Raw genomic sequence first — 55,256 nt, forward strand, 5'->3', positions numbered from 1 at the left:
ACTGAAATGCGGGCGTTCGGCCACATCCACAGGAAACGTGGCGAATAGGCGCGACCGCACATGCCGTAATTGCCGGCGCCGAACGAGCCGCCGATGATCATCGTCACCTTCGGCACGCGTGCCGTGGCGACTGCCATCACCAGCTTGGCGCCGTCCTTGGCGATACCGCCGGCCTCGTATTTTCGCCCGACCATGAAGCCGGTGATGTTCTGCAGGAAGATCAGCGGGATTTTCCTCTGGCAGCACAGCTCGATGAAATGCGCGCCCTTCACAGCGCTCTCCGAAAACAGCACGCCATTGTTGGCGATGATGCCGACCGGCATGCCTTGCAAATGGGCAAAGCCGGTGACCAGCGTGGTGCCGTAATTCTGCTTGAACTCGTCGAACTCGGAGCCGTCGACGACGCGCGCGATCACCTCGCGCACATCATAGGGCTGGCGCAGATCCGTCGGCACGATGCCGTAGAGTTCCCGCGCGTCGTGAAGTGGCGGAGCCGGTTGCTGTAAGGCCAGGCTGACGGACTTGCGCCGGTTGAGGTTTTTGACGATGCGGCGCGCGATCGCCAGCGCATGCTCGTCGTCCAGCGCATAGTGGTCCCCGACGCCCGACAGCCTTGTGTGCACGTCGGCGCCACCCAAATCCTCGGCGCTGACATCCTCACCAGTGGCGGCCTTCACCAGCGGCGGGCCGCCAAGAAAGATGGTCGCCTGGTTGCGCACCATGATCGTCTCGTCCGACATTGCCGGCACATAGGCGCCGCCGGCCGTGCACGAGCCCATGACGCAGGCGATCTGCGGAATGCCTGCCGCCGACATGTTGGCCTGATTGTAGAAGATGCGGCCGAAATGATCGCGGTCGGGAAACACCTCGTCCTGGTTGGGCAGATTGGCGCCACCACTGTCGACCAGATAGACGCAGGGCAGATTGTTCTGCAGCGCGATCTCCTGCGCCCGCAAATGCTTCTTCACCGTCAGCGGATAATAGGTGCCGCCCTTCACCGTCGCGTCGTTGACCACGACCATCACCTCGGTGCCTTCGACGCGGCCGACGCCGGCGATGAGGCCGGCCGCCGAGATTTCCTCGCCATACATCGACCATGCCGCGAATTGGCCGATCTCAAGGAAGGGCGAACCGGTGTCGAGCAGTTGCGCGAGGCGCTCGCGCGGCAACAACTTGCCGCGCGAGACGTGCCGCTCGCGCGCCTCGTCCGAGCCGCCGCGCTCGACGCTGGCCGCCTTTTCCGCAATGTCGGCGACCAGCGCCCGCATGCGCTCGGCGTTGGCGCGGAAGGTGTCGGAGGCGGGGGAGATCTCAGAAGTGAGGACTGGCATCTCAGACGCTCTCCGCCATGATTTCCCGTCCGATCAGCCAGCGGCGGATTTCGCTTGTGCCGGCACCGATCTCGTAGAGCTTGGCGTCGCGCAACAGCCGGCCGGTCGGATAGTCGTTGATATAGCCATTGCCGCCCAAGAGCTGCAGCGCGTCGAGCGCCATCTGCGTCGCTTTCTCGGCGGCAAACAGCACACAGCCGGCGGCGTCCTTGCGCGTGGTCTGGCCGCGGTCGCAAGCGGCGGCCACGGCATAGACATAGGCGCGCGCGGCGTTCATCACCGTATACATGTCGGCCAGCTTGCCTTGCACCAGCTGGAATTCGCCGATCGGCTGGCCGAACTGCTTGCGCTCGTGCACGTAAGGGATCGCCACATCGAGGCAGGCGGCCATCAGCCCGATCGGGCCACCGGCCAGCACCGTGCGCTCATAGTCGAGTCCCGACATCAGCACCTCGACGCCACGCCCTTCCTCGTGCAGCACATTGTCGAACGGCACCTCGACATTCTCGAACACCAGCTCGCCGGTGTTGGAGCCGCGCATGCCGAGCTTGTCGAGCTTTTGCGCCACGGAAAAGCCAGCAAAAGCCTTTTCGATGATGAAGGCGGTGATGCCGCGCGAGTGGCGCTCCGGGTCGGTCTTGGCGTAGACGACCAGCGTCTCGGCGTCGGGGCCGTTGGTGATCCACATCTTGGTGCCGTTGAGCACATAGCGATCATTGCGCTTTTCGGCACGCAGCTTGAGCGACACGACGTCGGAGCCGGCACCGGATTCCGACATCGCCAGCGCGCCGACCTTTTCGCCCGAGCACAAAGCAGGGAGATATTTTTCCTTCTGCGCCGGCGTCGCCCAGCGGTTGATCTGGTTGACGCAGAGATTGGAATGGGCGCCATAGGACAGGCCGACCGAGGCCGAGGCGCGCGAAATCTCCTCCACCGCGATCACATGGGCGAGATAGCCCATGCCGGTGCCGCCGAAATCGGGATCGGCGGTGATGCCAAGCAGGCCGAGCGCGCCGAGTTCCGCCCACAGATGCGCCGGGAATTCGTTCGAGCGGTCGATCTCGGCGGCAATCGGCGCGATCCTGTCCTGCGCGAAGCGGCGCACCAGGTCGCGCAGCGCCTCGATGTCTTCGTCATGCCCGAAGCTGAGCGTGTTCGTGTACATGGCCATCCTCCCTGCCGCCAATATTCGCGCCGACGAGCCGCATTGTCATTGAAAGATATGTTGTGGTGACTTCAGCGATCGACAGCCGCTCGCCCGGCCGGAACCAGACGATGACGCCCGTCATCATCTGGATCAGCGCCATGGCGGTCAGTCCGGTGTCGTCGATGCTGAAGGCGCCCATCTCTGCGCCGTCACGCAATATGGCGCGCAATTCCTTTTCATAGGCCGTGCGCATCCGCAGGATTTGCGTCAGGCGGTCATGCGACAGGCTACGCAATTCCATGTTGGAGACATGAGTGGAATGGCGACGCCCGATATGGAAAGCGATATGGTTCTCGACATAGGCGGCAAGCCGCGCCGTCGGATCGGCAGTGCCGGGCCTTGCCGTATCCCATGCCTCGATCAGCCCTTCCATGTGCTCGCGCATCAGCGTGAACAAAAGGTCTTCCTTGGTGGGAAAGTAGCGATAGAGCGCTGCCGCCTGCACGCCGACCTCGGCGGCGAGCTGGCGCATCGACATCGCCTCATAGCCGAAGCGTGCGATCAGGCTGACCGCAGCTTCGCGCACAGCAGCTTCGGTCTTTTCGCCATCGGAACCGGTGGTGCGCGCCATGATCGCCTCATTGAGGAGAGGCAATAATAAAACGAACGTTCAATTAATTCAAGTGGCGGTTAATCCAGGCATGCCTATGCGACGATCCGGAAGCCGACAGGTGCGCTCCAGCCCTCGAGTTCCTCGACATCGATCCGCGAAACCCAGGCACCCGGCGGACCCTTTCGCAGACGTTCGATCATTGTCGAGACCGACGCCTCGGCGCCGGCAAGCCATGCCGTGACCGAGCCGTCCCTTTCGTTTCGCACCCAACCGGCAAGGCCCAACTCCGTCGCCTCGCCTCGCACCCAGATCCTGTAGCCGACACCCTGCACCTTGCCGTGTACGCGCGCCTGTACTGCCCTTTGCCGATCATCCATCGCTCTCTCCCATGCACAGAGTCTGGCGCAGGATCGAACGAAAGCAACAGGCTTGAACGGCGAGGACGGGCCGGCGGACTAGTTCCCACGCGCGGCGGCCAGCGCGCCGGGCAGTTCCTCGGCAAAAATGTCGAGCTCGTGGTCGAGGCCGACGCTGACCCGGATGCAGCGGTCGAGCACCGGCACCATCGGCTTGCGGATAAACACGTCGCGCGACAGCAGGCCCTGCAGCACTTTCAGCGCGAAGGCACCGTCATGGCCGCAATCGATGGTGACGAAGTTGGTTGCTGATTGCAGCGGCTTCAGCCCGTTCGCCTCAGCGATCCCGGCGATGCGCCGGCGACCGGCCGCGACCCGCGCCACCACGGTTCCGAGATAATCCTGGTCGGCAAGCGCCTCGACTCCGGCGATCTGCGCCATGCGGCTGACGCCATAATGGTTGCGGATTTTTTCGAAATCGCGAATCACCTGGGCCTCGGCCACCGCATAGCCGCAGCGTATGCCGGCCAGCCCGTAGGCCTTCGAGAAAGTGCGCATGCGAATGACGTTCGGCCTGGAAACGTCGATCGGCGGCAGCGCCGTAACAGGTCCCAACTCGCCATAAGCCTCGTCGAGCACCAGCATGGTGGTCTCGGGCAGCGCTTCGATGAAGCGGACAAGCTCGGCCGCTTCCCACCAACTGCCCATCGGATTGTCGGGGTTGGAGAGATAGACCAGTGGCGCCTTGTCCTTGACGACCGCCGCCAGCAGGCCGTCCAGGCTCTCCCGGTCGTTCTCATAGGGAACCGCGACCAGCCGGCCGCCGACGCCGGCAATGTGAAAATTGAAGGTCGGATAGGCGCCAAGCGAGGTCACCACGGCGTCACCAGGCGCCACATACATGCGCGCCACCAGGCTGAGCAGCCCGTCTATACCTTCGCCGACGACCACGTTTTCGGTGCCGACGCCGAGATGGGCGGCGGCGGCAACCTTCAGGTCGAAATTGTCGGGGTCGCAATACATCCACTGGTCGCGCGCGACGCTTTCCATGCGGGCAATGACGCGCGGCGAAGGCCCAAAACTGCTCTCATTGGCGCCGATACGAGCGCGAAAGGCACGGCCGCGATCGCGCTCCTGCGCCTCCGGGCCGACAAACGGCACCGTCGAGGGAAGCGCGCCGATGAGCGGCGTGAGGGGAGGGCGCTGGCGCATGGCAAAAGGCTCGCGAGAAGAGGAAGCTCTTGCTAGCGTGACAGGTGAAAGGGTGCAAGTTGCCAACCCGAGATGAAGGGAGGCCAGGAGCAAGTCACGATGGGCGGCGGAGATCTCCGTGACGGCATACTTGTCATGGGAAGGTCGTCCCGTGCTAGATTCTGTCGGCTCTTTTGCTAGCGAGGCACGATGAACACACGATTACCACCGGCCTGGGCCAAGCACCTCAAGGCCCAACCCGCGCCAAAGGTCGCGTCGCCGCAAGCTGGACTGCCGAAACCGCAGCCGCCGAAGGCGGTTCCGCCTCGCCCGCAGGCCGACGACTTGATCTTGAGGCAGGCGCTTGAGCTTCAGAAAGCCGAACGTTTACCGGAGGCCGAGGAACTCTGTCACCGTGTTCTGGCAAGAACTCCCGAACATTCGCTAGCGCTGTACATACTGGGAACGCTGGGGTTCGATTTCGACATCAAACTGGCCATCAAGTATTTCGAGCGTGCAGCCGCCGGGGAGCCCAACAATCCGTATTACCAGCTGAGCCTGGGCGAAGCCTGGTTGAAAGCTGCGGACTATTCGCCAGCAATCGAGCATCTGCGGCGCGCGTGTGAACTAGAGCCTGATCTGGTAGAGGCGCATTTCGCATTGGGTCAAGCCTACAACAAGTTTGACAAGGCCGAAATGGCTTTGGCTGCCTACGAACGGGTGCTTAAAATCAACAGGGACCACCCCCAGGTTCGATTGGGTATGGCAACTGTGCTAAGCAGCCTGGGAAGGATGGACGACGCAGCAACCTGTCTGGGGGAAGCCATCGGCAGGCGTCTAAATGTACCGGCAGCCTACCATGCGCTTGTCAACACGCGAAAATTCTCAACGGAGCCACCCGAGCTCACGTCCATTCTCAATGAACTTGCCGATCCTGCTGTCGTCGGCGCCGACTCTTATCAACTTCATATGGCGGCGGGCAAGCTTTTGAGCGATCTCAAGCGTTTCGACGACGCTATGGATCACTACCTGAAAGCCAAGACATTCACCGAGCGAAATTTCGACATCACGTCCTACCGCAAGAAGGTGGACTCCTTGATCGAGATCTTCGACGCCGAACTCTTGGCAGCCAAAACGGGCTTTGGAAGCCCTTCCGACATTCCGGTGTTCGTTCTTGGGATGCCGCGTTCTGGAACGACGCTGACAGAACAGATCTGCTCGAGCCATCCAGACGTTCATGGCGCGGGGGAACTCTCCAAGCTCTGGCAAATGGCCGCCGTCAGCGGGATGAACGACGAAGTGGATCCGGGTTTCGGGCCGCTGGTCAAGACAATGACAATCGAACGATCGCAAACACTGGCGCAGGATTACCTGGCATTTTTGAGCCAATATTCCGATACTGACTTGCGAGTTGTCGACAAGATGCCTCACAATTTCGAAATTGTCGGCCTGATCGCGATTCTATTTCCGAATGCTCGCATAATTCACTGTAGACGTGACGCGATCGACAATTGCCTGTCTTGTTTCACATCGGACCTTAACGACAAACACCGTTATACGTCAGACCTTCACGAATTGGGCCTGTACTATCGCGAGTATGATCGACTTATGACGCACTGGAAGGCACTGCTCCCTGGGCGCATATTTGAAAACCGTTATGAGGAACTCATTTCTGATCAGGAAGCGCAATCGCGTCGCCTGATCGACCATCTCGGGCTGCCCTGGGATGACGCCTGCCTCCGCTTCTTCGAAAAGGAAGGGTCCGTCAGAACGATCAGCCGCTGGCAGGTTCGCCAGCCGATCTATACATCGTCGGTCAAGCGTTGGAAGAACTATGGCGGCAAGATCCAGCCGCTGATCGACGCACTGGGAGACCTTGCCGACATTTGAGTGTGAGGGCCCCGTCGCTGCTTCGCCGTTACCAGCGAAATTCTTGAGCCAAGACCGTTATCCTCAATGTCCAAAAAAACCCGGCGGTTGCCCGCCGGGTTCGATTTCAGCCAGGCAGAGCCTGTTAGAACGAGCGCTGGAAGCGGAGGAGGCCACCGACGCTGTTTTTCTTGTCGGCATTGGTCCAGTTGGAGACGGTATCGTCGCCAAGGTGCAGGTAGTCGACTTCCGCCGTGACCGTGAAGCCGGGAACGATGTCGTAGGCAATGTTCGCCGCAGCGCCGAAGTTCTTGCCTTCGTCATAGGAGAGCTGGGTGTTGAACGAGGTCTTCTGGTTGATGGTGTAGGTGCCACCACCCCAGACTGCCCAGTTGCCGCTCCACTGCTTGTAGAAGCCGCGGCCGCCGGCCGGAGTTGCCCAGGTCGGATCCGTCAGATTGTCGTCGGTGCCGTAGCCGCCCATGATGAACAGCGACAGGTTCTGCATCGGGGTGATGTCCAGGCGAACCTTGCCGGCCACTTCCTCGTAGTTGCTGTCATAAGCGATGACGCCGGTGATGGCGCCCCAGCCCTGCGTGTACTTCACGCCGCCGACGACATGCGGAACGTAGCTGTCGATCGTGCCGACGACGCCCGAGCCTTCTTCGAGCGAGAGAACGGCCGAGAAGCCGTTTCCAGCGTCGAAATAGTACTGGATGACATTGGTGTCGAAGTCGCCGTAGGGAACCAGCGTATCGTTGATGACGTTGCCGGCGTAGCCGATGAACGTATTGAAGGCCGATTCGTCCTTACCGACGCGCAGACCACCGAGCTGGATCCAGGCGAAGTTCAGCGAAACGCCGCTGTTGCCGGCTGCATTGGGGTTGAAGAAATCGTCAGTGGCATCAAGCGGAGTACCATTGTTATTGACGGTGGCGTAGTTTTGGCTGTTGCCGAAGTTGAAGCGGGTCTCGGTGTAGGTCTTCAAGGTACCGAGCTCGGTTTCCTGGCCGGTCCAGGTCTTCAGCGTGAAGCGTGCATGCTTGTACCATGTGCTCTGCTCGTCGCCGTCCTCGTGGTCGCCGGACTTCGCACCGTCGAACGAGCCGACGTCGCCACCGCCGATGTCGTAACGGATATAGCCACCGATGCGCAGGCAGGTTTCGGTGCCGGGGATGTAGAAGTAGCCCGAGCCGTAGACGTCGCAGATCTTGACGTATTCAGCGGGTTCCGGCTCGGCGACGACGACSGCGTCGGCGGCGCGCGCACCGGAAACTGCGATCAGGGCCGCAGCGGAGCCGAGAAGAAGGCTCTTGATGTTCATTTTCTGACCTCCAGTCAGAATCGGAGGCGGAGGTCGATGAAAAGCAGTCCACTGTTCTGCTTTGCTGTTTTATTTCAAATAGATAAACCTTATGAGCGGCCAGCTGGCTCTGTCGGCCAAAACCGCTTGCTCGCGAAGGCCTTGCCTGATCCGGTCTTGAAATACCGCTCGAGCTGCCGTGCGTTGGCCTCGGTTTCAACCGCAATGTAGGTCTTCAAGGTGACAGGCAGATAGGCTTTTGTCGAAGTCACATAGCCCGATTGATGGGATTCGAGCCGGCGTCGGAGGTCGTTCGTCGATCCGACATAGACATCGCCGTTACGGAGCTGCAGGAAATACACGTACCACATGGTCCCCCTACGCTACTTCGTAGCTTCGGGCGACACCCCACGCCCGCTTGCGGTTCCGGGTGGCCTGCCACCCGAAGCCCGCAAGGCGTAGGGTGGCGGAGAGGATGGGATTCGAACCCACGAGAAGCTTTTGACCTCTACTCCCTTAGCAGGGGAGCGCCTTCGACCACTCGGCCACCTCTCCGTTGCGCCGCTGGATAAAGAAAAGCGTCGGCACAATCAACAAGCCGGCGCCATTATCATTGAAAAAACCGGCGTCTGCCGAAACCCCGCCTCGCCATGCGGCGATTCTGCGGCAATTCCCTGGCTGGCGACTCGGAACCTGGTCGCAATTCCGACGGCGCATCGCCGGATTCGGCCAGATTACAAGGGCCGCAAGGGGCCTGAAGGTTAATGAGAGCTTTCTGACTGAGGCCAAATCGTGTCATTTGTGCAACAACGCATGGGGATAGCGCCCGCACAGACCTTTCGCCGGTACGATCGTGGTTGAACGCCGCCGCCTCATGGGTAATGTCGAGTTCGAAGGAGCGGCGCGGTGCGCATCTTTTTCAGTAGTGGGGATGGGGCAGGGAACGCTGTCCTTCAGCAAAGAATACCCAGACCCGTTTTTTAACTTTTGACTGGAGGTCAGAAAATGAACATCAAGAGCCTTCTTCTCGGCTCCGCTGCGGCCCTGATCGCAGTTTCCGGTGCGCGCGCCGCCGACGCSGTCGTCGTCGCCGAGCCGGAACCCGCTGAATACGTCAAGATCTGCGACGTCTACGGCTCGGGCTACTTCTACATCCCCGGCACCGAAACCTGCCTGCGCATCGGCGGCTTTGTCCGTTACGACATCGGCGTGGGTGACCGCGAAGGCGTGCAGAACGTCCCGGATACTCTGGGCGGCCCGACGGACCGCAACGACACCTACTATAAGCAGGCCCGCTTCACGCTGAAGACCTGGACCGGCCAGGAAACTGAGCTCGGCACCTTGAAGACCTTCACCGAGACCCGCTTCAACTTCGGCAACAACTCGGGCGACTATGCCGATCCGGATGGTGCTGGGCCGTTGACTGTTCCGAGCGCCAATTGGCAGGCGCACAACAAGACACCCTCGCTGAACTTCGCCTGGATCCAGCTCGGTGGTCTGCGCGTCGGTAAGGACGAATCGGCCTTCAATACGTTCATCGGCTACGCCGGCAACGTCATCGACGATACGCTCGTCCCCTACGGCGATTTCGACACCAACGTCATCCAGTACTACTTCGACGCCGGCAACGGCTTCTCGGCGGTGGTTTCGCTGGAAGAAGGCGAAGGCGTATACTCCATCGACAGCTACGTTCCGCATGTCGTCGGCGGTGTGAAGTACACGCAGGGCTGGGGCGCCATCACCGGCGTCATCGCTTATGACAGCAACTACGAAGCGGTCGCTGGCAAGGTTCGTTTGGACGTGACTCCGATGCAGAACCTGTCGCTGTTCATCATGGGCGGCTATGGCAGCAAATCCGACGCTACCGATCCGAACGGCGGCCACACCTTCTTCAAGCAGTGGGACGGCAGCTGGGCAATCTGGGGTGGTGGTTCGTACACCATCAACGAGAAGACCTCGTTCAATGTCCAGGCATCGTATGACGACGGCAAGAGCTTCGGTCTCGCTGCCAACATTGCTTACGATGTGGTCCCGGGCTTCACGGTCACGGCCGAAGTCGACTACTTCAACCGCGCCTCGAGCGATTTCCGTCCGACCAAGGTCGACGGCGTCGGCGGCATCCTCCGCTTCCAGCGCTCGTTCTAAGGGCTGGTTCCTTACAGGTGAAATTCAGCCCGGGTGCATCAACGCCCGGGCTGTTTTGTTTTCGTGGCTTGGCCATGGCAGTGAGAAGGAGAAGGGGGTTCGGGTAGCTGAACAGGTCCGTGGGCTGATTTCGTGGGATCCGCTGATGGCGGATGAAATCACGACTGCGTGATCAAATCTCTTGAAAGGACGCTTCCAAGCGGATAGGTCTGATCTATCCACTCGGGGGTGTGGCAATTAATGACGAACGAAGCGATTCAAGAGGGAGAACCCTCCGATCAGTTTTCGATGTTTTCTTCTCAAAATTCGAAAATAAGATACAGCTACAACAAGATCAGAGAAGTAAAGTCGCATAGGGTCGGAGAGCTATTTTCAGCATACCGGGACATACTTTGGGATGATGGGCGGCATAAATACAATGTCAGCTCTTTCATCGGCGAAATAGACGAGATTCTCCTCGGCGAGCGTTTCAGCGCCTTTGACCAAAGCACCCTCGATAACCTTATCGGTACCTTGCGCCAGCGCGGTAACAGCAACGCAACCATCAATCGCAAGATGGCTGCCCTCAGCAAACTGCTGCGCAAGGCTCATAAGATGGGGGATATCCACAGCCTGCCCGAGTTTCGCCGCCAGAAGGAGCGGGCGGGACGGATTCGTTTCCTCGAAAGGGACGAAGAGGCGCGGTTGTTCGCCGCCATCAAGAGCCGCAGCGAGGATGCTTATCGGCTTTCTGTCTTCCTGGTCGACTCAGGATGCCGCCTCGGCGAGGCGCTCGGGCTGATCTGGAACGACATCCAGGAACATCGCGTCTCCTTCTGGATCACCAAATCCGGCCGCAGCCGCACCATTCCGATGACCGAACGGGTAAAAGAGGTGATCAAACTGCCGGTCACTGAAGGCCGCCGGCCCAAAGGCCCGTTCACCAAGCTCAGCCAGGCGCAGTTCCGCGCCATCTGGAATGATGCGAAAGCCGAAGTCGGCCTTGGCGCCGACGATCAGGTGGTGCCGCATATATTGCGTCACACTTGCGCCTCGCGCCTTGTCCAGGGCGGCATCGACATCAGGCGCGTGCAGATGTGGCTCGGCCATCAGACGCTGTCGATGACCATGCGTTACGCGCATCTGGCCACCAACGATCTCGACGGCTGCGTCGTCGTGCTGGAGACGCCCCGCGAAGGGCCGGCCGCCAGCGCAGAGATGTCAGTGTTCTCGTCTCCGCTGACCACGCCTGTTTCGGCAGGACCCAAGCAAAAGCGCGAAGCCGGCACGGCGAAGGCGGCGGGGAAGAGCTCCAAGGCCAAATAGTTCCGCCGAACTGCCCTATACTTGGATAGCGATCCCAGGACTTATTTTGTCCTGGGATTTACTTCATCTGAGCTTGTTGCTCGGCCCGGCCCAGGAAGGCGGCAATCGCGCCAGGCAGGCTGCCGGTCTCGAGGAAAGGCGCATGGCCCTGACCCTCGACCGTGACTGTTTCCATCTCGGGATGACGCTTTCGCATCTCTTCCAGTGTTTCGGCAGACAGCAGTCTCGAATTGACGCCACGTATGGCAAGCATTGGTATGGCCGCCAGCGCCTCGAACTGCGGCCACAGAGCCGGCAACGGCTTGCTGAGGTCAAGGCTCGCCAATGTCTCAAGCAGCCTCGGGTCGAAATCCGGCATCAGCCCGTGATCCGCCTCGCGGTAAAGCGCCGACACCATCCGCTCCCAATCAGCCTCGGTCAGCGCGGGAAAATCGCCACCATGCGCGCCGCGCTGGGCGCTGACCGCCTCAGGACGGGTTTTCGGCTTTGGCGCGGGATCGAGATAGGATCGGATATGAGCAAGTCCATCCGCCTCGATCACCGGGCCGATGTCGTTGAGAACGATGGCCTTGAGCACGGCCGGCTGCATCGCGCCGAGCACATGGATGATCAGCCCGCCGCGCGACGTGCCGATGAAGGCCGCTTCCGCGATGTTGAGCGCCGCCAGCCCGGCGAGGATATCGCCCGCTTCGACGCCGACATTGTAATGGCTGATATCAGGGTCGTAGGCGGATTGGCCGCGGCCGCGATAATCGAAAGCGACGATCTTTCGCGGGTTTTCCGATCGCGTCGAGAGGTACAGCGCCAGTTCGTGAAAGTCGCGCGCGTTGCGGGTTAGGCCAGGCAGGCAGACGACCGGCCAATGTCCGGAGTTCGCTTCGCCATAGACGCGCGCGTGAAGCTGGAGGCCGTCCGGAGCGACGTAGAAGAAATCGGAGAAGCCTTCAGTGCTCGACATAGAAAAGGACTCGCTGGCGGATCGTCTCCGACTGCTACAGGCGAGGGCTGGGATGGTCAAATCGAGGACATGGTGATCTGACAATCTTGGAAGTGTCGGAGGGACAGCCCCCCTCTGTCCTGCCGGACATCTCCCCCACATGGGGGGAGATTGGCGGTTCGGGCGCTGCACTCTTCCTGCGAAGTTGGAGATTGGCGAAATCGGCGACTACAACCGATCTCCCCCCAAGTGGGGAGATGGCCGGCAGGCCAGAGGGGGGCGCGAAGGAACTCAACGGAACAATGTTGAGCGTCGTGCAAACGCCATCACGTCGTGCAAACGCCATCACAAAGAATGCGCCGCCTCAGCTCCGCCCGTTCACCAGGTCGCCCACAATGTCGTATTTCCCCGAAATACGCATCTTGTAGACTTCGTAATTCTCCATAACGCGCTGCACGTAACTTCTTGTTTCCGTGTAGGGAATCCGCTCGATCCAGTCGACGACCGCGTCGATGTCCTTGCCGCGCGGGTCGCCATATTTCGCCACCCACTGGCTGGCGCGGTTGGGACCGGCATTGTAGCCGGCGAAGGTCAGCACATAGGAGCCGTTGAAGCGGTCGAGCTGCTCGCCAAGGAAGGCGGCACCCAAGGTCGCGTTGTAGCCGGCATCGCTGGTCAGCCGTTCCGGTGAGAAGGTCATTCCGGCCTTCTTGGCCAATTGCTTGGCGGTCCCCGGCATCAGTTGCAGCAGCCCGCGCGCGCCGGCGCTGGAGACGGCGCCGATGTTGAACTCGCTTTCCTGGCGGGCGATCGCATAGGCAAGCGCCTTGCCCGAGCCGGAAATATTGGCCGAATCGGGAATGACGCCCAGCGGATGCGACAGCGCGCCGACATCGATACCGCGCGCCCCGGCGATCTTGCCGACCTTCAGCGCCATGAAATGATTGCCCTGCTTTTCCGCCAGTACGGCCAGCAGCGCGAGTTCGCCGGGGCTGGTCAATTGCCCGGCGAGGTCGCGGTAGAGCGTATCGGCATAGCGGTCGTAGCCAGCCTCCTGCAGCCGCTTGATGGCGCTGACAGCCTCGCGGCCGTCAAAGCTTTGGCGGTCTGCGGCGCTTGGCTCGGGATAGACGATGTTCAGCGTGCGCAAACCAACCCGTTCCGCCGCCAACTGCCCGTAGAAAGTGGTGCCATAGGTGGCCGCCTTGGTGAAATAGGTCTTTGCATCGCCGGGGCCGCCGACTTCCGCCGCGCGGCCAAGCCAGTAATAGGCGCGCGACAACGACATCGGCCCCTGCGCAAGATCGGCGATGCGGGCAAAATGTCCGGACGCGGTGCCGGGATCGTTGAGGCCTCGCAGTGCATACCAGCCGGCGTGGAATTCGGCCTCGGCGGCACTGGCGGGGCTTTCGGCGGCATGTGCGGCAACGATCTTGTAGGCGGTCTTCCAGTCGCCCTGGTCGACCAGTGCGCGCGACAGCACGCGGCGCTCGACCCACCAGGCATCGGGATCGACCAGCGCGTCGCGATCGGTTGGCGCTTTCATCACCACCGCGGCGGCGTCTGCAAACTTCCGCTGCTTGCGCAGACATTCGGCTTGCGCGAAGAAATAGCCGGCCGATCGCTGCGCTACAGGTACTGCTTTCAAGAGCTTGGCCGCGTTCTTGTCGCCACGCGAAGCGGCGGCCCACGCATCGGCCAGCGGTTGCGCGCCGGCAAGTGCTGCGACCCGCAGCGCCGAATTCTCCCGGTCGGCATAAAACATCCGTTCCATGCGGAAACGATGGTCGGCAGCCGGGATGATGGCGCCAAACTCCTCAACGAAGGCCGCTTCGTCTTTGGCTTCCAGCTTTTCGGTGCGCCAGAACGGCGTCAGCACCGAGAGCGCCGCCTTGGTGTTGCCAAGCGCCACATAGGAGCGGGCCAGGATCACCACGCCTTCGAAGGTCAGCGGCTGGCTTCCGTCAAAGGCTTTCACCACCGTCTGTGGCGAAGGGCTTTCGCGGTAGAGCGCGCGCTCGCTGTTCTTGCGCAAGGCAATGGTGCCCGGCCAGTTCGGCAGCATCTTTGCGGTATCCGCAATCTCGCTGCTCGGCACACGGTCGCCGCCATAGAGCGCGATCGCCCAAGCCAGGATATGGCGGTCCAGCGAATTGGCCGGCAATGTTTCGCGCAAGGCGCGTGACGCGGCAATATCGCCGGTCGCCAACGCGTCGAGACCGCCTTTCAACACGACGATATTGGCGGAGGGCGCATCAGTCTGCGCTCCGTCCTGCAGGCCAGGCATCGGGATCGATGAGGTCGTCTGCTCGTCGACGCTCTCGTTTGCCGCCGTCCCCACCATCAGCAGGGCAACGGCGCCAGCCAATACGAAGCGGAGTGGCCGACTGGCCGGCATGATCCTGATCTTTCCCTGTTGCGGCACTTTAAATGGCAAGCCCAGGTGCCTGAGAGCCTAGACTTAGGTCGTGAAGAGCCCGTAAACAAAGGGTTAGCGAGGTCGGTCGAATTGCGCGTGCTGGCACCATGGCAATGCTTGCCGCGCAACAATGTCGAGACTATGGTGCGCCGCTTCGCTTTCGGCTAGAAGGCGCACGACAAACCCAAGAAGACAAAACCCGAGAAGTCCCAAGGAGTTGGACGACATGCTGAGAGGCTCGCTTACTGCGCTCGTGACACCGTTCGAAAAGAGCGGGCGTTTCGACGAGAAAGCCTTTCGCGCGTTTGTCGAATGGCAACTCGCCGAAGGCACGACGGGCCTGGTTCCTGTCGGCACCACGGGCGAGTCGCCGACGCTGTCGCATGACGAGCATCGCCAAGTCGTCAAGGTGTGCATCGAGGTGGCCAAGGGCCGGGCTCCGGTCGTCGCGGGCGCTGGCTCCAACAACACCGCAGAAGCGGTTGGTCTGGTCCAATACGCCGAAAAGGCCGGTGCCGACGCGGTACTCGTCGTCACGCCGTACTACAACAAGCCGACGCAGCGCGGCCTCTATGCGCATTTCGCCGCGGTCGCTCGCGCGACCACCCTGCCGATCATCATCTACAATATCCCGCCGCGCTCGGTCATCGACATGAGCCCGGAGACGATGGGCCAGTTGGCGCACGACTTCAAGAACATCGTCGGCGTCAAGGATGCCACCGGCAAGGTCGAGCGGGTTTCCGAGCAGCGCGCCACTTGTGGCAAGGATTTCATCCAGCTTTCGGGCGAGGATGCTTCGGCGCTCGGCTTCAACGCCCATGGCGGCGTCGGCTGCATTTCGGTGACCTCGAACGTCGCGCCGCGGCTCTGCGCCGAATTCCAGGAGGCGACGCTGTCCGGCGACAGCGCCAAGGCGCTGGAACTGCAGGACCGGTTGCTGCCGCTGCACAAGGCGATCTTCCTCGAGCCCGGCGTTTCCGGCGCCAAATACGCGCTGTCGAAGCTGGGCAAGGTCGAGAACGTACTGCGTTCGCCGCTGATGACGGTCGAGCAGTCGACCGCCGACAGGATCGATGCGGCCATGAAGCACGCCGGCTTGATAAATTGAGGATGAGGCGCCACCTCTCCACATCATGAATCAAGTCAGAAAAGCCGATCCCAACAACAAAACCGTTGCGGAAAACCGCAAGGCGCGGTTTTCCTATGAGGTGCTCGACACGGTCGAGGCCGGCCTGGTGCTGACCGGCACCGAGGTCAAGTCGCTGCGTCAGGGCCAGGCCAACATCCAGGACAGCTACGCCTCGGTCGAGGGCGGCGAGATCTGGCTGATCAATTCCTATCTGCCGGAATATCTGCAGGCCAACCGCTTCAACCACGAGCCCAGGCGGCGGCGCAAGCTGCTGCTCAACAAACGCGAGATGGCAAAGCTGTCGCAAAGCATCGAGCGCGAAGGCATGACGCTGGTGCCGCTGAAAATCTATTTCAACGACCAGGGCCGCGCCAAGCTCCTGCTCGCCGTAGGCCGCGGCAAGAAACTGCACGACAAGCGCGAGACCGAAAAACAGCGCGACTGGTCGCGCGAGAAGGGCCGGCTTATGAAGGAACGAGGCTAAGAACCTCAGCCCCAGAAAAGCCAGACATTCAGCTTTCAAGGTTCGAACTGCTGCAGCGGCAACGTGCGGAGAAAGCTTGAAGAACCGGATCATCCTCTGGAGCGCGGCCAGTCTGGTCGTTGCGGGCATCGTAGCGGCAAGCGGCTTTTTCTATTTCAAGACATTCTCACCGGATCGCGACTCTTATCCGGTCAGGGGCATCGACGTTTCCCACCATCAGGGCCAGATCGACTGGCAGCGCGTTGCCGCCGACGATGTCGCCTTCGCCGTCATCAAGGCGACCGAAGGCGGCGACCATGTCGACGATGCTTTCGCCACCAATCTGCGCGAGGCTCGCGCGGCCGGCCTTGCGGTTGGCGCCTATCATTTCTTTACCTTCTGCCGGCCGGGCGCCGACCAGGCGAAAAATTTCATCGCGGTGGTGCCGCGTGATCAGCCGCTGCTGCCGCCGGTCGTCGACATCGAATTCGGCGGCAATTGCCCGCAGCGGCCATCCCCTGATCAATTGAATGCTGAACTCGAGGCATTCCTCGGTCCTGTCGAGGCGGCATTCGGCAAGACGGCAATCATCTACCTGACCGATGAGGCTGCCGAAACCTATGCCGGGCAGATCGTCGCCCGGCCACACTGGCTGCGTTCGCTGCTAGCGCGGCCAAGTCAGGATGACTGGATCTACTGGCAATATCACAACCGGGGCCGCGTCGATGGCATCAGCGGCGATGTCGACCTGAATGTTCTTCAGGGCGGGCAGGAGAAGCTGGCTGCGCTGTTTGCAGCGCCTGAATCGGCTCCCGCACAAACCCTGCCTTAGCCCTGAATCAGACAGCTTTGGCCGCAGGTCTGGCGACAGCCGAAAAGGCCATCCCCGCAGCCATGATCAGGATGGCGGCGAACTGGGTGCCGGTCGGCGTTTCACCGAGCACCGTCATGGCGATCAGGACCGTTGCGATCGGCACGCATGGCATGAACAGCGATGCCGTCTGCGACCCCAGCCGTCGGACGACATAGGTGTAGAGGAACATGGCGGCCGCACCGGCCAAAAAACCCTGAATGACGATCTGGCTGGCGATCTCGGTCACTGCCGCGACGCGAAGACCGCTCGGGGCAAAGAGATAGAGCAGCGGCAGCGGCACGCATGACAGGAGCACGACCGTTGCGGTCGCCGTGACCGGATCGACACGCCAGCGCCGCACAAGAACGGCATAGGCGGCAAACATCAGGCCTGATCCGATGAACAGAAGATCGCCGACGAGGACACCCTTCATGCCGCTGTCTGTGCGCACCGGCGCAATGAACAGGATCAGCCCGGCAATGATGGCAGCGACGCCGATGGTTCGCTGGCGTGAGGCGCTGTCCGTCGTGGCGATGTGCGACAGCACGAATGAGAAGAAAACGATCGAGGCCGGGCAGAGTGCTGCGCCATGCGCGGCAGGCGCATAGGTCAGGCCCCAGTTGATGATGATCGGGTAGGGCAGCCCTGCCAGTGCCGCCAGCGTCAGCGCGCGCCGCCAGCCCAACGCCTTGGTATCAGCCAGGCCAATGCGCCAGACCACCGGCAGCATGACCATGCCGGCCCCGACAAAGCGCAAGGTCGCGAGATCCGTCGCCGTCAGATGCTCCCGCAGGCTGAAGCGGGCTGCGACGAACTGTACGGCGTAGATGCCGATCATGGCCATGCCGGCAAGGATTGCCGGCTTTCGGTTCTCTGTCGCGCGCATGCTCATCCCGCTCGATCCTGCCAACGGAGGTTTTCTCTCCGGACGGCTTTCGTTGGAAGCGCAGCCTATTGTTGAAAATGGTGCGACAAAATATGCTGTTTTCGCGATATGAAAGTGCAATTCACACAAATAAGGCAACCCGAACGTGAATCATGAATCCGATCAGCTCGATGCCATCGACCGCAGCTTGCTGCGGTTGCTGCAGGAGGACGGGCGTCGCACCACGCTCGATCTCGCAGCCCGTGTCGGCCTGTCGCCGACCGGCACCAGCCAGCGGGTGAAGCGCCTTTTCCGCGACGGGTTCATCACTGCGGTCAGAGCTGTGCTCAATCCGCAAAAGATCGGCCGCGGCACACTCGTTTCATCGAAGTCAGGCTCGACCAGGCGGCGCCGCATGTGTTCGACCGTTTCGCCGAGGCGGTGGCCAAAGCCCCTGAAGTGCTGGAATGCCATATGGTCGTCGGCGGCTTCGACTATCTGGTCAAGGCGCGCATTTCGGAAATGGCCGCCTATCAGGATTTCCTCAAGCGCGTGATCCTGCCGTTGCCGGGTGTCAGGGAAACGCACACCTATGCGTCGATATCAGATGTGAAGCCGGACGCGCTGTTGCCGGTATGAGACGGCGCGCCTGAAGTCAGGCGGCTTGAGAAACCTCCGGCGCCAGCGTCACATTCGCGTCGCCCCAGACTTTCAGGGCGGTGATCACCGGCTCCAGGCTCCTGCCACGCGGCGTCAGGCTGTATTCCACCTTCGGCGGCACCTGTGCATAGACCTTGCGGGCGATGAGCCCATCCGTCTCCAATTCGCGAAGCTGGTTTGTCAGCATGCGCTGTGTGCAGTTCGGGATCCGCCGGCGAATTTCGTTGAACCGCATCGTGCCCGCGAGCAGATGGAAAAGCACGACGCCTTTCCACTTCCCGTCGATATAGCGAAGCGTTCCCTCCACGGTGCAGCCGGGGCTGCAGTCGAATCGCTCATGGCGGATGCGCGGCATGACGGTATCCTTTTCGACACTATGTGCTTTATATGTGCATTCTTGCGCTTTGCGAGCATAAGCCGCATCTCTCCCCCCGACAACGCCCAACAGCAATTGCGGAGATAACAAAATGCGCGCCGTCGGCTACCAGATCCCAGCCCCCATCACCGATGAGGCCTCCCTTGTCGATGTCGACCTGCCCAAGCCAGAGCCGAAGGGCCGTCAATTGCTGGTCGAGGTGAAGGCGATCTCGGTCAATCCGGTCGACACCAAGATACGCAGGAGCGCCAAACCCGAAGCCGGAAGCTGGCGCGTGCTTGGTTGGGACGCTGCGGGCCAGGTGGTCGCGACGGGTCCGGACGCCAGCCTGTTCAAAACAGGAGATGATGTCTTCTATTCCGGTGCGCTGGCGTTGCAAGGCACCAATGCCGAGTTCCACCTTGTCGATGAGCGCCTTGTCGGCCGCAAACCGAGCTCGCTCCACTATGCTGAGGCGGCGGCGCTTCCGCTGACGGCGATCACCGCCTTCGAGGCGCTGTTCGACCGCCTTGACGTGAAGAAGCCTGTCATCGGCGCCGCAAACGCCATCCTGATCATCGGCGGCGCCGGCGGCGTCGGCTCGATCGCGGTCCAGCTTGCGCGCCAGCTGACCGACGTGACGGTGATCGCCACCGCATCGAGGCCCGAAACGCACGACTGGGTGCTCGGGCTTGGCGCCCATCATGTCATCGACCATTCCAAGCCGCTGGCTGCAGAAATCGCTGCCCTCGGCATCGGCGCACCGGCCTTTGTGTTCTCGACAACCAACACCGACAAACATTTGGCCGCGATCGTCGAATTGATCGCACCGCAGGGCCGTTTCGGCTTGATCGACGACCCCCAGACGCTCGACATCAATCCGTTCAAGCGCAAGAGCGTTTCGGTCCATTGGGAACTGATGTTCACCCGCTCGCTGTACGAGACGCAGGACATGGCCGCGCAGGGTGAGCATCTGAACGAACTGGCCCGGCTTGTCGACGCCGGCACCATTCGCACCACCTTGGGCGAGACGTTTGGTCCTATCAATGCCGCCAATCTGAAGCGCGCCCATGCGCTGATCGAGACCGGCAAGGCCAAGGGCAAGATCGTGCTGGAGGGGTTCTGAGCGGGCGGCTTTATTTCCGCAGGAACGCTGCTATCTCGCTGAAGACACTAGCGAACATCGCTTCCGTCAGCACGCCGGTGTTGGTGTTGTAGCGCGAGCAGTGATAGCTGGAAAACAGCGTGATGGCGCCGGCTTGCAGCTGTCCGCCATGCTTGAACGGGTAGGCGGCGACGCGCCCACCCAGTGCCCTGACGGTCGACTGGTGGGCGATCGAGCCCAGCGCCAACACGGCGCGCAGATTTGGAAAGCGGGCGATCGTTGGCACCAGGAACGTCCGGCAGGTGGTAATCTCGGCGCCCACCGGCTTGTTCTCCGGCGGCACGCAGCGCACCGCATTGGTGATCGCCGTGCCGACAAGTTGCAGGCCATCGTCCGGCCGCGCCTTGAACTCGCCGCGCGCAAAACCGTGTGCGATCAATGTGGAGTAGAGCAGGTCGCCGGCATAGTCGCCGGTGAACGGGCGTCCTGTGCGATTCGCGCCGCGCAGGCCGGGAGCCAAGCCGACGATCAGCAGCCGCACGGCGTCCTCGCCCTGTGGCGGCAGGAAGGTCGGCACCGGTGCATTGAACCAGAACGGTTCGCGCTGCCGCCACTCGGCGATAAAATCATGCAGCCGCGGGCAGAGCGGGCAGTCGCGGCCGGGTTCGGAGGAGGAGGGGGCGATCAACGCCGCCGCCGTCAGTAGTCGTCCTCTTCGACCTCGGCCGGCTCGGGCCGGCGCACCGGCCGTTCGGACGGATCGCGGCCGACTTCGTTCTTCAGCGTCATCAGGTCGATGAAATGGTCGGCCTGGCGGCGCAGATCGTCGGAGATCATCGGCGGCTGCGAGGCCATGGTCGAGACCACCGAGACCTTGCGGCCGCGCCGCTGCAGCGCCTCGACCAGGGTGCGAAAATCGCCGTCGCCAGAGAAGATGACGTAGTGGTCGACGACATCGGCAAGCTCCAGCGCATCGACGGTCAGCTCGATGTCCATATTGCCCTTGATCTTGCGGCGGCCGGTCGAGTCGGTGAATTCCTTGGCCGGCTTGGTCACCACCTTGAAGCCGTTATAGTCGAGCCAGTCGATCAACGGCCGGATCGAGGAGTATTCCTGATCCTCGACCAGCGCGGTGTAGTAGTAGGCGCGCAGCAGATAACCGCGCTTCTGGAAGCTCGACAGCAGCTTGCGGTAGTCGATGTCGAAGCCGAGCGCGCGCGAGGTCGCGTAAAGATTGGCGCCGTCGATGAAAAGAGCGATTTTTTCACGGGGGTCGAACATGGAAAATATCCCTTTTCGCAATATGCGGCCGTCTAAACGAAAATGCGTGAGTGACTATCGCTCGGCTTTTAATGAACCGGCTGAGCTTTCTTCATCCGAGATAGCGCCAGTTTTACGGCAATCCAAGGTGTGTTGCCGCTCTGCAAGCAATTGTGATCGACGCCGTATCGTCGCAGGCGGCCGCACTGCCGGCGAGCTCTTGGCCCGGCGGCGGAGCCGGCATTGACCCGCCCCCAGGGCCGGCATCCTGCCATCCTTGCCATGAAGCTTGTATTTTGGCGGCGTTCAGGTTAAGGACCGCGCCTGTTTTCCATCAAATCCATCGCATGAAAGGGGCAATCCATGGCCCGCGTAACCGTTGAAGATTGCATCGACAAGGTCGACAACCGCTTCGAACTGGTGCTTCTGGCCGGCCACCGCGCCCGTCAGATCAGCCAGGGCGCGCCGATCACCGTGCCGCGTGACAACGACAAGAACCCGGTCGTGGCGCTGCGCGAGATCGCCGATGAGACACTGTCGCCCGACGACCTCAAGGAAGACCTGATCCACTCGCTGCAGAAGCATGTCGAGGTCGACGAGCCGGAAGCCGATGGCGAGGCGATCGCCGACCAGACCGGCGGCGCCGTTGCGGCAACCGATGCCGACGACGCCGAGGACAACGTCACCTTCGACCGCATGACCGAAGAAGACCTGCTGGCCGGCATCGAAGGCCTGGTTCCGCCGGAAAAGAGCGACGACTACTAAGAGCTTTCGATCTGGGGTCGCTGGAACAATCTCCGGCACTTCCGTATCGTCCGTTTCGTGGCTATCTATGACATGCGCCGTACACAAGTGCGGCGCATGTTCCATTTCAGCCCTGTGAGAACCAGCCCATGATGCGTCAGTATGAGCTTGTCGAGCGCGTCCAGCGCTACAAGCCTGACGTCAACGAGGCGCTGCTCAACAAGGCCTATGTTTACGCCATGCAGAAGCATGGCCACCAGAAGCGCGCCTCCGGCGACCCCTATTTCTCGCATCCGCTCGAAGTTGCCGCCATCCTCACCGAAATGCACATGGACGAGGCGACGATCGCCGTTGCCCTGCTGCACGATACCATCGAGGACACCACGGCGACGAGGGCCGAGATCGACGAATTGTTCGGCCCGGAAATGGGCAAGCTGGTCGAGGGCCTGACCAAGCTGAAGAAGCTCGATCTCGTCTCCAAGAAGGCCGAGCAGGCGGAAAATCTGCGCAAGCTCTTGCTGGCGATCTCCGAAGACGTCCGCGTGCTTCTGGTCAAGCTCGCCGACCGCCTGCACAATATGCGCACCCTCGACCATGTGCCGGAGGCCAAGCGCCTGCGCATCGCCGAGGAGACGATGGAGATCTATGCGCCGCTGGCTGGGCGCATGGGCATGCAAGGCATGCGCGAGGAACTGGAAGAGATCGCCTTCCGCTTCATCAATCCGGAAGCCTATCGCGCCGTCACCGCCCGGCTCGCCGAAATCTTCGAGCGCAACAAGGACGTGCTGTCCGAGATCGAAAAGGCGCTGTCCACGCTGTTCGAAAAGCATGCGATCAAGGCCAGCGTGAAGAGCCGCCAGAAGAAGCCGTGGTCAGTGTTCCGCAAGATGGAGGCCAAGGCGCTATCCTTCGAGCAGCTGTCCGACATTTTCGGCTTCCGTGTCGTTGTCGAGTCCATGGAGGATTGCTACCGCGCGCTCGGCGCCATCCACACCACATGGTCGATGGTGCCGGGACGCTTCAAGGACTACATCTCGACGCCGAAGCAGAACGATTACCGCTCGATCCACACCACCATCGTCGGCCCGTCGCGCCAGCGCGTCGAGTTGCAGATCCGCACCCATCAGATGAACAAGATCGCCGAATACGGCGTTGCCGCGCATTCGATCTACAAGGACACCGGCGGCAAGACGAATGGTGCTGCCCATGCGATCTCGAAGGAGACCAACGCCTATGCCTGGCTGCGGCGCACCATCGAGCAGCTTGCCGAAGGCGACAATCCCGAGGAATTCCTCGAAAACACGAAGCTGGAGCTATTCCAGGACCAGGTGTTCTGCTTCACGCCCAAGGGCCTGCTGATCGCGCTGCCGCGCGGCGCGACGCCCATCGACTTCGCCTATGCCGTGCACACCGATGTCGGCGACACCTGCGTCGGCGCCAAGGTCAATGGCCGCATCATGCCGCTGATGACGGAGCTGAAGAACGGCGACGAGGTCGAGATCATCCGCTCCAAGGCGCAGGTGCCTCCGGCTGCGTGGGAATCGATCGTCGTCACCGGCAAGGCGCGCTCGGCCATCCGCCGCGCCACCAAGAATGCCATCCGCAAGCAGTATTCCGGCCTCGGCGCCCGCATTCTGGAGCGGGCTTTCGAACGGGCCGGCAAGACCTTCGCCAAGGAAAACCTGAAGCCGGTGCTACACCGGCTGGCGCGCAAGGACATCGAGGACGTGTTGGCCTCGGTCGGCCGCGGCGAGCTTGCCTCCACCGACGTCATGAAGGCGGTGTTTCCCGACTATAAGGACGAGCGCGTCACGGTGGCAGCGCCCAAGCAGCGCGAGGAAGGCTGGTCGAAGATCCGCAACGCCGCCGGCATGCTGTTCCAGATTCCGGGCCGTGCCGCGCGCAAGGACAAGGACCAGCCGAAGGACGGCGCCGTGCCGATCCGCGGCGTGCGCGGCGACCTGCCGGTGCGCTTCGCGCCGGAAGGTGCCGTGCCCGGCGACCGTATCGTCGGCATCGTGCAGCCGGGAACCGGCATCACCATCTATCCGATCCAGTCGCCGGCCCTGCAGGCCTTTGACGACCAGCCCGAGCGCTGGATCGACGTGCGCTGGGACATTGACGAGCGCACCAAGGAGCGGTTTCCGGCGCGTGTCTCGGTCACCGCCATCAATGCGCCGGGCTCGCTGGCCGACATCGCTCAGGTCGTTGCCTCCAACGACGCCAACATCCATACATTGTCGATGGTGCGCACCGCACCCGATTTCACCGAAATGCTGATCGATCTCGAAGTCTGGGATCTGAAGCACCTGAACCGGTTGCTGTCGCAGCTCAAGGACAATTCCAGCGTCAGCGATGCGCGGCGCGTGAATGGCTAGACCATGATCCCGAAAAGTGGGAACCGGTTTTCGGAAAAGATCATGGTCAAACAAGACTAACGGGCCTGGGGGACAAGGCAAGATGAACACCGACGAAGTGCTGGGTATTTTCCGCGAGGCCGGCGCCGTCCTCGAGGGACATTTCATCCTGACGTCGGGTCTGCGCAGCCCGGTCTTCCTGCAGAAGGCGCGGGTGTTCATGCATGCCGACAAGACCGAGCGCCTGTGCAAGGCGCTGGCCGCAAAGATCCGCGCCGCTGTAACAGGCAAGATCGACTATGTCGTCGGTCCGGCGATCGGCGGGTTGATCCCGGCCTACGAGACCTCGCGTCACCTTGGCGTGCCGGCGATTTGGGTCGAGCGGGAAGGGGGCGAGTTCAGGCTCCGCCGCTTCGAGATCGCCAGGGGTTCACGCGTCGTCATCGTCGAGGACATCGTCACCACCGGCCTGTCGATCCGCGAGACCATCGAATGCCTGCGCGAGCTCGGCGCCGAGGTCGTTGCCGCCGCCTGCATCATCGATCGCTCGGCCGGCAAGACCAATGTCGGCGTGCCGCTGATCGCGCTTGCCGAATATGAGGTTCCGGCCTATCCGGCCGACAGGCTGCCGCCCGAGCTCGCCGCCATACCGGCGATCAAGCCGGGCAGCCGCAACATCTGAACAACATGATCGCCGGCATTGATCATTTCGTGCTGACGGTTCGCTCCGTCGACGACAGCTGTACCTTCTATCAGCGCGTTCTCGGCTTCAATCGCCTCGACGAGCCGAACAGGCCGACAGCGCTGCTGTTTGGAACTCAGAAGATCAATTTGCATGAGGCGACGCGCACATTCGAGCCAAAGGCGAAGGCGCCGACGCCCGGCTCCGGGGATTTCTGCCTCGTCGCCGCCCGGCCGCTCGCCGAGATTTGCGCCAGCCTGGCGGCCAATGGCGTCGCCGTGGAAGTCGGTCCGGTCGAACGCACCGGTGCGCGAGGCCCGATGATGTCGGTCTATTTTCGCGACCCCGACGGCAACCTTGTCGAGGTCAGCGAATACCAGCCCGGCAAGAGGTGAAGGTTCCAGGCGCACTTGGCAAGGGTGATGCCCACCTCAAATCCGCCGCGATTGCGTTGCGTTGGAGACGGTAGCGCCCGGCATCGGAAGGCGGCGGCAGCGCTGGCGCGCCATCGGCCGCCGGTTGTTCTTGGGTCGGCGCGTCGCTATATCAAAGTCGTTGTTGCCTTCTGGTGACCGCAAAGCGCAAGATATGGCTGCTGTAGCGCCTGGCCCGGAATGGCTGGGCATGGTGGTGTTGGTAAACCGGGAACGGGAACAGAGTGCTTTTTCGACGCCGCAAGCCTGATGGTCTTTTCGAGCGGGTGCGTACCTATCTGTGGCCGCGCCGCTCGTTTTCGCGCTCGCTGCAGTATTTTTCCAAGCGCATCCTGCGGCTGAAGGCCACGCCGCACGCCGTAGCGGCCGGTGTCGCGGCTGGTGTGTTCGCCTCGTTCTTTCCGGTGGGGTTCCACTTTGCCATCGCATTCGTGCTCTGCTGGATTATCGCCGGCAATCTCGTGGCGGCAGCCCTCGGCGCCGTATTCTTCGGCAATCCGCTGACCTTTCCGCTGCTCTGGGGCGCGTCCTGGGAGACCGGCAAGCTGATCCTGCACGAGCGGCTGCCCAAAAACGGACCGCCCGCGCATCTCGGCGAAATGCTGCATACGCTGTCGTTTGCGAAGCTGTGGCACCCGATACTGGAGCCGATGCTGATCGGCGCAGTGCCGCTCGGACTGATCTTCGGGCTCATTTTCTACGGCATCACCCGCTGGGGCATGACCGCCTTTCGCGAACAACGCAGGAAACGCATCGCAGAACGGGCGCAGAAGGCTGGCCACGGCGGACGGGAAGTTCCCGCGGAATGATCATCGGCATCGGCAGCGATCTGATCGATATCAGGCGCATCGAAAAGTCGCTGGAGCGCCATGGCCAGCGCTTCATCCAGCGCATCTACACCGAGGTCGAACAGGCCCGCTCCGAAAACCGCAGGGCACGCGTGGCCTCCTACGCCAAACGCTTCGCCGCCAAGGAGGCCTGCGCCAAGGCACTTGGCACCGGTTTGGCGCAAGGCGTGTTCTGGCGCGACATGGGTGTCGTCAACCTGGCCGGCGGCAAGCCGACCATGGCGCTGACGGGTGGTGCGGCGGTGCGGCTGGACAAAATCCTGCCGAAAGGACACCGCGCGGCGATCCACCTGACGATCACCGATGATTTTCCGCTCGCTCAAGCCTTTGTGATCATCGAGGCGTTGCCCGTCGAACAAGCGCCACATTGATTGGATCTGACGACCGGCGATTATATCTAACGCCGACATGACGTTGCCCAGCGCGCGCCGAGACTCTATACCAACCAACGCACAATCGAGGACGACATGAGCGTGGCTGAAAAAACTGAGAAGAAAACCGGCGGACTTGGCGAAACCGTCAGCGTCATCGTCCAGGCGCTGCTGCTTGCGCTGGTCATCCGCACGCTGCTGTTCCAGCCGTTCTCGATCCCGTCCGGGTCGATGCGGCCGACCTTGCTCGAGGGCGACTACCTGTTCGTTACCAAATGGTCCTATGGCTTCTCCCGCTATTCGCTGCCGTTCGGGCCGGATCTGTTTTCGGGCCGCATCTGGGGCTCTGAGCCGAAGCGCGGCGACGTGGTGGTGTTCAAATTCCCGCCGGATCCGTCTGTCGACTACATCAAGCGCGTCGTCGGCCTGCCTGGCGACAAGATCCAGGTCAAGGACGGCCAGCTCTTTATCAACGGCGCCGGCGTGCCGCGCGTGAAAACCGGCCAGATCGACAATCCAGACATCACCGAAGAGGATCATCCGATCGATGTGTACCGGGAAACGCTGCCCAACGGTGTCAGCTACGACACGCTGGACATCGCGCCGACCTCGATCGGTGACAACACCCGCGAATTCGACGTGCCGGCCGGCCACTATTTCATGATGGGCGATAACCGCGACAATTCCTCGGACAGCCGCTTCACCGTCGGTTACGTGCCGGCCGAGAACCTGGTCGGCCGCGCCAATCTGGTTTTCTTCTCGATCGCCGGCAAGGCGAGCCCACTCGAAATCTGGAAATGGCCGTCGCTCGTGCGCGTGTCGCGCCTGTTCCATTTCGTCAATTAGGGTGATGGCAGCGACAAAACGCCTGACTGCCGATGCGCTCGCCGAAGCGCTCATGCAGCGCACCGGCCACGCCTTTGCCGACCGCCAGCGCCTGCAGCGCGCGCTGACCCATGCCAGCGCCCGCTCAAGCCATGCCGGCATCGACTATGAGCGTTTCGAATTCCTCGGCGATCGTGTTCTGGGCCTTGTCGTTGCCGATATGCTTTTGGCGGCATTTCCTGAAGCCGCCGAGGGCGAACTGTCGCTGCGGCTCAACGCGTTGGTCAATGCCGAGGCTCTGGCGGAGATCGCCGAGGATATCGGCCTGCCGGACCTGATCCGCGCCGGCTCGGACGTGCGCGGCCTCGACGGGCGCAAGCGCGTCAATATGCGTGCCGACGCGCTGGAATCGCTGATCGCCGTGCTCTATCTCGACGGCGGGCTGGAGGCGGCGCGCGCCTTCATCCACAAATACTGGCAGCCGCGCTCGCAGGCCACGGGTGCAGCCCGCCGCGATGCCAAGACCGAGCTGCAGGAATGGGCGCACCAGGCGGCAACCGCGGTGCCGGCCTACACCATCGACGGCCGCGAGGGACCCGACCACGATCCGCTGTTCACCGTCAGCGTCAAGGTCGGCGCCTTTCCTCCGGCGACCGGCAGCGGCCGTTCCAAACGCGAGGCCGAACAGGCCGCCGCCGCGGCACTTCTGCTGCGTGAGGGCGTCTGGCTCAATCAAGGGAGCGCGGCATGACCGCCACCACCGAAGACACGGCTCCGGCGACGCCCGCCGCTGCCACGCATTCCGGCTTCGTCGCGCTGATCGGCGCGCCCAATGCCGGCAAATCGACGCTGGTCAATCAGCTGGTCGGCGCCAAGGTGTCGATCGTCACGCACAAGGTCCAGACCACCCGCGCCATCGTGCGGGGTATAGCCACGCATGACAATGCGCAGATCGTCTTCGTCGACACGCCGGGCATCTTCAAGCCGAAGCGCCGGCTGGACACGGCGATGGTGACGACCGCCTGGGGCGGTGCCAAGGACGCCGATATCGTGCTGCTTTTGATCGATGCCGAGCGCGGCATCCGCGGCGATGCCGACGCCATCCTCGAACGGCTCAAGGATGTGCGCCAGCCGATGGTGCTGATCCTCAACAAGGTCGACCGGGTCAAGCACGAGGCGCTGCTGGCCCTGGCCGCCGCAGCGAATGAGAAAGTGCCGTTCAAGCGCACCTTCATGGTCTCGGCGCTGACCGGCTCGGGCTGCAAGGACCTGCTCGACTATCTCGCCGAAGCGCTTCCGGCCGGTCCCTGGTATTATCCCGAAGACCAGATCTCCGACCTGCCGATGCGCCAGCTCGCCGCCGAGATCACCCGCGAAAAGCTGTATCTCAGGCTGCACCAGGAGCTGCCCTATTCCTCGCATATCGAGACCGAGAAATGGGAAGAGAAGAAGGACGGCTCGGTGCGCATCGACCAGACCATCTATGTCGAGCGCGACAGCCAGAAGAAGATCGTGCTCGGCCACAAGGGCGAGACGATCCGCGCCATCGGGCAGGCCGCGCGCATGGAGATTGCCGGCATCCTCGAACAGAAGGTGCATCTCTTCTTGTTCGTCAAGGTGCGCGAGAACTGGGGCGACGATCCCGAGCGCTACCGCGAGATGGGGCTCGAGTTTCCGCACTAGGCATGATCCCGAAAAGTGGGAACCGGTTTTCGGAAAAGATCATGCCCAAACAAATTCCACTCTAGGTCCATGGACAGCACGCCGAACATTGACGCTGACTTGGTCAGCCGGTTGGTCGCCACGCAATTTCCCCAGTGGGAAGACCTTGCAATCAAACCCGTTGCCGCCGGCGGCTGGGACAACCGAACCTTCCATCTCGGCGACGACATGACCGTGCGGCTGCCAAGTGCCGCACCCTATGCCCTGCAAGTCGAAAAAGAACATCGCTGGTTGCCAAGGCTGGCACCGCTGCTGCCGCTGCCTGTCCCGGTGCCGTTGGCGATGGGTATTCCTGCCGAAAACTATCCCTGGCATTGGTCCGTCTATGGCTGGATCGAAGGCGAGACGGCAAAGCGCGAGCGCATTGCCAGCCTGTCGCAATTTGCGACCGATTTGGCCGAATTCCTGGTTGCCTTGCAACGGATCGATGCCACCGGCGGGCCGGCGCCAGGGCAGCACAATTTCTTTCGTGGCGGACCGCTGAGCGTCTATGACAGTGAAACCCGCAAGGCAATCGCCGCCCTCGACGGCAAGATCGATACCGGCACCGCCAGCGCGGTGTGGGAGGCCGCACTTGCCTCGACATGGCATGGTGCGCCGGTCTGGTTCCACGGTGATGTCAGTTGGGGAAACCTTTTGGTCAGCAAAGGCCGGTTGAGCGCCGTGATCGACTTCGGCACGTCGGGCGTCGGCGACCCCGCCTGCGACCTGGCGATTGCGTGGACGCTGTTCGAAGGCGACAGCCGGCAGGTATTTCGCGCCGGCCTTCCCGCCGATGCGGCGATGTGGGCGCGCGGTCGCGGCTGGACGCTATGGAAAGCGCTGATAACGCTCGCCGGACATATCGACATCGATCCGGTCGAAGTTGAAAAATCCCGCCATGTGATCGATGAAGTGCTTGCCGATCACGCGTGGGTGTGAGACCGCCGCAGGATGGCGCTATGTCTTCTCTCCAAGTGCCAGCAACACGCCATTGGCAAGATGCTCCACATCGGCGGCATTTTCGAACGGAAGGCCTGTCCTGGCATAGTCGACGGCTGAGAAATCGGCGCCGTCGGCATTGATCAGCCCGGCATGACGTCTTGCCGCTTCCATGTTGCCGAGCTGCGCATAGCATGCCGCAAGCCGGGTCCTGATCCACGGCGTTGGCCGGGTCGCCAGTTCCAGCGCCTCGGCGGCCGGCCGGTATTCGCCCAGCATGTAGAGCGCTAGCGAGCGATCGTATTGGTACCAGTGCGGGTGCAGCGGGTTGATGCGGATGGCGCGCGCCAGCCAGGCGAGGGCGTCGACCGGCCGGCCGCGCATGACCAGGAGATAGCCCATCTGTTCGATGCAGTCGGCGTCGTTCGGATTGAGCTTCAGCGCGATTCGCAAATGATGCTCGGCCGCCTCATGGTCGCGCATGTTGAGCCGCACCAGCGACTGGATGCGTTGGGCGGTCGCCTGGTCGGGCGACAGGGCTATGCCTCTTTCGGCAAGCTCGCGGGCTTTCGCCAGCACGGCCTCGCTGGTGCGCCCGAATTCGCTGTTCAGCACATATGTCAGCGCCAGATAGGTGTAGGCGAGGCCATAAGCGGGGTCCTTGGCAATCGCGGCTTCGAACAGCGCTGCCGCCCCTGTCAGGTCGCTCTGCGCCGGATCGCGCAGCAAGGCAACGCCGCGCAGCACCAGCTCATAGGCGGCAAGGCTGGTCAACGGCCGCCGCGAGGCGCGCTGCAGTCCAGCATTGTTGACCCGCACCACCAGCCGGCCGACGATCTCCTCGACAATGTCCTGCTGGATGGCGAACAGCCCGGCATCCTCTGCCTGGTAGCGATCGCCCCAGAGCTGCGTCGCGTTGGCGGCATCGACGAGGTTGACCGCGGCGACGATGCGGTCCGCCTGCCGCCGCACCGAACCTTCGACGAGATAGTCGGCGCCGATGCGCGAGCGGATGGCCGGCCATTGCGCCGGCGAATGGGAGGCAAACGAGAAGCTCGAATTGCGCGCCAGCACCGTCACGGTGCCGAAGCGGGCGAGGCCGTTGATGATGTCTTCGGCGAACCCGTCGACGATCGCCTCATCGGTGGGATCGGCGCTGTCGTTGCGGAACCTGAGCACCGCCACGATCGGCTGCGCGCCCGGCTCAGGCATCGCCTCTGTCTCGGGCACCAGCATGTAGCCGCGCTTCGACACTGTTCGCACCATGTCCTCGCCAAGCACCTTGCGGATTTCGCGGATCGACTGCGTCAGCGAATCCTCGGTGACGAAAACGCCCGGCCAGACCGTGTCCATCAGTTCCGATTTTGGCACCACGCGGCCGGTATGGCGGGCGAGGTGCGTCAACAATGCGTAAGCCTTCGGCCGCAGGAAGGCCGGCTGATCGGCCCGGCTGAGCGTGCCTTTGCCCAGATCAAGCGTGAAGCCGCCTAATTGAAAAACCTGATCGGTGGTCGAGACCGGCATCAAAAGGCCCGCTCCCTGAAAGCCATGCCGGTATTGGCCTATGGCTGGCAGGCTGGGTCAAGACCTCGCATGTTGGAACCGCCAACGAAAAGGCGCGGCGCCCCCCGGAGTAGGCGCCGCGATCATCGCAATTTGCTCAGGCAGTGCTGGCGACGGCAGACCGCGCTCCCGACCGGCGGACAAAACTTTCGCTGCCGTAGTAGGCAATGATGGCAACCGCGATCACCGCCCAGATCGCGACACCGATCCACTGCTGCTGCACATAGTCGCCGTCGACGAACACCTTGCCGAGGAAGCGCACGCTGTTCTGATGCGTGACATGCATAATGAAGGCGAGCAGCACGCTGCCGGTGTTCTGGTAGAGCCAGGTGAACACCACGCCTGCGAGCAGCACATTGATGGTGCCATGGACGCTGAGGTCGCCGACCAGACCGAGCGGGAAGTGCCAGACGGCCCAGATCACGCCGAGGATCAGGCTGCCTGTCAGCGCCGAATGACCAGCCAGCAGCCGAGGCACCGCAAAACCGCGCCAGCCGGGCTCTTCGCCAAGCGGACCGCTGAAGACGGCATAGAGCGCAATGATCGGCAGCATCTCGCTCATCGCGGGAATGTTGCTCCAGGCGGGCGCAGCAGTGCCAAACAGCGGATTGATCAGGATCGAGGCCAGCTGCGTTGCAAACGGCAGGCCGAACGCCACTAGATACCACACTGGATGCACCCGCCACTTGACCATCGAGGCGAGAATGGCCTTGACCGAACCCCAGCCGCCGGAAAGCGCCGCGACCACGAAGCCGGAGACCATCGGGCCGAAGGTAAACCAGGGAATGCTGTCGCCATTCGACAGCCAGAACGGGATGAACGCCAGCCAGGTCAGGCCAAGCGTCAGCGAAAAGAAGGCGGTCAGCTGGTGCCTTCGCACCAGGCTCAGGAAGGGAGCCATGTCAAATCCTCTCGGCGGGCAGATTGGTCATGAGAGGTCGCCGGGCTGCCCGATCGGTCGACTTGCGTCTGGCTGGCCGAACGGTTTCGGCAGGCCGCGTCGACCGCGTCGGCCAACCCGTCCTTTTTGACGGTTGCGGGCTTGAAAATCCCGAGGGATTTCTGAAAGATTTCCGATATTTCCCAAACCGCCGGCGATTGCATTTCCTGCGCCAAGCGCAGCCAAACTTGATTTTGTCACCGAACCGGTGACAAGTTCTCGCCATGGAATGGCGCGACGAGGGAATCATTCTCGGCACCCGCAAGCATGGCGAAACCAGCGCCATTCTCGAGGTGATGACGCGCGCGCATGGCCGCCATCTCGGCCTGGTGCGCGGTGGTCGCTCGCGCAAGCAGCAGCCGGTCCTGCAGCCCGGCAACCGCGTCGACCTGTTGTGGCGCGCGCGGCTTGACGAGCATCTCGGCACCTTCCAGGCCGAGGCGATCGAAATGAATGCCGCCCGGCTGATGGACAGCGCCATCGCTGTCTACGGCTTGCAGACCATGGCCCAGCATCTGCGCCTGTTGCCCGAGCGTGACGCTCATGGCGGCCTGTTCGAGACGCTTGCGGTGATGATCGTCCATCTCGACGACCCGGACGCCGCCGGCGAACTGGTGGCGCGCTTCGAGCTGCTGATCCTAGACGAACTCGGCTTCGGCCTCGATCTCAGCCAGTGCGCGGCGACCGGCAGCAAGCAGGACCTCGCCTATGTCTCGCCGAAATCCGGCCGCGCCGTGTCGCGTGAGGCGGGCGCGCCGTGGCACGACAAGATGCTGGTGCTGCCAGCCTTCCTGCAGCGCGGCTCCGGCCTGCGCGCAGACCCGGCGGCGGTGGAAGATGCGTTTCGGCTGATCGGCTTCTTTTTTGCCCGCCATGTCTATGAGCCGCGCGGCATCGAGCCGCCCGACGCCCGCGTCGGCTTCCTCGCCGCGCTGCGCAAGCACCATGCGCGCGGCAAGGCCATAGCCGGAGAAACCGCCGCATGAGCGAAGTCGCTCAGAAGGGCCGCACGCTCGCGGTGTCGGAAGCGACGCTGAAAGATGCCAATGGCAAGCTGCTGGCTTTCGGCACCGAAACATGCTCGATCTTTCCAGCCGCCAACCTGGCGGCGCGCTGAATTTTTCTGGCCGTTTGGCCGCCGCATTTGAATGTCAGTGACAACTGGCCTGGTTTGGGGGAACCGCCATGTTTGAGAGCCTGATCGGCCTTGTCGTCATCATCGCGATGTTCGTCATCGTCTCGCGCCAGCAGAGCCGCATCGGCCTGATCGAGCGCGAACTCGGCGCGCTGCGCAGCCTGGTTCTGTCAGGCGCGCATGCCGTGCTGCCAGAGGTCAAACCGGCCGAACAGACAGCAGCCGAAGGCAAGCCGGCGGACCCAGCTCCGGCAGCTGCAGTCATTGCCGACCTGGCTACGCCACCGGTGAGCGAGGCGGGCCAAGCACCAGCGACAGCTGAATCCGGCACTGCCGAGGTCGTTTCCGGACCATGGTCCGGCGACGCGGCACCGGTCGCAGCCGAGCCTGCCAAACCGGCGGCAGCGGCCAAAGCCGCGCAAAAACCCGACATCGAAACGGCACTCGGCACGCGCTGGGCGGTCTGGGTCGGCGGTATCGCGCTGGCGCTGGGTGGCCTGTTCCTGATCCGCTACACCATCGAAGCCGGCATTTTTGGCCCCGAGGTGCGGCTTGCCATGGCCGCGGTGCTCGGTCTGGTGCTGATTGCCGGCGGCGAGTTCATCAGGCGAACCGGCTTCAAGGTGCCGGTGCAAGGCGCTGCCGGCGCATACATCCCGGCGATCCTGACTGCGGCCGGCGCTTTCATCCTGTTCGGCACGGTCTACGCTGCGCACGCCATTTACGGTTTCGTCGGTCCGGCCTTCGCCTTCACCGTGCTTGGCGCCATCGGCGTGGCGACGATTGTCGCCGCTCTCGTCCACGGCCAGGCGCTGGCCGGCATCGGCCTCGTCGGCTCGATGGCGACGCCGGCGCTTGTCTCCTCGCAGGCGCCAAATCCATGGGCGCTGTTCGTCTATCTCGCGATCGTGCTGGCCGCCACTGCCGTGATCGCCCGCATGCGAGACTGGAAATTGCTGATGGCGGCCGCCTTCTTCGGCACCGGCGCCTGGACCATCGCCTACATGATGAGCGCGCCCGCCGCCGAGCTTGCCGTCATTCTGTTCATCAATGCGGTGACGCTGGCGGCGCTTGCCTTCATCTGGCTGGGCAGTCGTGTCGGCGAGGCGGAAACTGCGAAGAATGGCTTCGACTGGCCTTCGATCGTGCCGGGCGTTTTCGTTGCGTTTTCGGCGCTGGGCCTGTCCGTCGACTCCACCCTTGTCGCCGCCGGCGATGCTGTGCCGGGCGCGTCTGTCCTCGTCGCCCTTGTCGCCACCGCGCTCTATAGGCCGCGTGCTTTGCCGCTGCTGCATGCCGCCGGCGTGGTGAGCGTAATGATCTATCTCGGCATCATTCCGCCCACCACCATCGGCTCCGGTTTGTCCCAAGGCAATTTGGGCTTTGACGGCCTGCCGGTGGCGGCCGGAAACCCTTGGACGCTGCACATCGGCCTCGGCCTCGGCCTGGTCTTCATCGGCGCAGGTTTCTGGGCCGCACGCCGCTTCGTCGCGTCGGCGCAGGTCCGCGCCGCCTCCTGGGCGGCGTGGGGCGTGATCGCGCCGCTGGTCATTCTGCTGGCGCTGTGGTTCACCTTCGGCAATCTCGATCGCGATCTTGGCTATGCAGCGGCCGCCGCACTTCTGGTCGCGGTCTTCGCCGCCGGCGGCGAGTGGATCGCGCGCGGTGAGGCGCCGCCGCTACAGGGCGGCCCCGCCGTGTCGTTCGCGCTTGGTGGAGCGGCAATCGCCGGACTGCTGATGCTGCACATGGCCTTCGGCTCCGGCTGGACCACCATCCTGCTCGGTGTCGCGGCCATTGTGCCGGCGCTGGCGACGCGATGGCGCAGCTTTCCGGTGCTCGGCTGGATTTCGGTCGGCGCTGTGATCGCCGTGCTCGGCCGTGTCGCTTTCGATCCGACCATCGTCGGCGCCCAATTCCTGTCGACGACGCCGGTGTTCAACTGGCTGCTACCGGGATATGGCGTGCCGGCGCTCGCCTTCGGCTTTGCCGCCTGGCAGCTTGCCCGCACCACCAATGGCCGGCCGCGCCTCGCCATGGAAGCGGCGGCGGCGCTGTTTGCGCTGCTGACCGTCGCCATGCTGGTGCGCCACGCCATGCATGGCGGCGTCATCGACACGGGTGCGATGACGCTCGCCGAACAGGCCATCTACACGCTGATCGCCATCGGCGCCGGCGCCATCCTGGTCGCCATCGACATGCGCTCGCCAAGCTCGGTGCTGCGCTATGGTTCGATGGCCGCCGGTGTGGTCTCGGTCGCCTTCATCGTTATCCGGCATTTCGTGGTGCTGAATCCTTTGTTCACCGACGAATCGACAGGCCGCATCCCGGTGTTCAACCTGCTGTTCCTCGCCTATCTCCTGCCGGCGGTCGCTGCCGGCGGACTGGCGCTCTACGCCAGGGACAAGCGGCCGAAATGGTATGCGCAAATGCTGGCGCTGGTGGCGGCTGCGCTTGCCTTCGCCTATCCCACGCTGTCGGTCAGGCGCCTGTTCAAGGGCGAGTTCATCGGCCTGTGGAGCGGCCTCGGTCAGCTTGAAACCTACACCTATTCGGCACTCTGGCTGGTCATCGGCGTGGCGCTGCTCACCACCGGCGTCTGGCTGAAATCGCAGGTGCTGCGCATCGCCTCGGCTGCACTGATCTCGATCGCCGTGCTGAAGGTCTTCGTATTCGACATGTCGGAGCTGGAAGGCGTGCTGCGGGCGCTGTCCTTCATCGGTTTGGGGGCGGTGCTGATCGGCATCGGCCTCTTCTATCAGCGGCTGCTGACGCGGGCGGCGAAGGAAAACGGATAAAGGCAAGCAAGAACAATAAGATTTTCAGTCCGGCCGGGAATAAATCGGCAGCCGGCATCGTTATCTCATTGCTTGGGTGACCGGGGCGGCAGACCGCTTCGCGCTGGCCGCTTGCGCCGCGCTTCGAACGCGCGTTGAATTGGGATCAACAAAGGCGACCTCAGAACCAGCGGTCATGGACGAAAAGAAGGCAGCAATCCTTGGCGAAATACCGCGACTGCGCCGCTACGCACGCTCGCTTTTGCGCGACCGCGATTCTGCCGACGATCTCGTTCAGGACTGTCTCGAGCGGGCGCTTATGCGGCTCGACAACTGGCAGACAGGAGAAAGCCCCAGGAGGTGGCTGTTTACGATCATGCATCATTTGTTCATCGACCAGATGCGCAAGGTGAACCGACGCGGCGAGGCCGCGATGCTGCCGCTGGAAGCGGGCGAGGCGCAGGCCGCCCCCGCCGAGCAGGTCGAGAGCATCGCCTCGCGCGAAATCATTGACGCCTTGCAGGCGATCAGCCCCGATCGCCGTGCCGCACTTGTCATGGTCGCCATCGAGGGCTTTTCCTATGCCGAAGCCGCCAACATTCTTGGTGTGCCCGCCGGCACGCTGATGTCGCGCATTGCGCGCGGGCGTGAGGAATTGCGCGGGCTGCTGGACGACACGGCGCGCCGCCGCTCGATAAGGATCGTCGAGAAATGACCCGCCGCGATTTTTCCGAACGCGACATCCACATGGCTCTCGACGGCGAACTGCCGGGCGACGAACGCATGGCTTACGACGCCTGGCTCGATGCCAATCCCGAAATGAAGGCGAGAAGCGCCCGCTTCACCGCGGACCGCGCCGCATTGCGCGCCGCCTTCGCCGGTGTGCTCGACGAGCCTGTGCCGGCGCGGCTCAGGCAAATCGTGCTCGGCGATGCGCCGGCAAGAGTGGCCGTGCCGCGCTCGCGCTGGTGGCTTGCCGCCGCCGCCGCCGCGGTTCTGGTCCTTGGCGGTGCTGGCGGCTATTTCGCCGGCATCGACGGAATTGGCCTTGGAGATTCGGCCGACGACCAGCTTGCCGAACAGGCAATCGCCGCCCATGTCATCTATGCCGCCGAACAGCGCCACGCGGTGGAAGTGCCGGCCAGCGACAAGGATCATCTGCAGACCTGGCTGTCCAATCGGGTCGGCCTGAAACTGGTGGCGCCGGATCTGGTGGCCGAAGGCTTCCAACTCGTCGGCGGCCGGCTGTTGCCTGCCGGCCAGGGCAAGGCGGCCATGCTGCTATACGAGGACGCCAAGGGCGAGCGCATATCGCTGTTCGTCACCGCCGAATCGGCCGAGAAGAGCAAGGGCACCTACATGGTGGACGCCGATGGGCCCGAGGCTGTCTACTGGCTGGACAAGGGTTATGCCTGCGCCGTCGTCGGCTCGTTGCCGCGTGAGCGGCTGGCCGCCGTGGCCAAGAGCGCCTACGGCCAGCTTCTGGCCGGTCTGGCCAGCTGAACCGTGCCGTTTTCCGAAGTCGGTGCCAGTATCGCAAGACGGATACTGTTCAGAGTATTTGCACCGCCAGACCTATAGAGAAACTGTCACAATTCGGCCCTAATCGAGGTGCGATAGCGCATTGATGAATGCCGGTGTTTCGGCTGGTGTTTGCGACGTTTTCGACCAGGGCCTTTTCTACAACCCAATCGAGGTTTTCTGAGCCCGCATGCCTGCCGAGATTCGCACGGCCCGCGCGTCCGACGTCGATGACCTCGCCGCCATCGAGAAGGCCGTTTTCGATAGCGACCGCATTTCCCGCCGCTCCTTTCGCCTGTTGATCGAGCGCGAGACCGCCGAAATGCTGGTCGCCGAAGACGACGGCCGTGTCGCCGGCTATGCGGTTGTGCTGTTTCGCAAGGGCAGCGGCGTCGCCCGGCTCTATTCCATCGCCACCAGCCCCTTTTTCAGTGGCCGCGGCATTGGCCGCATGCTGCTTGAGAAGGCCGAGGAGGCCGCCTTCGAGCACGACCGCATGATGCTTCGCCTCGAGGTGCGCGAGGACAACGCTCGAGCCATCCGCATCTACGAGCAGAGCGGCTATCGCAAGATCGGCCGTGAACCTGAATATTACGAGGACGGCGCCACGGCGCTGCGCTACGAAAAGACATTGCGCGGCGACATCCCGGTCGCCACCCAGGTGCCGTTCTACCAGCAGACCTGCGAATTCACCTGCGGCCCTTGCTGCCTGATGATGGCGATGGCCAATTTCGATGCCGGCTTCGTGCCTGATCCGATCATGGAAATTCGCCTATGGCGCGAGTCGACCACCGTTTTCATGATGTCTGGACCAGGCGGCTGTGAGCCGTTCGGCCTCGCCGTCTCCGGCTATGAAAGCGGGCTTTCGGCGGAAATCTACGTCTCATTCTACGGCGCGCTGTTCCTGCAGTCGGTGCGCAGCGATGACAAGCGCCGGGTAATGGAACTGGCGCAGGTCGACTTTCGCCGCCGGGCGGAACAATACGGCATCCCGGTGAATTACCGTCCGTTCGCCATTGACGATATCCGCAGCGCGATCGCGGAGGGAAAACTGGTGCTGGTGCTGATCAGCGGCTTCCTGATGTTCGGCAAGAAGGTTCCGCACTGGGTGCTGGCCATCGGCGACGATGGCGACCATATCCTGATCCACGATCCCTGGGTCGAGGACGAGAGACAGGAGACCATCCTTGATGCCGCCAACATTCCCGTGCCTTACGGCATCTTCATGAACATGGCGCAGTTCGGCCGCGACGGACTGCGAGCCGCCATCACTCTGGGAAGGCGCTGACAACAATGACCTGGGTCATCCTTACCGGCCGGCAGAGCGATCTCGACCAGGTGGCGACGCCGCACAAGATCATCACCAACCGCGACTACCTTGCGCATCCGTCGCTGTTTCGCGGCCAGCGGCCGAAGGTCATCAACCTGTCCAACAATTACGGCTACCAGAGCCGCGGCTACTATGCCTCGCTGCTCGCTGGTTCGCGTGGTCACAAGGTCATCCCGACGGTCGAGACCATGATCGACCTGTCGGAGCGCAAGCTCTACGAGCACGCGCTGCCGGAACTGGAACTGGCGCTCAACAAATGCCGCAAGGATCTCGGCGGCGCTTTTCCGCAAAAGGTCTGCATCTTCTTCGGCATTGGCCCGTCCAAGATCTGGGACCGCTTCGCCAAACTCCTGTTCGACTGGTTCCGCGCGCCAGCGCTGGAGGTCCACATCAAGGACAGCGCCGAATGGGCCTCGATCCGCAAGATCGGCTTTCATCCGCTGGCCAGGATGACCGAGGAAGAAGAAAAACACTTCATCCAGTGCCTGGAGACCTACACCAACCGCGAGTGGCGCGACACCAAGGGCCGCACGCCGGCGCGCTACACCTTCGCCACGCTGGTCGATCCGCATGAGGAACTGCCGCCGTCGGAGATTTCGTCACTGCGCTACTGGGCCAAGATCGCCGAAAAGATGGGCGTCGAAATCGAACCGATCACCAGGAAGGATCTGGCCAAGCTTGCCAACTACGACGCGCTGTTCATCCGCGAGACCACTTCGATCTCCAACCACACCTATCGCTTCGCCCGCCGCGCCCAGCAGGAAGGCATGCCGGTCATCGACGACCCGTTGTCGATGATCCGCTGCACCAACAAGGTCTATCTCAACGAGCTGATGACCTACAACAAGGTGCCGGTGCCGCCGACGGTTATGATCGCCGGCATTTCCGACCTCGAAGTGGCGGCGCAGACGCTGGGTTTCCCGCTGGTGCTGAAGATCCCGGATTCCTCGTTTTCGCGCGGCGTCAAGAAATGCGAAACCTTCGAGGAGCTGAAGCAGCTGGCGACCGAGTGGCTGGAGGATTCCGACCTTCTGATCGCGCAGAAATTCATTCCGACCGAATATGACTGGCGCGTCGGCGTGCTTGGCGGCCAGCCACTGTTTGCCGTGCACTATCTGATGGCCAAGAAGCACTGGCAGATCGTCAACCACAAGGCCAACGGCAAGCCCGACCAGGGCGGCATCAAGACCTTCACGCTGAAGGAAGCGCCCGCCCATGTCGTCGAGACGGCGGTCAAGGCGGCGCGCTGCATCGGCGACGGCCTCTATGGCGTCGACCTCAAGGAGACCAAGGACGGTGTCTTCGTCATCGAGGTCAACGACAATCCCAATCTCGACCATGGCTGGGAGGATTCCGGCGAAAAGGACGAGGTCTGGGTGCGGCTGACGCAATGGTTCCTGGAGCGGCTCGACCGTCCCGGGCGGTAATTCACCGAGGGGAAAAATGCTTTTCATCGTGATCGAGGATTTTACCGGCTGCGATCGCAAGGTGATCTATCGCCGCTTCCGCGACCGCGGCCGCCTGAAGCCGGACGAGCTTGTCGTGCACCACAGCTGGATCGCGGCGGATATGAGCCGCTGCTTCCTGCTGGTGGAGGCCGATGACGTCACGCTGCTGCAGCGCTGGGTCATCGAATGGGCGGATCTGGTGGAATTCGAGATCGTTCCCGTGGCAACGAGCAAGGACATGGTGGTGGCATTGAGCGGGCACCTCTGAACGGCCGCAAGCCATCACCGGAGCGCCAGCGACCCCACCGATTTTAGGCATTCGTCGATCAGCCATGTGCGGAAAGCCGCCACCACATCGCGCCTTGCGCTGCGTTCCGGGATCGTCAGGCAATAGGACTGGCGCAGCTCGATCGAGCGGGCGACCGGCCTGATCAGCCCGCCATCCTCCACCGCCTCGGCGCAAAAGACGCCTTGCGCCAGCGCCACACCCAGCCCCGAAATGGCAAGGTCGAGCGCTGCCCGCGACGAGTTGGCCGAGAGGCCGCGCTGTGTGGCCCGGCCGGGCGCAACCCCGCCCGCCTCGAACCAGTTGCGCCAGGATGGAAAGGACGCGCCGGTCGGCCCCCAATCCGTATGGATCAGCTGCAGGCCGGCGAGGCTGTCCGGCATGATCTCACCGACAAGGCCTGGCGCGCACACCGGATAGACGGCGTCCCTGACGATGTCCTGCGTCGGCTGGTCGCGATAATGCGGGCCGTAGGAGAGCCTGATGTCGATCAACTCGCGGTCGAACGACACCGGGTCGTCGTCGCCTCGGAGCGATATGTCGACAGCGCCATGGCTTGCGACAAAGCCGGCGAGACGCCGGGAAAGCCAGCCCATCGCCATCGATGGCGGCACCGACACCACCAGCCTGGGGCGGAACGCATCGCCGCCCAGCTCACGCGAGACGCTGCCGATCTCCTGGAAGGCCATGCTCAACCTGGGCAGCATCTCGACGCCGGCTTCTGTGAGGACGACGCGCCGGTTGACCCGATGGAAAAGCTTGCGGCCCATCTGCTCCTCGACGGTGCGAATGAGTTGGCTGACGGCGGCCGCCGAGATCGAGAGTTCTTCCGCCGCCGCTGCAAAGCTGCCCGAGCGGGCAGCCGCCTCGAAAGCCTGAAGTCCTTTCAGCGATGGAAGCATGGCCATTGTCAATCCAATAGATAAGCTCAGCTTACCTATTTTGCAGAAATCCTCGTTTTTCGAAAGGTTTCTTGTTGGAGTAACTTGGGTCCATGAACACATCAGTTCAAAATGAACCCAGGGACCACCGCGACGTGATCGCGTCGCTGACGCAGCAGGAGCGCGACCAGCTGACCGCCAAGTCGGATCGCCTTGGACTGGTCCAACTCGCCGCCCATTGGAGTGCGATCATCGTCCTCGGCGTGCTGATCGCCGCCAAAGTGCCGTTCTGGCCGCTGCTGATGCTGCCGCAAGGCATATTGATCGTCTTCCTGTTCACGCTGCTGCACGAGACGGTGCATCGCACCGCCTTCGAGACGCAGCGGCTGAACGACGTCGTGGCGCGCGTCTCCAGCCTCGCAATCGCGCTGCCGGCCGACTGGTTCCGCTATTTCCATTTCGCTCATCACCGCTTCACCCAGGACCCGGAAAACGATCCCGAGCTGGCCCTTCCGAAGCCTGAAACATGGCGGCAGTATTTGATCCACGTCTCCGGGATTCCGCTGTGGTGGGGATATCTCCAGACGCTCTACGTCAACGCCACCGGCCGATGCAGCGGCAGCTACGTGCCGCCAAAGGGCCACCCCAAGGTGCGCGCCGAGGCGCGCGCCATGATCGCCTTCTATGCCGTCGTGCTTGTGCTGGCGCTATGGTTCAAGGCGACGGTGCTGCTCTATGTCTGGATCGTGCCGGCGCTGCTCGGACAGCCTTTCCTGCGGCTCTACCTGCTGGCCGAGCATGGCCGCTGCCCGCTGGTCGCCAACATGCTGGAGAACACCAGGACGACGCTGACCAACTGGCTGGTCCGCAAGCTCGCCTGGAACATGCCCTTTCATGCCGAGCATCATGCCTATCCGGGCGTGCCTTTCCATCAGCTGCCGCAGTTTCATGCCCTGATAGAGCGCCATCTCAAGGTGGTTGAGCCCGGCTATGTCAGCTTCCATGAAAAATACATCGAGACGCTGCGTTGACTGCTGCAGTCAGACCGTCTGCGGCAGCGTCTGCTCGACGAGGGTGACGAAATAGCTGAGCACAATCGGAACGATCGCGTCGTTGAAGACGTAGCGATCGCCGTGCAGCCCTTCGCCGGGTCCGACATCGCCAGCCCCGATCCATGCATAGCAGCCGCCGGCTTCCCGAATCATGTAGGCGAAATCCTCACAGCCCAGGCTCGGGTTGAATTCGGTCTCGACCTGCTCGCGGCCGACGACGGAGGCAGCGGCCTGGACGGCTCGCGCTGTCGCCGCGGCGGTGTTGATCACCGGCGGGTAGCCTTTCCTGTAGGTGAGCTTGCTGGCGAGGGCATGTGCAGCGGCGATCCCCTGCGCGATCTCGCCAATGAGTTTTTCGCAATGGTCCGACAGCGCGGGCTCGAAGAAGCGACAGGTTCCTTGCAGCCAGACCTTGCCCGGCACGATGTTGCCGACATTGCCACCATGGATTTGCGTGATCGAGACGACCAGCGCCGTCTGCGGATCGACGGCGCGGCTGACGATGCGCTGGACAGCTTGGACGAAAGCTCCGGCTGCGAGGATCGGGTCATCGCCGAGTTGCGGCATGGCGGCGTGCGCGCCGGTGCCCTCGAAGCTCAGTTCGAAATTGTCGACGGCCGCCATCATCGGACCGGCACGCGTGGCAATCGTCCCCAGCGGCACGCCTGGCCAGTTGTGGACGGCGTAGACGCCTTCCACCGGAAAACGCTCGAAAACCCCATCCTCGATCATCCGCATGCTGCCGCCCTCATTCTCTTCCGCTGGCTGGAAGATGAAATAGACGGTTCCGTCAAAGGCGCGGCTGTCGCTCAGCAATTTTGCAGCGCCGAGCAACATCGATGTGTGACCGTCATGGCCACAGGCATGCATCACGCCTGGCATTTTCGAAGCGTAGGGCAATCCCGTCTTCTCCAAGACAGGCAAGGCATCCAGCTCGGCCCTCAGCCCGATCGCACGCGAGCCTGATCCGCTCCTGAGAACGCCGATCACGCCGGTGCCGCCAATCCCTTCATGGACTTCGTCGAGCCCAAAGGCGCGCAGCCGGTCGGCAACGAAGCGCGCGGTCTCATGCTCGTTGAAGCTGAGTTCGGGATTGGCATGGATATGATGCCGCCAGGCGATCACCTCCGGTGTGAGGGCAGCGACGGGGTCATTGTGCAGCATTGCGCTCTCCTTCCTGGCCGACTTAAAGTCGGCGCGGTTCGGGTCGATGATGTCGCAGGGAAATAGAGCGTTGGATCGGCAGCGTCTTGAACAGGATTGACCATGTCGAGAATTCCGGATCCCAAGGCAGAGAGGACGCAGTTCTGGCGTCACCCGCATTTTCGCGATCTCGGCATGCTCAAGGCGCGCTTCACCCGGCATCGCTATGACCTGCACACGCATCCGACCTACGTCATCGCGCTGATCACGCAAGGCAGCGAGCGCGTCCGCATCGGAAGCCAGACCGTGGTCGCGCCGGCCGGCACGGTGCTGATCGTCAATCCCGAAGTGTGGCATGACGGCGAGGCGGGCGCCGATGCAGGCTGGGCCTACCGGACCTTCTATCCCTCGGTCTCGCTGATGAGCACGGTCGCCGCGGAACTGGGGCAAGATCGTGCGCCGCTGTTTTCACAAGCGATCATCGATGACGGCGACCTCGTCCAGACGGTCGCCATGGCGCATCAGGGTTCGACATCCGGTGACGCCACGAGCGCCGAAACATCCATGCTCATCGCCTTGCGCAAACTCATTCTTCGCTATGGCGATTGGGGCGGCCGCCAGCGCGAGGCGGTTGAAAGTTTCGGGTCGCGGACAAGGCTCTCGATCTACGAGCAGGTCATCGAGGACAACCTCAGCGCCGAACTCGACCTGCAACGGCTCGCTCAAGCTGCCGGCGTGACCCGGTTCCAGGTGATCAGGGATTTCAGGAAATTGGTGGGTCTCACCCCGGCGGCATTCATCCGCGATCGAAAATTGCGCCGCGCCAACCTGCTGATCCAGCAGGGCTCAAGTCTCGCCGATGCTGCCTTTGCCGCCGGCTTCTCGGACCAGAGCCATCTCTCCCGCATTTTCCGTGCGGCGCACGGAATGACGCCGGGGATGTTCAGGCGGGCTGGCTGACATGGCGCTCAACCGGATTGGCTGAGCGCCACGCTGGTTTTCATCAGACGATTGATGTCCGCCACCTTCGACGGCACGCCGATCAGATAGCCCTGCGCCTCGACGCAGCCATATCTGCGCAGCGTGTCCAGTTGGGCTTCGGTCTCGACGCCTTCGGCGGTAACGGTGATGCCAAGCTCCTGGCCAAGACTGATGATGGTGCGCACGATCGCCGCCGTGTCGTGGCTGTCGATGTCGCGGATGAAGGAGCGGTCGATCTTGATCTTGTCGACGGGGAAGCGCCTGAGATAGCCGAGCGAGGAATAGCCGGTCCCGAAATCGTCGAGGGCAATGCGGATGCCCAGATCGCGTAGCTGCCTGAGCGTCTTCAGCACCGTGTCGCTTTCGTCCATCAGCACCGTCTCGGTGATTTCCAGTTCGAGCCGGTTGGCCGGGACGCCGGAAAATGCCAGCGCCGAGATGACGCTGCGGGCAAAGCCGCCGCTCTTGATCTGCACCGCCGAGACATTGACCGCGATGCGCAGTCCGTTCGGCCAGGCCGCTGCCACCGTGCAGGCCTTTCGCAACGCCCAGTCTCCCAGCTGCACGATCAGCCCGGTCTCTTCGGCGACCGCAATGAAGTCGTCGGGCGCCACCAGGCCGCGGGCCGGCGAATGCCAGCGCATCAGGGCTTCGGCGCCGACGATGTCGCCAGAGGCGATGTTCATGATCGGTTGGAAATCCAGTGCGAATTCGCGCCGCGGCAATGCCGCTTCGAGGTCGCTTTCAAGCGCCCGCCGCGCCCGCACCATCGCGTCCATGCCCGGCTCGAAGAAACGATAGACGTTGCGGCCTTCGCTCTTGCCCCGGTAGAGCGCCATGTCGGCGTTCTTCAGCAGCGTGTCGGCATCCTCGCCGTCATTGGGGTAAAGCGCGATGCCGAGGCTGATGCCGATATGCATGTCACGGCTTTTGTCGCGAAACGGTTTGCCGATGATGTCGACGATGCGCTTTGCCAGTTTCTCGGCGTCGGCAGCACCTTTGGGGTTGAACTGGATGATGGCGAATTCGTCACCGCCGAACCGGGCGACGACATCGGTTTCGTTGCGCAGGCAGCGCTGCAGCCGTTCAGCCACGCATTTCAGCAGCCAGTCGCCGGCCGGGTGACCCCAGGTGTCGTTCACGGCCTTGAAGCGATCGAGGTCGAGCGAGAAGATCGCCAGCGGTGTGCCTTTGGCCTCGCTCAAGGCGCGGTCGAGCCGTTCGCGGAACATCGAACGATTGGGCAGGTTGGTCAGCGTGTCGTGATGCGCAAGATGGGTCATACGCTCTTCGACAAGCTGGCGCTCGGTGACGTCGTCGAACGTCGTTACCCAGCCGCCGCCGCTCATGAGCCGCCGCGTGACCAGAAGCGTCCTGCCATCCGTAAGATGGCGATATGCCGAATGCGTTTTCGTCGCCTTCAGGCAGGCTTCGGTCTTGGTGACTTCGCTGTCGACGTCGATCTTGGTGTAGATGCCCAGTTCCAGCAGTTTTTCGAGCGCGTCGCGGTGCGTCGTTCCGAACGGGAAGTCGGCCGCGTTGACCTGATAGAGCTCCAGAAAGCGCTCATTGCGCACGATCATCTTGCCGTCGGCGTCATACATCAACAGGCCTTGCGACATGTTGGCGAGCGCCGCGTCGAAGCGGCGATGCTGCTCCTTCAGCTCCAGCTCGGCGCGCCGCTGCTCGGTGATGTCTTCATAAATCGACACCCAGCCGCCCCGCGCCAGCGGCCGGTGCGTGATGTTGATGACGCGTCCGTCCGACAGCTTCTCCTCGTAGGTCGAGGCTTTTGCCTGGTCGATATAGGGCTTGCGGATGGCATAGAGTTCCGCGGCACTGTGGAAGGCGACGCCGATGTCGACGCTGTGCTGGAGGATATCGAAGAACCGGATGCCGGGCTGTACGACATCGGCATCGAGGCGGAAGATGTCGAGGTAGTTGCCGTTGCAAATGATCATCCGCTCATCGGCATCGAACATGCACAGGCCATGCGACATGTTCTCCACGGCTGCCGAAAAACGCTCGTTCTGTTGGCGCAGTTCGTCCTCGATCCGTCGCGGCGTGGCCACACCTTCGGCCTCCTGTCCTGGGACAGGCGAACCAACCTCGGTATGAGCGACGGGCATGAGGCGAGCCTGCAGACCGTGAGTAAACACGGATACTTGTCGCCACGCCGGTTAATTTACCGTTTTTTCAGGAACCGGAATGCACCGCAACGGCCGCCTGCCGGCTGGTTTCAAGCGCCGCGAACCGCTTGAGGAAGGCATTCTGCGCCCAGGTCACCGAGCGCGGCGTGAAATCGAAGCGCTCGGCGTTGAAGCCGCGCGGCCGGCCGAAGAACTCGGTAGCCTCGGCGGTCGAAAACCCGGCCAGCAGCGTCGCCTCGAAATAGGCGGCGATCTGGTCGGCGCGCTTGATCTCCTTGCGCAGCGTCGCACCGAGTTCCTGCGGCAGCGAAAAGCGCTGATGGATGGCGTGCTGCAGCCGCAGCTCGCAATCCTTGTAGCTGCCGCCCATCACCGATTTGAACGGCGAGATCATGTCGCCGATGACATATTCCGGTGCGTCGTGCAGCAGCGCCGCCAGCCTTGCGTCGGGCGAGGCTTCGGCCACCAGCTCCGAAAACAGCGCCTCGACCAGCAGCGAATGCTGGGCAACGGAAAAGGCATGCTCACCGCTGGTCTGGCCGTTCCAGCGGGCGACGCGGGCGAGACCATGGGCGATATCGGAAATCTCGATGTCGAGCGGCGAGGGGTCAAGCAGGTCGAGCCGCCGGCCAGACAGCATGCGCTGCCAGGCGCGCGGTGGCGCCCCGACGCGATCGGCCGCCATCAGGCTTCCTCCACGCCGACGGCTTCCCTGGGAAAGTCGAATTTTGCCCAAGCCGGAATGGCAAGCGAGACGGTGACGCCACCCGCTAAAACAGGCTGGCGGGCATCGAGCGCCGCCTTGACGCGGTCGATGCGGGCGATGGCGAGGCCGGTCGTGCCGGCAGTCGAGCCGAGCGTGCCGACCGGCCGCCCGGCGACCGTCAGCTCCGTGCCTGGAGCGGGCAGGGGACTTTCGCCCTGCACAATCAGCACCCGCCGTCTGGCAGTGCCGCGATGCTGCATGCGCGACACCACCTCCTGACCGACATAGCAGCCCTTTTTGAAGCCGACGCCGCCGGTCTCGTCGAGCAGCACATCGTGCGGGAAGGCGTCATTGAGTTGATAGTCGCTGCCACTTTCGGCGATGCCATGGGCAATGCGCAGGGCCTGCCAGGCGGCGAGGTCGCCATTCTCGGCGCCGCCGCCGTAGACGCGCCTGACGGCCGCGTCGACGAAGCGCGCATCGGCAACATCAGTTGAATCAGATTGTGAGGCGATTGAATCATCTCCCCAGGCGACGGTGACAAGTCCTTGATCGACCTTGGCAATCTCGACCTTGGCCCGCAACTTGTAGAGCGTCAGCCGGCGCACGAAATCGTCTGATATCTCGGTGCGGCATTCGAGGCGGAAAGCATTGTCGCCAGCGCGCGAGATCAGGAAATCGAACAGGATCTTGCCTTGCGGCGTCAGCAGCGCCCCCGGCTTTGCCTCGCCGCCGCGGAGCACGTCGAGGTCGGTGGTCAGAATGTTTTGCAAAAAATGCTCGGCATCCGGGCCTGACACGGAAATGAGGGCGCGGTCTCTCAGCAGGGCAAAGGGCATGGGTGAAAAGCAGCCTGATCTTGCAAAACGGTCGGCCATTACGTAAGCCGCTGATACTCCCCCCGCAAGAGACCGGAGCCACATGGCCACGACCTACGACCTCATCCTGACAGGCGGCACGGTCGTCAACCATGACGGCGAGGGGTTTCGCGACATCGGCGTCAGCGGCGGCCGCGTCGCGGCAATAGGCGATCTCGGCCAGGCTTCGGCCGGTGAGACGATCGACTGCCGCGGTCTGCACATCCTGCCCGGTGTCATCGACAGCCAGGTGCATTTCCGCGAACCCGGGCTGGAGCACAAGGAAGACCTGGAGACCGGTTCGCGCGCTGCGGTGCTCGGCGGCGTCACCGCCGTGTTCGAGATGCCCAACACCAACCCGCTGACCACCAGCGAGGCGGCTCTCGCCGACAAGCTCCGGCGCGCCTCCGGCCGCATGCATTGCGACTTTGCCTTCTGGGTCGGCGGCACCCGCGAGAATGCCAAAGACGTTGGCGAGCTCGAACGGCTGCCGGGTGCGGCCGGCATCAAAGTGTTCATGGGTTCGTCCACCGGCGACCTGCTGGTCGAGGACGACGAGGGCGTCGCCTCGATCCTGAGGAACACCCGCCGCCGTGCCGCCTTTCACTCCGAGGACGAGTTCCGGCTGCGCGAGCGGCTTGGCGAGCGCATCGACGGCGATCCGTCATCGCACCCCGTCTGGCGCGATGAGATCGCCGCCCTGCGCTGTACGGAGCGCCTCGTGCGCATCGCGCGACAGACCCGCGCCCGCATCCATGTGCTGCACATCTCAACCGCCGAAGAGATTTTGTTTCTCGAACGGCACAAGGATGTCGCCACCTGCGAGGCGACGCCGCACCATCTGACGCTGAGCGCGGACGACTACGCGCGGTTGGGCACGTTGATCCAGATGAATCCGCCGGTGCGGGCGGCGCGCCATCGCGACGGCGTCTGGCACGGCATTGGCCAGGGCATCGTCGATGTGCTGGGCTCCGACCACGCGCCGCACACGCTGGCCGAAAAGGCGAAGCCCTATCCGGCCTCGCCGTCCGGCATGACCGGTGTGCAGACGCTGGTGCCGATCATGCTCGATCACGTCAATGCCGGCCGGCTGACTTTGCAGCGCTTCGTCGACCTCTCCAGCCACGGCCCGCAGCGCATCTTCGGCATGGCCAGAAAAGGCCGCATCGCCGCCGGCTACGACGCCGATTTCACCATTGTCGACCTGAAGCGCCGGCAGACCATCACCAACGCGCAGGCTGGCTCGAAGGCCGGCTGGACGCCCTATGACGGCAAAGAGGTCACCGGCTGGCCAATCGGCACCGTCGTGCGCGGCCAGCGTGTGATGTGGGACGGCGAGATCGTCACACCGGGCCAGGGCAGGGCAGTGGAGTTTGCCGAAGCGTTGCCGGCTTAGGCTTGTGCCGTTCAATCCCCGGCGACGAAGAACGTCCATTGTCCGGCGGGCGTGATGCCGACGCGGTAGAAGATGTAAGCGCCGAACTGCTTCATGTCGTCATAGTCGCCGGCGGTGACGATCTTGAACAGCTCGACCCGCTGTTTGGCGTCGAGCTTGTCCAGCGGCAGGGCGAAGAAATACGGCCAGACATAGAGTTCTTGCGGCGTGCCGACGTCGATATGGACATAGCCGGCATTGAGCACTTCTTCCATGATGGCGAGGATTTCCTGGCCTTCGGTGTCGCCTGAAAGGCCCTTCAGGAAGGCGATCGGGTCGCCGTCGATGTCGCCCAGCGACAACTGGGTCATGGTATCGCCCTTGCCGATCAGCGGCCTCAGCTTCTCGATGTCACCGCTGACGCAAGCCTCGACGATCAGATCGTGCATGCGCCTGACCGGCTCCGGCAGCTTGGAAAGGTCGTAGACGACTTCGGGCAAGGGCGCATCCGGATCGACACGCGGATTGGCCACGCCGCCATCGTCGGTCGGCCCTTCCGGCTCGCTCTGCTCGGGATCGTCGGAAGGCTTCGGTTGATCGGCCGCTGGTGGCGTCGTGCCGAGCGGATCGGGCATCGGCACGGCACTACCGGGCGGCGACATATCGTCGGCGGCGGGTGGCGCGACGGGCGAGGGAAGGTCGTCCCGCTTGATCTCACTCAAGGCATAGGCTGGGCTGCTGGTAAGACAGAGCGCCAGTGGTGCAGCGGCGCAGCAAGCGGCGAGCCAGATGCTGAGGATCAAGCCACGCGGCTTGCCTGACATCGAAAAATTCACCGACTGCTTCTCCTTGGTTCTCAGGCCCTTACAGGTGCCTAGGGCCATACAAGTGCCCAGGCTCGTCCAGATGCCTTGGGCCGAGTGCCCAAGTGGCGCGCCGCCGTCGAAGAACCGGGTCTAGTGCTGCAATCGTCCTGGTTCGAAGGCGCCAGCGATTACCTTTTCACGCATGCGATCGAGCAGGGCAAGGGCCGAGGTTTCGCCATTGGCGCGCAACATCTCGCCGAATGCGGTTTCGAGTGCTGCCTCGGCGATAATTTCCGGCTCGATTCCAGCCGATAATCCTTCCGCCCAGGCCTCGCTGTGGCTTTCCACTGCGGTCAGGCGCTTTTCTTCCCTGACCAACGCGTCGATGTCGCTGACGCCATGTTCCATTGCGATGTCCACCCTTTGCAAGCGACGATCCGAAAGATGCGGATCAGGCTTGGGCTGTCCCTTTTATACGCAGGTCCAAGTAAGTGTTTGTAAATACGACATTTCTGGGGTCGATCTCCAAAAGGTGCGTCGTCTTTAGCAAACCTGCGTTCGATCCGATTCAAACTTAGCCGATTAGGCCGGCCTGCGGGGTGAAAACCTTCAGTTTGAGTTAATTCCATATCCGCGCGGTAACGTTTCGTTAATACCGTTGCAGAAGTGCAACACAAGGTTTGCACCAAGACGACACCGGACACAAGACGGGGAGGTTCGAGGGCGAACGGCGCCAGGGCGGGAAGCCGCCTTAAGTTCCTGTCAGTTGCCGTAGCGCGAGGCGATGTCGCGCGTCAGCGTCTCGCCTTCCTTCATATAGCGGCTGATGGCTTCTGTCGCCGACGCCGTGCACTGCGTGTAGGTGCCGCCGAAGGAGCGGTAGCCGCGGTTGAAGCTGGCGATGAAGCGGGCGCGCCGTTCCGGGTCCGGGTTCTCCGAATCGATCAGCTTTTCCATCTCGCCACGCCACTGGTCGCCCTTCTCGCCGCACAGATTGCGCAGGAAATGCAGCGATCCCAGAACCTCCGCCAGCCGCATCAGCCCGGGCTCGAACGGCGATTCGGCGGCCAAAGCCGGGCGTGCCGCGTCAGCCGTGCTGACGGCGAGGCATGCGGCAAGGAACAGCGAGGCGCGGGTCATAAGTCTTTCTGGCCAAACAATTTGTCGCCTGCAAGGCGATTCTCGGGGCTCAAGCCCTGACATTCCTGATGCCCACAAGCTCCTCGGCCACGGCAAATACCGAATCGGCAAGCGGCAGCGCCATCATCTCACTGAGCGTGTAGAACGCTGCCGTCTCGGCATCGTCGCTGGCCACCGCTTCGCCACCGGCATAGACGGCGCCGAACACGGTCAGCAGGTAGTCGACCGGATGGCCGTCGCTCCTGCCGTCGATGTGGATTTCGCGCAGCGGGCGATACGCGGTTGCACGCAGCCCGGTTTCCTCCAGCAATTCGCGCTGTACAGCCTGCTCCAGCGTCTCGCCGGCCTCGACCTTGCCGCCCGGAAAGGCATAAAGCCCTTGCGATGGCTGCCGCGCCCGCTTGACCAGCAGCACCGTGTCGCCGCGTACGACGGCGACCGAGACTGCCGGCAGTGTCTTTCGCATCTCGTCCATGGATCCCCGAAGGTTCGGCTGCTGTCGTTGTGGACGGCCGGTGACAAACAGCTTTAGCGGTTGCGCAACGCCGGTTCCATCGCCACTTTCGCATCGGACCAATTCGCGAGTTTAGCCTCATGTGCGGACGCTTTGCCCTGACCGCCACGCCGGAGCGCACCGCCGCCTTTCTCGGTCTGGCGGAGCTTGAGGACTTTCCGGCCCGCTACAACATCGCGCCAACGCAGCCGATCCTGATGGCGCTCGCCGGTCTGCCGCAGGCGCCAGGCTCGAACCTGCCCGACCGGCAGCCGATGTTGGCGCGTTGGGGCCTGATTCCCACCTGGGTAAAGGACACGCGCGAGTTTCCGTTGCTGTTCAACGCCCGCTCGGAAGGGGCGGCCGAAAGGGCTTCGTTCAAAGCCGCCATGCGCCACCGTCGCGCTCTGGTGCCTGCCTCTGGTTTCTACGAATGGCGCCAAACCGGTGGCAAGAAGGGGCAGCCCTACTGGATACGGCCGAGGCATGGCGGATTGGTCGCCTTCGCCGGGCTGATCGAGACCTATGCCGAGCCGGGAGGTTCGGAAATGGACACCGGCGCCATCCTGACCGTCAATGCCAATGCCGACATCGCCCACATCCATGACCGCATGCCGGTGGTGATCGCGCCTGAGGATTTCGCCCGCTGGCTGGATTGCCGCGCGCTCGAACCGCGTGACGTGGCCGACCTGCTACGGCCGGCGCAGCCAGACTTCTTCGAGGCAATTCCGGTATCCGACCTTGTCAACAAGGTCGCCAACACCAGACCGGAGATTCAGGAGAGAGGTGTCGTTGGGCCGGAGCCGGGGAAAGTCAGGCGCCAGAAGCCTGGCGCGGACGACACTCAGATGACGCTTTTTTAGCAGAGGCTGTTATTTCAGGGCGCTGATTGACGCCCTCACGCCGGCAACGGCCAGCGGCATGCCAATTCAGGCAGCGCGCGGCGACACGATCTTCGGCGCCGGCTTCTTCTTTTTTGCGGTGTGCAAAAGGGCTGCGACAATCGCGGCCGGGCCGATCGCCCGGTAGTGATTGGCCAGCGCCGGTTGCTGGGCGCGGCTGGTATCTTGCTTGCTTCGAGACATGCTTCTCTTCCCTGGTAACATTTTCGTGTCTGCGTGTGCCGGGCGAATCTGACCGAATCGTGACGTCTGGTGAACTAGCCGGCGAATGTTTCATGACTGTGCCGACATGTTTAATAAAATGTTTCGGCCCTCAATTACCTCTGGTCCAACGACTCTTTTGCCGAAAGTTGCGACTTGACGGCAACACTGGGCGAGGCGATAAAGCCGCGCATGAAAACGTTTTTCGCCATTTGTGGCATTTGCATTATTGGCTAGCCTCGCGCTGGTCCGGACGTTTTCGCCTCATCTTCCTTCTAGAGTGGACAAACGCCCCGGCCAGCAGGCTGGAACCTGATTTGCGCCTCGGCGCGGAGCTGGCTCCGACCATGTTCGAACGAAGCAACCGACCGGGACGGCACGAATGTCTGACGCATCGAAGGGCCTGCGCCTCTACAACACGCTAACGCGGAGCAAGGAAGAGTTCTTCCCGATCGATCCGTTGGATGTGCGCATGTATGTCTGCGGCCCGACGGTCTACGACTTTGCCCATATCGGCAATGCGCGGCCGGTGATCGTCTTCGATGTGCTTTTCCGTCTGTTGCGCCATCTCTACGGCGAGACGCATGTCACGTATGTGCGTAACATCACAGATGTCGATGACAAGATTAACGCTCGCGCCTTGCGCGATTTCGGTGGCGAGATTTCTTCGGGAAAACTGTCGCTCAACGAGGCGATTCGGCGGGTCACCGAAAAGACCGCCGACCAGTTTCACGACGATGTGGCTACGCTCGGCTGCCTCGAGCCGACGGTCGAGCCGCGCGCCACCGAATTCGTCGCCCCGCGCGCCGACGGCAAGGCCGACATGATCACCCTGATCGAGCGCCTGATCGAGCGCGGCCATGCCTATGTCGCATCAGGCGAAGTGCTGTTCGACACCGCCTCGATGCCGGATTATGGCCAGCTGTCGAAACGCAATCTCGACGAGCAACAGGCCGGCGCCCGCGTCGCCGTCGACGCCCACAAGAAAAGCCCCGGCGACTTCGTCTTGTGGAAACTGTCGTCGCCGGAAGAGCCGGGCTGGGACAGCCCGTGGGGCAGGGGCCGGCCGGGCTGGCACATCGAGTGCTCGGCCATGTCGGCCGCCTATCTCGGCGAGGTCTTCGACATCCATGGCGGCGGCCTCGACCTGATCTTTCCGCACCACGAGAACGAGATCGCCCAGTCGCGCTGCGCCCACGGCACCGACGTCATGGCCAAGGTGTGGATGCACAATGGCTTCCTGCAGGTCGAGGGCCAGAAGATGTCCAAGAGCCTGGGCAATTTCTACTCGATCAACGAACTCTTGGAGACGGAGACCTTCGGCGGTCGCAAATGGCCGGGCGAGGTGCTCAGGCTGGC

Annotated in this window: 55 protein-coding genes, 1 tRNA gene and 1 pseudogene (2 of these 57 only partly in view); 31 read left to right on the forward strand and 26 right to left on the reverse strand. The window is 62.8% G+C overall.

The genetic code is table 11. The features are described from left to right. The 5 genes from AC1D0N_RS11615 to AC1D0N_RS11635 form a co-directional block, all read right to left on the reverse strand. Window positions 1-1,331, reverse strand: partial view of a carboxyl transferase domain-containing protein gene (locus AC1D0N_RS11615; protein WP_477243864.1) — the 5' portion only. Its footprint begins 277 nt before the window's first position; the window shows 1,331 of its 1,608 coding nt (coding positions 1-1,331); its start codon is at window positions 1,329-1,331; its stop codon lies beyond the left edge, outside the window. Between the two features lies 1 nt (window position 1,332). Then, window positions 1,333-2,496: an isovaleryl-CoA dehydrogenase gene (locus AC1D0N_RS11620; protein WP_477243866.1), complete on the reverse strand. Its 1,164-nt coding sequence runs from the start codon at window positions 2,494-2,496 to the stop codon at window positions 1,333-1,335. Beyond that, a complete protein-coding gene (locus AC1D0N_RS11625; protein ID WP_477243868.1) occupies window positions 2,465-3,109 on the reverse strand; it encodes a TetR/AcrR family transcriptional regulator in 645 nt (214 codons plus the stop codon). The genes AC1D0N_RS11620 and AC1D0N_RS11625 overlap by 32 nt, the downstream gene beginning before the upstream one ends. 74 nt (window positions 3,110-3,183) lie before the next feature. Then, a complete protein-coding gene (locus AC1D0N_RS11630; RefSeq protein ID WP_477243870.1) occupies window positions 3,184-3,468 on the reverse strand; it encodes an acylphosphatase in 285 nt (94 codons plus the stop codon). A gap of 78 nt (window positions 3,469-3,546) precedes the next feature. Continuing rightward, the gene (locus tag AC1D0N_RS11635; protein ID WP_477243872.1) at window positions 3,547-4,659 is read right to left on the reverse strand and encodes a pyridoxal phosphate-dependent aminotransferase; all 1,113 of its coding nucleotides are present in this window, start codon (window positions 4,657-4,659) and stop codon (window positions 3,547-3,549) included. A 189-nt stretch (window positions 4,660-4,848) separates the two neighbouring features. Here AC1D0N_RS11635 and AC1D0N_RS11640 point away from each other — a divergent pair, with 189 nt between their 5' ends. After that, entirely contained in the window at window positions 4,849-6,528 is a 1,680-nt protein-coding gene (locus tag AC1D0N_RS11640) for a tetratricopeptide repeat-containing sulfotransferase family protein (RefSeq protein ID WP_477243874.1), read from the forward strand. Window positions 6,529-6,652: 124 nt separating this feature from the next. Here AC1D0N_RS11640 and AC1D0N_RS11645 read toward each other — a convergent pair whose 3' ends face one another. From AC1D0N_RS11645 to AC1D0N_RS11655, 3 genes are all read right to left on the reverse strand, one after another. Next, entirely contained in the window at window positions 6,653-7,831 is a 1,179-nt protein-coding gene (locus AC1D0N_RS11645) for a porin (RefSeq protein WP_477243876.1), read from the reverse strand. An 89-nt stretch (window positions 7,832-7,920) separates the two neighbouring features. Then, on the reverse strand, window positions 7,921-8,181 hold the full coding sequence (locus AC1D0N_RS11650) for a GIY-YIG nuclease family protein (RefSeq protein WP_477243878.1): 261 nt from the start codon (window positions 8,179-8,181) through the stop codon (window positions 7,921-7,923). 93 nt (window positions 8,182-8,274) lie between these two features. Further along, window positions 8,275-8,365: transfer RNA gene (locus AC1D0N_RS11655), tRNA-Ser, on the reverse strand. 450 nt (window positions 8,366-8,815) lie between these two features. On the opposite strand from AC1D0N_RS11655, the gene AC1D0N_RS11660 reads away from it, so the two are divergent. Beyond that, a complete protein-coding gene (locus AC1D0N_RS11660) occupies window positions 8,816-9,955 on the forward strand; it encodes a porin (RefSeq protein WP_477243880.1) in 1,140 nt (379 codons plus the stop codon). Between the two features lie 288 nt (window positions 9,956-10,243). Continuing rightward, window positions 10,244-11,260 carry a tyrosine-type recombinase/integrase gene (locus tag AC1D0N_RS11665; protein WP_477244038.1) on the forward strand — a complete coding sequence of 339 codons (1,017 nt, stop codon included), beginning with the start codon at window positions 10,244-10,246 and terminating at the stop codon, window positions 11,258-11,260. Window positions 11,261-11,318: 58 nt separating this feature from the next. On the opposite strand, the gene AC1D0N_RS11670 is transcribed toward AC1D0N_RS11665, so the two are convergent. Together AC1D0N_RS11670 and AC1D0N_RS11675 are read right to left on the reverse strand one after the other, a co-directional pair. Further along, window positions 11,319-12,218, reverse strand: a complete 900-nt coding sequence (locus AC1D0N_RS11670; protein ID WP_477243882.1) for an alpha/beta fold hydrolase — start codon at window positions 12,216-12,218, stop codon at window positions 11,319-11,321. 343 nt (window positions 12,219-12,561) lie between these two features. After that, on the reverse strand, window positions 12,562-14,595 hold the full coding sequence (locus AC1D0N_RS11675) for a lytic transglycosylase domain-containing protein (protein ID WP_477243884.1): 2,034 nt from the start codon (window positions 14,593-14,595) through the stop codon (window positions 12,562-12,564). Window positions 14,596-14,842: 247 nt separating this feature from the next. Between AC1D0N_RS11675 and dapA the strand changes: the two genes are divergently transcribed. The 3 genes from dapA to AC1D0N_RS11690 all read left to right on the forward strand — a co-directional run bounded on the left by dapA (window position 14,843) and on the right by AC1D0N_RS11690 (window position 17,040). After that, entirely contained in the window at window positions 14,843-15,724 is an 882-nt protein-coding gene (gene dapA, locus AC1D0N_RS11680; protein ID WP_477243886.1) for a 4-hydroxy-tetrahydrodipicolinate synthase, read from the forward strand. Between the two features lie 25 nt (window positions 15,725-15,749). Then, window positions 15,750-16,229: an SsrA-binding protein SmpB gene (gene smpB / locus AC1D0N_RS11685; protein WP_436259044.1), complete on the forward strand. Its 480-nt coding sequence runs from the start codon at window positions 15,750-15,752 to the stop codon at window positions 16,227-16,229. 76 nt (window positions 16,230-16,305) lie between these two features. Beyond that, window positions 16,306-17,040, forward strand: a complete 735-nt coding sequence (locus tag AC1D0N_RS11690; RefSeq protein WP_477243889.1) for a glycoside hydrolase family 25 protein — start codon at window positions 16,306-16,308, stop codon at window positions 17,038-17,040. Between the two features lie 7 nt (window positions 17,041-17,047). On the opposite strand, the gene AC1D0N_RS11695 is transcribed toward AC1D0N_RS11690, so the two are convergent. Next, the gene (locus AC1D0N_RS11695) at window positions 17,048-17,953 is read right to left on the reverse strand and encodes a DMT family transporter (RefSeq protein ID WP_477243891.1); all 906 of its coding nucleotides are present in this window, start codon (window positions 17,951-17,953) and stop codon (window positions 17,048-17,050) included. 139 nt (window positions 17,954-18,092) lie between these two features. Here AC1D0N_RS11695 and AC1D0N_RS11700 point away from each other — a divergent pair. Next, a pseudogene (locus AC1D0N_RS11700) lies at window positions 18,093-18,565 on the forward strand (Lrp/AsnC family transcriptional regulator). A 16-nt stretch (window positions 18,566-18,581) separates the two neighbouring features. Here AC1D0N_RS11700 and AC1D0N_RS11705 read toward each other — a convergent pair. After that, entirely contained in the window at window positions 18,582-18,941 is a 360-nt protein-coding gene (locus AC1D0N_RS11705) for a winged helix-turn-helix transcriptional regulator (RefSeq protein WP_477243893.1), read from the reverse strand. Window positions 18,942-19,053: 112 nt separating this feature from the next. Here AC1D0N_RS11705 and AC1D0N_RS11710 point away from each other — a divergent pair, with 112 nt between their 5' ends. Then, window positions 19,054-20,067: a zinc-binding alcohol dehydrogenase family protein gene (locus AC1D0N_RS11710; protein ID WP_477243895.1), complete on the forward strand. Its 1,014-nt coding sequence runs from the start codon at window positions 19,054-19,056 to the stop codon at window positions 20,065-20,067. 10 nt (window positions 20,068-20,077) lie between these two features. Here AC1D0N_RS11710 and AC1D0N_RS11715 read toward each other — a convergent pair whose 3' ends face one another. Together AC1D0N_RS11715 and AC1D0N_RS11720 are read right to left on the reverse strand one after the other, a co-directional pair. Further along, entirely contained in the window at window positions 20,078-20,734 is a 657-nt protein-coding gene (locus AC1D0N_RS11715; protein ID WP_477243896.1) for a uracil-DNA glycosylase, read from the reverse strand. 11 nt (window positions 20,735-20,745) lie between these two features. After that, window positions 20,746-21,327, reverse strand: coding sequence for a LabA-like NYN domain-containing protein (locus tag AC1D0N_RS11720; protein WP_477243898.1), 582 nt, complete (start codon window positions 21,325-21,327; stop codon window positions 20,746-20,748). A 342-nt stretch (window positions 21,328-21,669) separates the two neighbouring features. On the opposite strand from AC1D0N_RS11720, the gene rpoZ reads away from it, so the two are divergent. From rpoZ to AC1D0N_RS11770, 10 genes are all read left to right on the forward strand, one after another. Beyond that, a complete protein-coding gene (gene rpoZ, locus AC1D0N_RS11725; protein WP_454588394.1) occupies window positions 21,670-22,071 on the forward strand; it encodes a DNA-directed RNA polymerase subunit omega in 402 nt (133 codons plus the stop codon). Window positions 22,072-22,199: 128 nt separating this feature from the next. Then, on the forward strand, window positions 22,200-24,428 hold the full coding sequence (locus AC1D0N_RS11730) for a RelA/SpoT family protein (RefSeq protein WP_477243900.1): 2,229 nt from the start codon (window positions 22,200-22,202) through the stop codon (window positions 24,426-24,428). An 82-nt stretch (window positions 24,429-24,510) separates the two neighbouring features. Next, on the forward strand, window positions 24,511-25,089 hold the full coding sequence (gene pyrE / locus AC1D0N_RS11735) for an orotate phosphoribosyltransferase (RefSeq protein ID WP_477243902.1): 579 nt from the start codon (window positions 24,511-24,513) through the stop codon (window positions 25,087-25,089). 5 nt (window positions 25,090-25,094) lie between these two features. Continuing rightward, window positions 25,095-25,484: a VOC family protein gene (locus AC1D0N_RS11740; protein WP_477243904.1), complete on the forward strand. Its 390-nt coding sequence runs from the start codon at window positions 25,095-25,097 to the stop codon at window positions 25,482-25,484. 263 nt (window positions 25,485-25,747) lie between these two features. After that, window positions 25,748-26,332, forward strand: a complete 585-nt coding sequence (locus AC1D0N_RS11745) for a DUF2062 domain-containing protein (RefSeq protein WP_477243906.1) — start codon at window positions 25,748-25,750, stop codon at window positions 26,330-26,332. Beyond that, the gene (gene acpS, locus AC1D0N_RS11750; RefSeq protein WP_477243908.1) at window positions 26,329-26,742 is read left to right on the forward strand and encodes a holo-ACP synthase; all 414 of its coding nucleotides are present in this window, start codon (window positions 26,329-26,331) and stop codon (window positions 26,740-26,742) included. The genes AC1D0N_RS11745 and acpS overlap by 4 nt, the downstream gene beginning before the upstream one ends. A gap of 96 nt (window positions 26,743-26,838) precedes the next feature. Next, entirely contained in the window at window positions 26,839-27,588 is a 750-nt protein-coding gene (gene lepB / locus AC1D0N_RS11755) for a signal peptidase I (protein WP_477243910.1), read from the forward strand. Window positions 27,589-27,592: 4 nt separating this feature from the next. Beyond that, a complete protein-coding gene (gene rnc, locus AC1D0N_RS11760) occupies window positions 27,593-28,318 on the forward strand; it encodes a ribonuclease III (RefSeq protein ID WP_477243912.1) in 726 nt (241 codons plus the stop codon). Further along, window positions 28,315-29,250, forward strand: coding sequence for a GTPase Era (era, locus tag AC1D0N_RS11765; protein ID WP_477243914.1), 936 nt, complete (start codon window positions 28,315-28,317; stop codon window positions 29,248-29,250). Before rnc ends, era begins: the two co-directional genes overlap by 4 nt. A gap of 69 nt (window positions 29,251-29,319) precedes the next feature. Then, window positions 29,320-30,210: an aminoglycoside phosphotransferase family protein gene (locus tag AC1D0N_RS11770; RefSeq protein WP_477243916.1), complete on the forward strand. Its 891-nt coding sequence runs from the start codon at window positions 29,320-29,322 to the stop codon at window positions 30,208-30,210. Between the two features lie 18 nt (window positions 30,211-30,228). Here the strand turns inward: AC1D0N_RS11770 and AC1D0N_RS11775 are convergent, their stop codons facing one another. Next, window positions 30,229-31,734: a winged helix-turn-helix domain-containing tetratricopeptide repeat protein gene (locus AC1D0N_RS11775; protein ID WP_477243918.1), complete on the reverse strand. Its 1,506-nt coding sequence runs from the start codon at window positions 31,732-31,734 to the stop codon at window positions 30,229-30,231. A 136-nt stretch (window positions 31,735-31,870) separates the two neighbouring features. Next, on the reverse strand, window positions 31,871-32,674 hold the full coding sequence (locus AC1D0N_RS11780) for a CPBP family intramembrane glutamic endopeptidase (RefSeq protein WP_477243920.1): 804 nt from the start codon (window positions 32,672-32,674) through the stop codon (window positions 31,871-31,873). Between the two features lie 263 nt (window positions 32,675-32,937). On the opposite strand from AC1D0N_RS11780, the gene recO reads away from it, so the two are divergent. From recO to AC1D0N_RS11820, 8 genes are all read left to right on the forward strand, one after another. Continuing rightward, window positions 32,938-33,699 (forward strand): DNA repair protein RecO, encoded by a 762-nt coding sequence (gene recO, locus AC1D0N_RS11785; RefSeq protein ID WP_477243922.1) that lies wholly within the window; start codon window positions 32,938-32,940, stop codon window positions 33,697-33,699. Next, on the forward strand, window positions 33,696-33,830 hold the full coding sequence (locus AC1D0N_RS11790) for a hypothetical protein (protein ID WP_477243924.1): 135 nt from the start codon (window positions 33,696-33,698) through the stop codon (window positions 33,828-33,830). The genes recO and AC1D0N_RS11790 overlap by 4 nt, the downstream gene beginning before the upstream one ends. 68 nt (window positions 33,831-33,898) lie before the next feature. Beyond that, on the forward strand, window positions 33,899-36,646 hold the full coding sequence (locus tag AC1D0N_RS11795) for a DUF2339 domain-containing protein (RefSeq protein WP_477243926.1): 2,748 nt from the start codon (window positions 33,899-33,901) through the stop codon (window positions 36,644-36,646). A gap of 175 nt (window positions 36,647-36,821) precedes the next feature. Further along, window positions 36,822-37,340, forward strand: coding sequence for a sigma-70 family RNA polymerase sigma factor (locus AC1D0N_RS11800; RefSeq protein WP_477243928.1), 519 nt, complete (start codon window positions 36,822-36,824; stop codon window positions 37,338-37,340). Further along, complete coding sequence (locus AC1D0N_RS11805) at window positions 37,337-38,128, forward strand: anti-sigma factor family protein (protein WP_477243929.1); 792 nt, start codon at window positions 37,337-37,339, stop codon at window positions 38,126-38,128. The genes AC1D0N_RS11800 and AC1D0N_RS11805 overlap by 4 nt, the downstream gene beginning before the upstream one ends. Window positions 38,129-38,336: 208 nt before the next feature. Continuing rightward, the gene (locus AC1D0N_RS11810) at window positions 38,337-39,434 is read left to right on the forward strand and encodes a peptidase C39 family protein (protein ID WP_477243931.1); all 1,098 of its coding nucleotides are present in this window, start codon (window positions 38,337-38,339) and stop codon (window positions 39,432-39,434) included. 5 nt (window positions 39,435-39,439) lie between these two features. Then, window positions 39,440-40,903, forward strand: a complete 1,464-nt coding sequence (locus tag AC1D0N_RS11815; protein ID WP_477243933.1) for a RimK family protein — start codon at window positions 39,440-39,442, stop codon at window positions 40,901-40,903. A 16-nt stretch (window positions 40,904-40,919) separates the two neighbouring features. Then, a complete protein-coding gene (locus tag AC1D0N_RS11820) occupies window positions 40,920-41,192 on the forward strand; it encodes a DUF3303 domain-containing protein (RefSeq protein ID WP_477243935.1) in 273 nt (90 codons plus the stop codon). Window positions 41,193-41,206: 14 nt separating this feature from the next. Here AC1D0N_RS11820 and AC1D0N_RS11825 read toward each other — a convergent pair whose 3' ends face one another. Then, a complete protein-coding gene (locus AC1D0N_RS11825) occupies window positions 41,207-42,118 on the reverse strand; it encodes a LysR substrate-binding domain-containing protein (protein ID WP_477243937.1) in 912 nt (303 codons plus the stop codon). A gap of 86 nt (window positions 42,119-42,204) precedes the next feature. Here AC1D0N_RS11825 and AC1D0N_RS11830 point away from each other — a divergent pair, with 86 nt between their 5' ends. After that, the gene (locus AC1D0N_RS11830; protein WP_477243939.1) at window positions 42,205-43,122 is read left to right on the forward strand and encodes a fatty acid desaturase family protein; all 918 of its coding nucleotides are present in this window, start codon (window positions 42,205-42,207) and stop codon (window positions 43,120-43,122) included. Between the two features lie 9 nt (window positions 43,123-43,131). On the opposite strand, the gene AC1D0N_RS11835 is transcribed toward AC1D0N_RS11830, so the two are convergent. Then, complete coding sequence (locus AC1D0N_RS11835; protein ID WP_477243940.1) at window positions 43,132-44,307, reverse strand: amidohydrolase; 1,176 nt, start codon at window positions 44,305-44,307, stop codon at window positions 43,132-43,134. Window positions 44,308-44,409: 102 nt separating this feature from the next. Between AC1D0N_RS11835 and AC1D0N_RS11840 the strand changes: the two genes are divergently transcribed. Beyond that, complete coding sequence (locus AC1D0N_RS11840) at window positions 44,410-45,246, forward strand: AraC family transcriptional regulator (protein ID WP_477243942.1); 837 nt, start codon at window positions 44,410-44,412, stop codon at window positions 45,244-45,246. Between the two features lie 8 nt (window positions 45,247-45,254). On the opposite strand, the gene AC1D0N_RS11845 is transcribed toward AC1D0N_RS11840, so the two are convergent. The 3 genes from AC1D0N_RS11845 to ygfZ all read right to left on the reverse strand — a co-directional run bounded on the left by AC1D0N_RS11845 (window position 45,255) and on the right by ygfZ (window position 48,962). Further along, the gene (locus AC1D0N_RS11845; RefSeq protein ID WP_477243945.1) at window positions 45,255-47,396 is read right to left on the reverse strand and encodes a putative bifunctional diguanylate cyclase/phosphodiesterase; all 2,142 of its coding nucleotides are present in this window, start codon (window positions 47,394-47,396) and stop codon (window positions 45,255-45,257) included. 67 nt (window positions 47,397-47,463) lie between these two features. Next, window positions 47,464-48,102: a YfbR-like 5'-deoxynucleotidase gene (locus AC1D0N_RS11850; RefSeq protein ID WP_477243947.1), complete on the reverse strand. Its 639-nt coding sequence runs from the start codon at window positions 48,100-48,102 to the stop codon at window positions 47,464-47,466. Continuing rightward, window positions 48,102-48,962, reverse strand: a complete 861-nt coding sequence (gene ygfZ, locus AC1D0N_RS11855) for a CAF17-like 4Fe-4S cluster assembly/insertion protein YgfZ (RefSeq protein ID WP_477243948.1) — start codon at window positions 48,960-48,962, stop codon at window positions 48,102-48,104. Before ygfZ ends, AC1D0N_RS11850 begins: the two co-directional genes overlap by 1 nt. 82 nt (window positions 48,963-49,044) lie before the next feature. On the opposite strand from ygfZ, the gene AC1D0N_RS11860 reads away from it, so the two are divergent. Beyond that, window positions 49,045-50,376 carry a dihydroorotase gene (locus AC1D0N_RS11860; protein ID WP_477243950.1) on the forward strand — a complete coding sequence of 444 codons (1,332 nt, stop codon included), beginning with the start codon at window positions 49,045-49,047 and terminating at the stop codon, window positions 50,374-50,376. Between the two features lie 11 nt (window positions 50,377-50,387). Here the strand turns inward: AC1D0N_RS11860 and AC1D0N_RS11865 are convergent, their stop codons facing one another. The 4 genes from AC1D0N_RS11865 to AC1D0N_RS11880 all read right to left on the reverse strand — a co-directional run bounded on the left by AC1D0N_RS11865 (window position 50,388) and on the right by AC1D0N_RS11880 (window position 52,776). After that, complete coding sequence (locus AC1D0N_RS11865; protein ID WP_477243952.1) at window positions 50,388-51,191, reverse strand: hypothetical protein; 804 nt, start codon at window positions 51,189-51,191, stop codon at window positions 50,388-50,390. Between the two features lie 120 nt (window positions 51,192-51,311). Further along, a complete protein-coding gene (locus tag AC1D0N_RS11870; RefSeq protein WP_258603005.1) occupies window positions 51,312-51,569 on the reverse strand; it encodes a hypothetical protein in 258 nt (85 codons plus the stop codon). A gap of 354 nt (window positions 51,570-51,923) precedes the next feature. Beyond that, window positions 51,924-52,301 (reverse strand): TIGR02301 family protein, encoded by a 378-nt coding sequence (locus tag AC1D0N_RS11875; RefSeq protein WP_477243954.1) that lies wholly within the window; start codon window positions 52,299-52,301, stop codon window positions 51,924-51,926. A gap of 49 nt (window positions 52,302-52,350) precedes the next feature. Beyond that, complete coding sequence (locus AC1D0N_RS11880; protein ID WP_477243956.1) at window positions 52,351-52,776, reverse strand: NUDIX hydrolase; 426 nt, start codon at window positions 52,774-52,776, stop codon at window positions 52,351-52,353. 119 nt (window positions 52,777-52,895) lie between these two features. Between AC1D0N_RS11880 and AC1D0N_RS11885 the strand changes: the two genes are divergently transcribed. After that, window positions 52,896-53,657 (forward strand): SOS response-associated peptidase, encoded by a 762-nt coding sequence (locus tag AC1D0N_RS11885; RefSeq protein ID WP_477243958.1) that lies wholly within the window; start codon window positions 52,896-52,898, stop codon window positions 53,655-53,657. Between the two features lie 66 nt (window positions 53,658-53,723). On the opposite strand, the gene AC1D0N_RS11890 is transcribed toward AC1D0N_RS11885, so the two are convergent. After that, window positions 53,724-53,879: a hypothetical protein gene (locus AC1D0N_RS11890; protein ID WP_477243960.1), complete on the reverse strand. Its 156-nt coding sequence runs from the start codon at window positions 53,877-53,879 to the stop codon at window positions 53,724-53,726. Between the two features lie 400 nt (window positions 53,880-54,279). Here AC1D0N_RS11890 and cysS point away from each other — a divergent pair, with 400 nt between their 5' ends. Further along, a protein-coding gene (gene cysS / locus AC1D0N_RS11895) for a cysteine--tRNA ligase (protein ID WP_477243962.1) crosses the window boundary here: on the forward strand, window positions 54,280-55,256 show its 5' portion. 460 nt of this gene lie beyond the right edge of the window; the window shows 977 of its 1,437 coding nt (coding positions 1-977); its start codon is at window positions 54,280-54,282; the stop codon falls past the right edge of the window.

This window comes from Mesorhizobium sp. P2_E10, from assembly GCF_056404235.1.

Coding starts and splice junctions, on each gene's coding strand:
- AC1D0N_RS11620 (WP_477243866.1), bottom strand. CDS start 2,496: ATGTACACGAACACGCTCAGCTTCGGGCATGACGAAGACATCGAGGCG.
- AC1D0N_RS11625 (WP_477243868.1), bottom strand. CDS start 3,109: ATGGCGCGCACCACCGGTTCCGATGGCGAAAAGACCGAAGCTGCTGTG.
- AC1D0N_RS11630 (WP_477243870.1), bottom strand. CDS start 3,468: ATGGATGATCGGCAAAGGGCAGTACAGGCGCGCGTACACGGCAAGGTG.
- AC1D0N_RS11635 (WP_477243872.1), bottom strand. CDS start 4,659: ATGCGCCAGCGCCCTCCCCTCACGCCGCTCATCGGCGCGCTTCCCTCG.
- AC1D0N_RS11640 (WP_477243874.1), top strand. CDS start 4,849: ATGAACACACGATTACCACCGGCCTGGGCCAAGCACCTCAAGGCCCAA.
- AC1D0N_RS11650 (WP_477243878.1), bottom strand. CDS start 8,181: ATGTGGTACGTGTATTTCCTGCAGCTCCGTAACGGCGATGTCTATGTC.
- AC1D0N_RS11665 (WP_477244038.1), top strand. CDS start 10,244: ATGTTTTCTTCTCAAAATTCGAAAATAAGATACAGCTACAACAAGATC.
- AC1D0N_RS11670 (WP_477243882.1), bottom strand. CDS start 12,218: ATGTCGAGCACTGAAGGCTTCTCCGATTTCTTCTACGTCGCTCCGGAC.
- AC1D0N_RS11675 (WP_477243884.1), bottom strand. CDS start 14,595: ATGCCGGCCAGTCGGCCACTCCGCTTCGTATTGGCTGGCGCCGTTGCC.
- dapA (WP_477243886.1), top strand. CDS start 14,843: ATGCTGAGAGGCTCGCTTACTGCGCTCGTGACACCGTTCGAAAAGAGC.
- smpB (WP_436259044.1), top strand. CDS start 15,750: ATGAATCAAGTCAGAAAAGCCGATCCCAACAACAAAACCGTTGCGGAA.
- AC1D0N_RS11695 (WP_477243891.1), bottom strand. CDS start 17,953: ATGAGCATGCGCGCGACAGAGAACCGAAAGCCGGCAATCCTTGCCGGC.
- AC1D0N_RS11705 (WP_477243893.1), bottom strand. CDS start 18,941: ATGCCGCGCATCCGCCATGAGCGATTCGACTGCAGCCCCGGCTGCACC.
- AC1D0N_RS11710 (WP_477243895.1), top strand. CDS start 19,054: ATGCGCGCCGTCGGCTACCAGATCCCAGCCCCCATCACCGATGAGGCC.
- AC1D0N_RS11720 (WP_477243898.1), bottom strand. CDS start 21,327: ATGTTCGACCCCCGTGAAAAAATCGCTCTTTTCATCGACGGCGCCAAT.
- rpoZ (WP_454588394.1), top strand. CDS start 21,670: ATGGCCCGCGTAACCGTTGAAGATTGCATCGACAAGGTCGACAACCGC.
- AC1D0N_RS11730 (WP_477243900.1), top strand. CDS start 22,200: ATGATGCGTCAGTATGAGCTTGTCGAGCGCGTCCAGCGCTACAAGCCT.
- pyrE (WP_477243902.1), top strand. CDS start 24,511: ATGAACACCGACGAAGTGCTGGGTATTTTCCGCGAGGCCGGCGCCGTC.
- AC1D0N_RS11740 (WP_477243904.1), top strand. CDS start 25,095: ATGATCGCCGGCATTGATCATTTCGTGCTGACGGTTCGCTCCGTCGAC.
- acpS (WP_477243908.1), top strand. CDS start 26,329: ATGATCATCGGCATCGGCAGCGATCTGATCGATATCAGGCGCATCGAA.
- lepB (WP_477243910.1), top strand. CDS start 26,839: ATGAGCGTGGCTGAAAAAACTGAGAAGAAAACCGGCGGACTTGGCGAA.
- rnc (WP_477243912.1), top strand. CDS start 27,593: ATGGCAGCGACAAAACGCCTGACTGCCGATGCGCTCGCCGAAGCGCTC.
- era (WP_477243914.1), top strand. CDS start 28,315: ATGACCGCCACCACCGAAGACACGGCTCCGGCGACGCCCGCCGCTGCC.
- AC1D0N_RS11770 (WP_477243916.1), top strand. CDS start 29,320: ATGGACAGCACGCCGAACATTGACGCTGACTTGGTCAGCCGGTTGGTC.
- AC1D0N_RS11775 (WP_477243918.1), bottom strand. CDS start 31,734: ATGCCGGTCTCGACCACCGATCAGGTTTTTCAATTAGGCGGCTTCACG.
- AC1D0N_RS11780 (WP_477243920.1), bottom strand. CDS start 32,674: ATGGCTCCCTTCCTGAGCCTGGTGCGAAGGCACCAGCTGACCGCCTTC.
- recO (WP_477243922.1), top strand. CDS start 32,938: ATGGAATGGCGCGACGAGGGAATCATTCTCGGCACCCGCAAGCATGGC.
- AC1D0N_RS11790 (WP_477243924.1), top strand. CDS start 33,696: ATGAGCGAAGTCGCTCAGAAGGGCCGCACGCTCGCGGTGTCGGAAGCG.
- AC1D0N_RS11795 (WP_477243926.1), top strand. CDS start 33,899: ATGTTTGAGAGCCTGATCGGCCTTGTCGTCATCATCGCGATGTTCGTC.
- AC1D0N_RS11800 (WP_477243928.1), top strand. CDS start 36,822: ATGGACGAAAAGAAGGCAGCAATCCTTGGCGAAATACCGCGACTGCGC.
- AC1D0N_RS11805 (WP_477243929.1), top strand. CDS start 37,337: ATGACCCGCCGCGATTTTTCCGAACGCGACATCCACATGGCTCTCGAC.
- AC1D0N_RS11810 (WP_477243931.1), top strand. CDS start 38,337: ATGCCTGCCGAGATTCGCACGGCCCGCGCGTCCGACGTCGATGACCTC.
- AC1D0N_RS11815 (WP_477243933.1), top strand. CDS start 39,440: ATGACCTGGGTCATCCTTACCGGCCGGCAGAGCGATCTCGACCAGGTG.
- AC1D0N_RS11820 (WP_477243935.1), top strand. CDS start 40,920: ATGCTTTTCATCGTGATCGAGGATTTTACCGGCTGCGATCGCAAGGTG.
- AC1D0N_RS11825 (WP_477243937.1), bottom strand. CDS start 42,118: ATGGCCATGCTTCCATCGCTGAAAGGACTTCAGGCTTTCGAGGCGGCT.
- AC1D0N_RS11830 (WP_477243939.1), top strand. CDS start 42,205: ATGAACACATCAGTTCAAAATGAACCCAGGGACCACCGCGACGTGATC.
- AC1D0N_RS11835 (WP_477243940.1), bottom strand. CDS start 44,307: ATGCTGCACAATGACCCCGTCGCTGCCCTCACACCGGAGGTGATCGCC.
- AC1D0N_RS11840 (WP_477243942.1), top strand. CDS start 44,410: ATGTCGAGAATTCCGGATCCCAAGGCAGAGAGGACGCAGTTCTGGCGT.
- AC1D0N_RS11845 (WP_477243945.1), bottom strand. CDS start 47,396: ATGCCCGTCGCTCATACCGAGGTTGGTTCGCCTGTCCCAGGACAGGAG.
- AC1D0N_RS11850 (WP_477243947.1), bottom strand. CDS start 48,102: ATGGCGGCCGATCGCGTCGGGGCGCCACCGCGCGCCTGGCAGCGCATG.
- ygfZ (WP_477243948.1), bottom strand. CDS start 48,962: ATGCCCTTTGCCCTGCTGAGAGACCGCGCCCTCATTTCCGTGTCAGGC.
- AC1D0N_RS11860 (WP_477243950.1), top strand. CDS start 49,045: ATGGCCACGACCTACGACCTCATCCTGACAGGCGGCACGGTCGTCAAC.
- AC1D0N_RS11870 (WP_258603005.1), bottom strand. CDS start 51,569: ATGGAACATGGCGTCAGCGACATCGACGCGTTGGTCAGGGAAGAAAAG.
- AC1D0N_RS11875 (WP_477243954.1), bottom strand. CDS start 52,301: ATGACCCGCGCCTCGCTGTTCCTTGCCGCATGCCTCGCCGTCAGCACG.
- AC1D0N_RS11880 (WP_477243956.1), bottom strand. CDS start 52,776: ATGGACGAGATGCGAAAGACACTGCCGGCAGTCTCGGTCGCCGTCGTA.
- AC1D0N_RS11885 (WP_477243958.1), top strand. CDS start 52,896: ATGTGCGGACGCTTTGCCCTGACCGCCACGCCGGAGCGCACCGCCGCC.
- AC1D0N_RS11890 (WP_477243960.1), bottom strand. CDS start 53,879: ATGTCTCGAAGCAAGCAAGATACCAGCCGCGCCCAGCAACCGGCGCTG.